The organism is Planctomycetia bacterium (genome assembly GCA_034440135.1).
Classification (GTDB): Bacteria; Planctomycetota; Planctomycetia; order Pirellulales; family JALHLM01; genus JALHLM01.
The window spans coordinates 1-57,671 of record JAWXBP010000181.1; the positions used below are offsets into that span (position 1 = coordinate 1).

The 57,671-nt window shown below is 62.0% G+C and carries 45 protein-coding genes (1 of these 45 running past the window's edge); 28 read left to right on the top strand and 17 right to left on the bottom strand.

Features of this window, described 5'->3' with window-relative positions:
* The first annotated feature begins 12 nt into the window (after nucleotides 1-12).
* Nucleotides 13-246, top strand: a complete 234-nt coding sequence (locus SGJ19_10415) for a PAAR domain-containing protein (protein MDZ4780655.1) — start codon at nucleotides 13-15, stop codon at nucleotides 244-246.
* Between the two features lie 161 nt (nucleotides 247-407).
* Here SGJ19_10415 and SGJ19_10420 read toward each other — a convergent pair whose 3' ends face one another.
* Nucleotides 408-773 (bottom strand): hypothetical protein, encoded by a 366-nt coding sequence (locus tag SGJ19_10420; protein ID MDZ4780656.1) that lies wholly within the window; start codon nucleotides 771-773, stop codon nucleotides 408-410.
* Between the two features lie 339 nt (nucleotides 774-1,112).
* On the opposite strand from SGJ19_10420, the gene SGJ19_10425 reads away from it, so the two are divergent.
* From SGJ19_10425 to SGJ19_10435, 3 genes are all read left to right on the top strand, one after another.
* The gene (locus SGJ19_10425; protein MDZ4780657.1) at nucleotides 1,113-1,673 is read left to right on the top strand and encodes a hypothetical protein; all 561 of its coding nucleotides are present in this window, start codon (nucleotides 1,113-1,115) and stop codon (nucleotides 1,671-1,673) included.
* A 17-nt stretch (nucleotides 1,674-1,690) separates the two neighbouring features.
* The gene (locus tag SGJ19_10430; GenBank protein ID MDZ4780658.1) at nucleotides 1,691-3,457 is read left to right on the top strand and encodes a DEAD/DEAH box helicase; all 1,767 of its coding nucleotides are present in this window, start codon (nucleotides 1,691-1,693) and stop codon (nucleotides 3,455-3,457) included.
* A gap of 399 nt (nucleotides 3,458-3,856) precedes the next feature.
* Nucleotides 3,857-4,255 carry a hypothetical protein gene (locus SGJ19_10435; GenBank protein MDZ4780659.1) on the top strand — a complete coding sequence of 133 codons (399 nt, stop codon included), beginning with the start codon at nucleotides 3,857-3,859 and terminating at the stop codon, nucleotides 4,253-4,255.
* Nucleotides 4,256-4,288: 33 nt separating this feature from the next.
* On the opposite strand, the gene panC is transcribed toward SGJ19_10435, so the two are convergent.
* Nucleotides 4,289-5,224 (bottom strand): pantoate--beta-alanine ligase, encoded by a 936-nt coding sequence (panC, locus tag SGJ19_10440; GenBank protein MDZ4780660.1) that lies wholly within the window; start codon nucleotides 5,222-5,224, stop codon nucleotides 4,289-4,291.
* Nucleotides 5,225-5,358: 134 nt separating this feature from the next.
* Between panC and SGJ19_10445 the strand changes: the two genes are divergently transcribed.
* The 4 genes from SGJ19_10445 (at nucleotide 5,359) to SGJ19_10460 (ending at nucleotide 11,209) form a co-directional block, all read left to right on the top strand.
* The gene (locus SGJ19_10445) at nucleotides 5,359-6,045 is read left to right on the top strand and encodes a YceI family protein (protein MDZ4780661.1); all 687 of its coding nucleotides are present in this window, start codon (nucleotides 5,359-5,361) and stop codon (nucleotides 6,043-6,045) included.
* 62 nt (nucleotides 6,046-6,107) lie between these two features.
* Nucleotides 6,108-6,920: a hypothetical protein gene (locus SGJ19_10450; protein MDZ4780662.1), complete on the top strand. Its 813-nt coding sequence runs from the start codon at nucleotides 6,108-6,110 to the stop codon at nucleotides 6,918-6,920.
* 396 nt (nucleotides 6,921-7,316) lie between these two features.
* Nucleotides 7,317-10,439, top strand: a complete 3,123-nt coding sequence (locus SGJ19_10455) for a vitamin B12-dependent ribonucleotide reductase (protein MDZ4780663.1) — start codon at nucleotides 7,317-7,319, stop codon at nucleotides 10,437-10,439.
* Nucleotides 10,440-10,546: 107 nt separating this feature from the next.
* Nucleotides 10,547-11,209 carry a hypothetical protein gene (locus SGJ19_10460; protein MDZ4780664.1) on the top strand — a complete coding sequence of 221 codons (663 nt, stop codon included), beginning with the start codon at nucleotides 10,547-10,549 and terminating at the stop codon, nucleotides 11,207-11,209.
* 118 nt (nucleotides 11,210-11,327) lie between these two features.
* Here the strand turns inward: SGJ19_10460 and SGJ19_10465 are convergent, their stop codons facing one another.
* Complete coding sequence (locus tag SGJ19_10465) at nucleotides 11,328-11,993, bottom strand: protocatechuate 3,4-dioxygenase (GenBank protein ID MDZ4780665.1); 666 nt, start codon at nucleotides 11,991-11,993, stop codon at nucleotides 11,328-11,330.
* A 432-nt stretch (nucleotides 11,994-12,425) separates the two neighbouring features.
* Between SGJ19_10465 and SGJ19_10470 the strand changes: the two genes are divergently transcribed.
* The 5 genes from SGJ19_10470 to SGJ19_10490 all read left to right on the top strand — a co-directional run bounded on the left by SGJ19_10470 (nucleotide 12,426) and on the right by SGJ19_10490 (nucleotide 18,285).
* Nucleotides 12,426-15,173, top strand: coding sequence for a hypothetical protein (locus SGJ19_10470; protein MDZ4780666.1), 2,748 nt, complete (start codon nucleotides 12,426-12,428; stop codon nucleotides 15,171-15,173).
* A gap of 297 nt (nucleotides 15,174-15,470) precedes the next feature.
* On the top strand, nucleotides 15,471-15,863 hold the full coding sequence (gene rsfS, locus SGJ19_10475) for a ribosome silencing factor (GenBank protein MDZ4780667.1): 393 nt from the start codon (nucleotides 15,471-15,473) through the stop codon (nucleotides 15,861-15,863).
* 228 nt (nucleotides 15,864-16,091) lie between these two features.
* Nucleotides 16,092-16,547, top strand: a complete 456-nt coding sequence (locus SGJ19_10480; GenBank protein MDZ4780668.1) for a hypothetical protein — start codon at nucleotides 16,092-16,094, stop codon at nucleotides 16,545-16,547.
* 200 nt (nucleotides 16,548-16,747) lie between these two features.
* Complete coding sequence (gene lipA, locus SGJ19_10485; GenBank protein ID MDZ4780669.1) at nucleotides 16,748-17,656, top strand: lipoyl synthase; 909 nt, start codon at nucleotides 16,748-16,750, stop codon at nucleotides 17,654-17,656.
* A gap of 26 nt (nucleotides 17,657-17,682) precedes the next feature.
* Entirely contained in the window at nucleotides 17,683-18,285 is a 603-nt protein-coding gene (locus SGJ19_10490; GenBank protein ID MDZ4780670.1) for an HAD family hydrolase, read from the top strand.
* A 211-nt stretch (nucleotides 18,286-18,496) separates the two neighbouring features.
* Here the strand turns inward: SGJ19_10490 and SGJ19_10495 are convergent, their stop codons facing one another.
* On the bottom strand, nucleotides 18,497-19,267 hold the full coding sequence (locus tag SGJ19_10495; protein MDZ4780671.1) for a hypothetical protein: 771 nt from the start codon (nucleotides 19,265-19,267) through the stop codon (nucleotides 18,497-18,499).
* A 175-nt stretch (nucleotides 19,268-19,442) separates the two neighbouring features.
* On the opposite strand from SGJ19_10495, the gene SGJ19_10500 reads away from it, so the two are divergent.
* Entirely contained in the window at nucleotides 19,443-19,826 is a 384-nt protein-coding gene (locus SGJ19_10500; GenBank protein ID MDZ4780672.1) for a hypothetical protein, read from the top strand.
* A 39-nt stretch (nucleotides 19,827-19,865) separates the two neighbouring features.
* Here SGJ19_10500 and SGJ19_10505 read toward each other — a convergent pair whose 3' ends face one another.
* Nucleotides 19,866-21,698, bottom strand: coding sequence for a UbiD family decarboxylase (locus SGJ19_10505; GenBank protein ID MDZ4780673.1), 1,833 nt, complete (start codon nucleotides 21,696-21,698; stop codon nucleotides 19,866-19,868).
* A gap of 211 nt (nucleotides 21,699-21,909) precedes the next feature.
* Between SGJ19_10505 and SGJ19_10510 the strand changes: the two genes are divergently transcribed.
* From SGJ19_10510 to SGJ19_10520, 3 genes are all read left to right on the top strand, one after another.
* A complete protein-coding gene (locus SGJ19_10510; GenBank protein MDZ4780674.1) occupies nucleotides 21,910-22,071 on the top strand; it encodes a hypothetical protein in 162 nt (53 codons plus the stop codon).
* Nucleotides 22,072-22,209: 138 nt separating this feature from the next.
* On the top strand, nucleotides 22,210-22,854 hold the full coding sequence (locus SGJ19_10515; GenBank protein ID MDZ4780675.1) for a hypothetical protein: 645 nt from the start codon (nucleotides 22,210-22,212) through the stop codon (nucleotides 22,852-22,854).
* A complete protein-coding gene (locus tag SGJ19_10520; GenBank protein MDZ4780676.1) occupies nucleotides 22,847-24,463 on the top strand; it encodes an SPFH domain-containing protein in 1,617 nt (538 codons plus the stop codon). The genes SGJ19_10515 and SGJ19_10520 overlap by 8 nt, the downstream gene beginning before the upstream one ends.
* 113 nt (nucleotides 24,464-24,576) lie before the next feature.
* Here the strand turns inward: SGJ19_10520 and SGJ19_10525 are convergent, their stop codons facing one another.
* The 3 genes from SGJ19_10525 to SGJ19_10535 form a co-directional block, all read right to left on the bottom strand.
* Nucleotides 24,577-25,197 (bottom strand): Uma2 family endonuclease, encoded by a 621-nt coding sequence (locus SGJ19_10525; GenBank protein ID MDZ4780677.1) that lies wholly within the window; start codon nucleotides 25,195-25,197, stop codon nucleotides 24,577-24,579.
* Nucleotides 25,198-25,265: 68 nt separating this feature from the next.
* The gene (locus tag SGJ19_10530) at nucleotides 25,266-26,606 is read right to left on the bottom strand and encodes a dihydroorotase (GenBank protein ID MDZ4780678.1); all 1,341 of its coding nucleotides are present in this window, start codon (nucleotides 26,604-26,606) and stop codon (nucleotides 25,266-25,268) included.
* 206 nt (nucleotides 26,607-26,812) lie between these two features.
* The gene (locus SGJ19_10535) at nucleotides 26,813-27,442 is read right to left on the bottom strand and encodes an aquaporin (protein ID MDZ4780679.1); all 630 of its coding nucleotides are present in this window, start codon (nucleotides 27,440-27,442) and stop codon (nucleotides 26,813-26,815) included.
* A gap of 734 nt (nucleotides 27,443-28,176) precedes the next feature.
* Here SGJ19_10535 and SGJ19_10540 point away from each other — a divergent pair.
* Both SGJ19_10540 and SGJ19_10545 read left to right on the top strand, forming a co-directional pair.
* On the top strand, nucleotides 28,177-31,677 hold the full coding sequence (locus tag SGJ19_10540) for an aminotransferase class I/II-fold pyridoxal phosphate-dependent enzyme (protein ID MDZ4780680.1): 3,501 nt from the start codon (nucleotides 28,177-28,179) through the stop codon (nucleotides 31,675-31,677).
* Between the two features lie 215 nt (nucleotides 31,678-31,892).
* A complete protein-coding gene (locus SGJ19_10545; protein MDZ4780681.1) occupies nucleotides 31,893-34,310 on the top strand; it encodes a heavy metal translocating P-type ATPase in 2,418 nt (805 codons plus the stop codon).
* Here the strand turns inward: SGJ19_10545 and SGJ19_10550 are convergent.
* The 3 genes from SGJ19_10550 to SGJ19_10560 form a co-directional block, all read right to left on the bottom strand.
* Nucleotides 34,307-35,614 (bottom strand): MFS transporter, encoded by a 1,308-nt coding sequence (locus SGJ19_10550; GenBank protein MDZ4780682.1) that lies wholly within the window; start codon nucleotides 35,612-35,614, stop codon nucleotides 34,307-34,309. The genes SGJ19_10545 and SGJ19_10550 overlap by 4 nt on opposite strands.
* A gap of 134 nt (nucleotides 35,615-35,748) precedes the next feature.
* Nucleotides 35,749-37,110, bottom strand: a complete 1,362-nt coding sequence (locus SGJ19_10555) for a neutral/alkaline non-lysosomal ceramidase N-terminal domain-containing protein (GenBank protein MDZ4780683.1) — start codon at nucleotides 37,108-37,110, stop codon at nucleotides 35,749-35,751.
* Nucleotides 37,111-37,137: 27 nt separating this feature from the next.
* Nucleotides 37,138-39,570 (bottom strand): ATP-binding protein, encoded by a 2,433-nt coding sequence (locus SGJ19_10560; protein MDZ4780684.1) that lies wholly within the window; start codon nucleotides 39,568-39,570, stop codon nucleotides 37,138-37,140.
* A 189-nt stretch (nucleotides 39,571-39,759) separates the two neighbouring features.
* Between SGJ19_10560 and SGJ19_10565 the strand changes: the two genes are divergently transcribed.
* Nucleotides 39,760-40,500, top strand: a complete 741-nt coding sequence (locus SGJ19_10565; GenBank protein ID MDZ4780685.1) for a platelet-activating factor acetylhydrolase IB subunit — start codon at nucleotides 39,760-39,762, stop codon at nucleotides 40,498-40,500.
* A gap of 136 nt (nucleotides 40,501-40,636) precedes the next feature.
* Here the strand turns inward: SGJ19_10565 and SGJ19_10570 are convergent, their stop codons facing one another.
* Together SGJ19_10570 and SGJ19_10575 are read right to left on the bottom strand one after the other, a co-directional pair.
* Entirely contained in the window at nucleotides 40,637-41,965 is a 1,329-nt protein-coding gene (locus SGJ19_10570) for a PQQ-binding-like beta-propeller repeat protein (GenBank protein MDZ4780686.1), read from the bottom strand.
* A 49-nt stretch (nucleotides 41,966-42,014) separates the two neighbouring features.
* Nucleotides 42,015-42,236 carry a hypothetical protein gene (locus SGJ19_10575; protein ID MDZ4780687.1) on the bottom strand — a complete coding sequence of 74 codons (222 nt, stop codon included), beginning with the start codon at nucleotides 42,234-42,236 and terminating at the stop codon, nucleotides 42,015-42,017.
* A 300-nt stretch (nucleotides 42,237-42,536) separates the two neighbouring features.
* Between SGJ19_10575 and SGJ19_10580 the strand changes: the two genes are divergently transcribed.
* Nucleotides 42,537-43,205: a DUF1559 domain-containing protein gene (locus SGJ19_10580; GenBank protein ID MDZ4780688.1), complete on the top strand. Its 669-nt coding sequence runs from the start codon at nucleotides 42,537-42,539 to the stop codon at nucleotides 43,203-43,205.
* A 35-nt stretch (nucleotides 43,206-43,240) separates the two neighbouring features.
* Complete coding sequence (locus SGJ19_10585; protein MDZ4780689.1) at nucleotides 43,241-43,864, top strand: hypothetical protein; 624 nt, start codon at nucleotides 43,241-43,243, stop codon at nucleotides 43,862-43,864.
* A gap of 10 nt (nucleotides 43,865-43,874) precedes the next feature.
* Here SGJ19_10585 and SGJ19_10590 read toward each other — a convergent pair whose 3' ends face one another.
* The 3 genes from SGJ19_10590 to SGJ19_10600 form a co-directional block, all read right to left on the bottom strand.
* Complete coding sequence (locus tag SGJ19_10590; GenBank protein ID MDZ4780690.1) at nucleotides 43,875-47,402, bottom strand: efflux RND transporter permease subunit; 3,528 nt, start codon at nucleotides 47,400-47,402, stop codon at nucleotides 43,875-43,877.
* 86 nt (nucleotides 47,403-47,488) lie between these two features.
* Complete coding sequence (locus tag SGJ19_10595; protein MDZ4780691.1) at nucleotides 47,489-48,841, bottom strand: efflux RND transporter periplasmic adaptor subunit; 1,353 nt, start codon at nucleotides 48,839-48,841, stop codon at nucleotides 47,489-47,491.
* A gap of 33 nt (nucleotides 48,842-48,874) precedes the next feature.
* The gene (locus SGJ19_10600) at nucleotides 48,875-49,327 is read right to left on the bottom strand and encodes a MarR family transcriptional regulator (protein ID MDZ4780692.1); all 453 of its coding nucleotides are present in this window, start codon (nucleotides 49,325-49,327) and stop codon (nucleotides 48,875-48,877) included.
* 218 nt (nucleotides 49,328-49,545) lie between these two features.
* On the opposite strand from SGJ19_10600, the gene SGJ19_10605 reads away from it, so the two are divergent.
* The 5 genes from SGJ19_10605 to SGJ19_10625 all read left to right on the top strand — a co-directional run bounded on the left by SGJ19_10605 (nucleotide 49,546) and on the right by SGJ19_10625 (nucleotide 55,279).
* Nucleotides 49,546-50,490, top strand: coding sequence for a hypothetical protein (locus SGJ19_10605; protein ID MDZ4780693.1), 945 nt, complete (start codon nucleotides 49,546-49,548; stop codon nucleotides 50,488-50,490).
* Between the two features lie 220 nt (nucleotides 50,491-50,710).
* Nucleotides 50,711-51,367, top strand: coding sequence for a PEP-CTERM sorting domain-containing protein (locus tag SGJ19_10610; protein ID MDZ4780694.1), 657 nt, complete (start codon nucleotides 50,711-50,713; stop codon nucleotides 51,365-51,367).
* Nucleotides 51,368-51,539: 172 nt separating this feature from the next.
* Nucleotides 51,540-52,217 (top strand): isoprenylcysteine carboxylmethyltransferase family protein, encoded by a 678-nt coding sequence (locus SGJ19_10615; GenBank protein ID MDZ4780695.1) that lies wholly within the window; start codon nucleotides 51,540-51,542, stop codon nucleotides 52,215-52,217.
* A 103-nt stretch (nucleotides 52,218-52,320) separates the two neighbouring features.
* Nucleotides 52,321-53,919, top strand: a complete 1,599-nt coding sequence (locus SGJ19_10620; GenBank protein MDZ4780696.1) for a HAMP domain-containing sensor histidine kinase — start codon at nucleotides 52,321-52,323, stop codon at nucleotides 53,917-53,919.
* A gap of 4 nt (nucleotides 53,920-53,923) precedes the next feature.
* Entirely contained in the window at nucleotides 53,924-55,279 is a 1,356-nt protein-coding gene (locus tag SGJ19_10625) for a sigma-54 dependent transcriptional regulator (protein MDZ4780697.1), read from the top strand.
* A 99-nt stretch (nucleotides 55,280-55,378) separates the two neighbouring features.
* Here the strand turns inward: SGJ19_10625 and SGJ19_10630 are convergent, their stop codons facing one another.
* Entirely contained in the window at nucleotides 55,379-57,406 is a 2,028-nt protein-coding gene (locus SGJ19_10630) for an ABC transporter permease subunit (GenBank protein ID MDZ4780698.1), read from the bottom strand.
* Here SGJ19_10630 and SGJ19_10635 point away from each other — a divergent pair.
* Nucleotides 57,405-57,671 carry the beginning of a hypothetical protein gene (locus SGJ19_10635; protein MDZ4780699.1) on the top strand. 987 nt of this gene lie beyond the right edge of the window, so only the first 267 of its 1,254 coding nucleotides appear in the window; it begins with the start codon at nucleotides 57,405-57,407; its stop codon lies beyond the right edge, outside the window. The genes SGJ19_10630 and SGJ19_10635 overlap by 2 nt on opposite strands.

The following is a 57,671-nucleotide window of genomic DNA, read 5'->3' on the forward strand; positions in this document are numbered from 1 at the left end:
ACCACGGGGCCCGTGCCGCATGTGGGCGGGCCGATCATGGGGCCGGGTGTCCCCAACGTCCTGATTGGCGGGTTGCCGGCATCGCATCTGGGCGACACGGCCGTTTGCGTGGGACCGCCCGACTCGGTGATCAAGGGCTCGGCGACCGCCATGATCGGCGGCACGCCGGCCGTGCGGATCGGGGACTCCACCGCCCACGGGGGTTCCGTGGTCTTGGGATGCCTCAACGTCATCATCGGCGGCTAGGTAACGGCACAGAGTGCTTGACGTGGGGTGCCACTGGCGGCTTGTCCGCGAGTGCTTGAGATAGGCCCATCACCGGCACCAACTCCACACTGGCGGACAAGCCGCCAGTGGCACCCGTCCTGTTGTGTTTTAGAGAGGGAACTTAACCGGCGGTCGCAGCGCTATTCGCTGTAATAGACCTGCCCGTGCGAGCTGCCGCAGCCGCAATCGCTGGTCGCGGTGCCGCAAGTCGTGCAACCGCTGCCGCCGTTGCAACTTTGGCCGCAGGTTTGGCAATCGGGAATGCAGCCGCCGCCATCATCGCGGCGCCCCCATTTGTTGTAGCCGGCGTGGCCGTGACCGACCCAGTTGGCGCACTTGTCACAGGGATCCGGACAGGCTTTCCAATCGCCCCAGTAGCGATCGCCGCAGCCGGGGCCCGGCCCGCAGGCGGCGACATCGGGAAAGATGGTCCAACAACAATGTTGGCAGCCTGTGTTCAACGCCAAGACGAGACAACACAGCGCCGCGAGCGCAATCCGTTTCATGCCAGTTTCCCCCTGCTCCGCCAAATAAGGCGAGCGGCGTAGCGCGCGCTCCAGCCAGTCCGGCGTGATCGATACAACCGTTATCGGCCGGACAATCGGCAAAATCGAGCGAACCGGCGAACTCGCGAATCATGACTGTTTCTTGCCTGATTGTCGCGATCTCCGGGGAGCCGCAAGTCGCTATAAGTACATGTGTTACGTCGTTGTTGCCGTGTTCAGTCAAGTCATTTCGCCGGGCGCTCGATGCTATTGGGGGACCGAGACTTGACGCGTCCCGGCAAGCGAACGACCTCAGAGATCGGCAGTTCAGATTCGCGTTGGGCCTAACAGGCGGAGCCTATGAGCACGAGCGAACCGAGGCCGGCGGCGGCCTTGGGTTTTCTGACCGTCATCGAGCACGAACAGCACGGGCTACTCGGCGGCTACCTGGTGCTAAACAGCACCGGGCGTCCGCTGGAGTTCCACTGCACGTCCGGCGTGCGCCCGAATCGCGCCCAGGCGATTTTGTTCGGCCCGACGCTCGACGCCTATCTCTACGGCGAGCAAATCGGCCAGGCGCTGGTTAACAAATCGACGTTGAAACCGGCCGTCATCTGTACGAACCAATCGCAAGTCTTGGCCTTGCGCGAATTCGTCGCGACGCCCGTCTTGCTGATCGAAAGCGACGACGCTTCCGAAGCAAACGGCGTGACCTACCGCGTCGATGGCGCCCATGCCGGCGTCCCCCAGCAATGCTTGTTGCGGCGCGGCGCGTTTCGCGTTTCGATGTCGAGCGATCACGCATCCGATCGACCGCGCGTGGAAGAGTATCTGGCGACGCTTTCCGAATCATTCGATCTAATTGAACCCTTCGCGCGGATTCACGGCGCGCTCGAAGAAGCCCAGCGGGGCGCGAAGTGAGCGCCCGGGCGAACGGCATGAGTTTCAGCCTCGGCGGCGAGGCGTTGCGTACGCCCGCGCCGCGCTTGCGAACCATTGCCATTCGCTCGTCGACCACGCCGTCGGTCGCCAGCGTCACCATGCCACCGGTGCCGAAGTCGGACGCGCGCACGCTGCGCGTTGTCACGCCCAAGCTACGTGTGTGTTCGTTCCCGATCGGTGACGTCGGCATCAAGACGCAGAGCTTTCATTTCGCCCCGCCGATCGATCGCCGCCCGGATTGGTTGCCGAGTGAGATGGCGGCTCCCGCGATAGCGCCGCCCATCGCGGCGCCGCAGGGCGAGCGTCGCGCCACGCATCTGAAGCCGCCCGGCGATCTCATCAAGTTGGAAGATCGCCTGCTCTACGCGCTGCAGCCTCCGCTCGAATCGTGGATCGCGCGCGGCGCACTGCAATTCCCTTTCGAGCCGTTTCCCTATCAGTTGGACGGCGTGGCGTTTCTTTATCCGCGCGAGGCCGCGGTATTGGCCGACGAGATGGGGCTCGGCAAGACGATGCAGGCCATCACGGCCGTTCGGTTGCTGCTGCACTCCGGCGAGATCGGCTCCGTATTGTTGATCTGCCCCAAGCCGCTCGTCAGCAACTGGCAACGCGAGTTCTCGCAATGGGCGCCCGAGATTCCGGTGATGGTGGTCGAAGGAGACCAGGCCCGCCGGCGCTGGCAATGGCAACTCAACGACACGCCGGTGCGGATCGCCAACTACGAGTTGCTGATGCGCGATCGCGAGTTGGTCGAAGCGGGCGAACTGGATTTCGACCTGGTGTTGCTCGATGAATCGCAGCGAATCAAAAACCGCTCCGGCACCACGAGTCACGTGGTGCGCGCGATCAAGCGACGCCGTAGTTGGGCGCTGACCGGTACGCCGGTCGAGAATAGCGCTGAGGACCTGGTCGGCATCTTCGAGTTCGTCGCGCCCGGCCACTTGAATGCGGACATGAAACCCCGGCGGATCGGCAAGTTGGCGTCCGACTACATTCTGCGTCGCACCAAGGATCAGGTGCTGACCGAACTGCCGCCGAAGTTATTCCGCGACGCCGATATCGACCTGACCGCCGCCCAACGGGAAAGCTATCGGCTCGCCGAAGAGGATGGCATCCTGCGCCTCACGGAACTCGGCGCAGGGGCCACGATCCAGCATGTGTTCGAGCTCGTCTTGCGGCTCAAACAGATCTGCAACTTCGATCCGTTCACCGGCGAAAGCGCCAAGTTGGAGCGGCTCGAAGCCGACTTGGAAGAAGTCGCCGCCAGCGGTAAGAAGGCGATCGTGTTCAGCCAATGGGTTGAAACGCTCACGCACCTGGCGAAGTCGTTGAAACGTTTCCATCCGCTGGAATACCACGGCCGCATTCCTCAATCGCAGCGCGAACGGGTCATCGAACGCTTTCGCGAAGACCGCCGCAGCCGCGTGATCCTGATGAGCTACGGCGCGGGCGGCGTGGGCCTCAATCTGCAATTCTGCGAGTACGTGTTTCTGTTCGACCGCTGGTGGAACCCCGCGGTCGAGGATCAGGCAATCAACCGCGCCCATCGCATCGGCGCGGCCGGCCCCGTGACGATCAGCCGCTTCGTGGCGCTCAGCACGATCGAGGAACGCATTCAACAAGTGCTCGAACAAAAGCGAGAGCTGTTCGACACCATCTTCAGCGGCGCCGAAGGCCAACGTCAAAGCGGCCTGACGCACGCGGAAATCTTCGGCCTCTTCCAACTCCGCGCCCCGCACGGGCCGATCGCCCGCGCGGCGTAGTGCGATTCACATCGCGTCGTCGACGCCCTCCGTCTGTAGCCGAGGTCTGCGACCTCGGACGGAGAGGACATAGCGCCGCGGAACGCGCCTAGGACACCCACATCGACCCGCGTTGAAATCTCGCTTGAATTCACGCTTCGAAGCAGTGATACTTGCACTATGAACAACGAAAACCCCTATGCGTCGCCTCATAGTAATCGTGAGCCAGCCGACGGCGAACCAACCGCCGCGAGCGCCGAATTGGTCGAAGAAACGGTCGCATGGCCTTGGAGATGGGGCGCGTTCTTGATACTTCCTGATACGGCTGCCTTGCCTCAACTTTGCGCACGCTGCGGACAGTCCACAGATCGCCCATTGCAACCGCGGACGCTTCGGTGGATCAATCCATTGTTCTTCATCATGCTTGTAATCAGCCCGCCGTTGTTCGTGCTGGTCTCATTGATCGGACAACGCAAAGGCACGCTGTTCGTGACGCTTTGTGAAGCGCACGAACAGCGCCAGTGCAAGTTCAACCGTGCTTTTTGGGCCCTTTTGATCGCCGCGTTAGGACAGGGCGTCTTGTCGATCGTTTTGATGGTCACGCTGGATCGGCAATGGCCGCTGGTACTGCTGCTTTCGTCGTTCTTCACATTGCTTGCGTCAGCGGTCGTGCATAACATTGGCGCTCGCGTGGTGTCCGTCGAAAAGATCGAGAAGCGCACAATCTGGCTCAAGAACCTGCCAGCCGCGTTTTTTGCAGGCGTTCCAACGCTCCGCAGCGCGAACGGCCGCACGCCGATTATTCCAGACTTCGACTGACGCGCTTCGCAAACGCCAAGTCGCGGACCTCGGCTACAAGAGCAGAGGAGGCTCTCCGTTCACGACCCCAATTCGCGCATTGTCAATCAACCGGGTGCCGTCGACGCGCACGGCGAGAAGCGCCACCGTTGTTGCGGCAAGCTCGGCGACTTCGGCCAATGACGTCGGGTCGACCAGCGCCACGTAATCGACTTGCACTCCTCGCACGTCTTGGAACAACGCCAACATCTCCGCGCGCAACTTTGCGGCGTCTCGTTCGCCGGCGCGGAATCGCTCTTGGGCCAGCTTGAGCGACTGGCTCAAGCGTAGCGCCTTCTGGCGTGATGCCGCACTTAAATACGCGTTGCGGGAGCTCATCGCCAGGCCATCGGCTTCGCGCAATGTCGGACAGATGACCAGTTCGACCGGCACGTTCAAGTCTTCCACCATGCGCCGGACGACCAGGATTTGTTGATAGTCCTTCTGCCCGAAGTACGCGACCTGCGGCCGGACGATCTCGAACAGCTTGAGCACGATCGTCGCCACGCCCGAGAAATGTCCGGGACGATGCGCCCCTTCCCACGGCAGCGCCGGCCCCGCCACTTCCACGCGTGTCGCGTGTTCGGGCGGATACATGGCGCTCGTCGTCGGGCAGAACGCCACCTCGACCGGCAGATGGGCGATCGCCGCGAGATCTGCCTCCATCGTCCGCGGGTATTTTTGATAATCTTCGTGCGGCCCGAACTGCGTTGGGTTGACGAAGACAGTTAACACCGTCGCATCGCATTCCTGGCACGAGCGCTCGACTAAGCTGACATGCCCGGCATGCAGCGCCCCCATCGTCGGCACGACGCCGATGCGGCGCGAGGCGCTGCGCTGCTGTTCCGCCCAGGCGGTCATCGCGCGCGGTTCGGTGATGATTTGCGGTCGGCTCAGTTGCTTGGGCATGTGCGCGGTGAGGAACTCATCAATCAAGTTGGATGCAGGCAAACCTTCACTTTCGGCTCGCCATAGCGAATTGTCCAGACTGTGTGCGCGCAGCGCGTCCTAGGCGACGTGAGCGCGGTTCGGCTACACTGCCCGTTCGACCCAACACACACACTGCCCGAAATTGGAGCCGGAAAATGAGAGCCAAGCTGGGACTATGGATTGCCTGCGGCCTCGTCTGCCTGGGTTGCGGTAAACCTGTCATCGAAGGGGGCCGCGCTACTTCCTCGAGCGCAGAGCCCGCCTCGACTTCCGCCGCCGCAGACGGCGAGGAAACAACCGCGGCGACGACGTCGGCGTCAGCGACCGAAGGCGAACTCGCCATCGGCCCCGAGAACACGAAGATCGGCTTCGTCGGCACGCACGTCGGCGCCGAACCCAAGCCGCGGACCGGCGGTTTCGAGAAATTCTCCGGCGTGGTCAAGCTCGACGCGGACGGGAAGATCGCGTCCGTAGTTGTGGATATCGCGGCCGATTCGCTCTGGACGCAACACCCACCGCTGACGGCGCATCTGAACGCGCCCGACTTCCTCGACACGCGTGAGTATCCCACGGCGAAGTTCGAGAGCACCAAGTTCGAGGACGGCGCGGCCGACGGCGAAGTCACCGTGACCGGCGACCTGACGCTGCATGGCGTGACCAAGGAAATCACCTTCCCGGCGAAAGTGGCGATCGCTCACGATAAGCCAACGCTCCACGCAGAGTTCCCGCTGAAGCGCGCCGAGTTCGGCATGGACAAGAAACTGGACGGCGTCCACGACGAAGTCGCGATGACGATCGTGATCGGCGAAAAAACGGAAAAGCTCCCGGAAACCGCGCCGTAGTTCGATCCTCGCCGCTATCTCCATAACCCAAAGTCTCCTTTCGCTCCGCGAAAGGAAGCCCGATGATCTCGCCCACCGAAATCCTCGCCCTCGCGATCGCGTTTGCCCTCAGCGGCGCGATCGCCTGGGCGGGCTGGCGCTGGTTGCCTGAGTGCCGACGCGGCGTGGTGTCGCTGCTGGCCGTCGCTGTCGCGTATGCGGCTGGCTACTTCCTGCTGGCGTACGACGACGCGATCCCGCCCACGCGGCACTTTCATTGGCCACCGTATTTGGTGCTCGGGGCGGCGGTGGTGGCAAGATTCGCCGCGGTGCCGCGCTGCCCGACCGCGTTGCGCTGGGCGTTATACGCCGCGGCGGCGTTGGCCTGCGCGTACTTTCTCACGCCCACTTGGCCCGCACTTTGGCCACCGCGACCGATTTGTATTGCGCTGCTGGCCGGTTACATCCTCGCCGTCACGCTCGCGATCGAGCCGCTGCTACGTCGCATCGATCCCAAGACCATGCTGGCCGCAATGATCGTCAGTTTGGGTGCGCTGGCAATGTTGATCACGTACCGGGTAAGCCTGGTCTACGGCATCTTCGCCCTACTGGCGGCTGCGGCGTTCGCCGGATATGCGGCCGTAGCTTGGCGGAAGGCGGATCAAGTACCGCTCGCGGGTTTGGCGCTCTTGTACGCCGTCCTGGCCTGCGGCTGGGCCTTTATTGGCTGCATTGAGCCGCGGCCAGCGGCGCCGGGGCTGTTGATTGCGCCTTTCGCGCCCCTCGCCTTTGCTGGGGCCGTCGCAGGCAGCTATCGCGAGAGGCGTTTTGCACTGCAAATTGGCGCTGCATTCGCGATCTTGGCGGCATCGGCGGCTTGGGTGATTGTCACGTAGCGGCAGGGCGCGACGCGCAACCGATTGTCAGCGTTCAGCTTAGGCGGCGGTCGGCGCGGGCGTTCAAGGAAGTGTGTTGGCATTGCCCCTTTCGCAACCCGATTGCTAGCAAACAGTTAGTATCAGTTTCAGAAAAAATGGTTGACGAACCGTTCTGAGTCGATAAACTAACACGCCTGACAACTACCTGTTGTGGCCGCTTGGGCATTCGCTACAATATATAGATGTCCTACGCAAGATTGCGTAGTCTCTACAGCTTACCCGGATGGAACCAGCAGTCCTTCTAGCTACTATTCCTAAACCGGAATGCTAGCTGGGCCGATTGTGGTATTCGGTGTACTGGAGTACACTAATGGCTCGGATGCCCGTTCTTTCGCTCAGGAGGTTTTGAGCACTATGGCCAATCTCGCTGTTGAATCGCGTCCCGGCGTCCCTTCCCGTGCCTCGCAGAGCCCACGCCGGTTTCAGCGCGGTCTCGTGTTTGATTCCGTCTTCTGCCCGACCGAGGTCGCCGATCCGTTCGAGACCATCACTTGGGATCTCCGCACCGCGGTGATCAAGGACGAGTCCGGCGGCGTGCTGTTCGAGCAGAAGGATTGCGAAGTCCCCGAACATTGGAGCCAACTGGCCACCAACGTCGTGGTCAGCAAGTACTTCTACGGCGAGAACGGCACCCCGGAGCGCGAGCGGAGCGTCCGGCAACTGATTCACCGTGTCAGCCGCACGATCGCCGATTGGGGCATCAAGGACGGCTATTTCGCCACGCCCGAAGACGGCGAGCGTTTCTACCGCGACCTGACCTGGCTCTGCGTCCACCAGCACGGGGCGTTCAACTCGCCGGTCTGGTTCAACGTCGGGCTGTTCCACCAGTACGGTGTAAAGGGGACGAAGTGCAACTGGTTCTGGAACCCGGAGACCAACACGGTTGAGCAGCCGGAGAACCCGTACGCGTATCCGCAGGGTTCGGCCTGCTTTATCCAGAGCGTGCAGGACAACATGGAAGACATCATGGAGCTCGCCCGCAGCGAGGCCATGCTGTTCAAGTTCGGCTCCGGCACCGGGACCGATCTTTCCACGCTCCGCTCGCATCGCGAGAAGCTCTCCGGCGGCGGTCGCCCTTCCGGCCCGCTGTCATTCATGCGGGTGTACGACCAGATCGCGGCCGTGGTGAAGAGCGGCGGCAAGACCCGTCGCGCCGCCAAGATGCAATCGATCAAGGTCTGGCACCCCGACGTGATGGAATTCATCGAGTGCAAAGCCAAGGAAGAAAAGAAGGCCCGCGTGCTGATCGAGAAGGGAGGCTACGAATCGAACTTCAATGGCGAAGCGTATAGCTCCATTCTGTTCCAGAACGCCAACCTCTCGGTCCGCCTGACCGACGAGTTCATGCAGGCCGTGAACGAAGACAAAGAATGGCGCACGCACTGGGTCACCAATCCGTCCAAGGACGGCCCGGTGTTCCAGGCCCGCGACGTGATCGCCAAAATGGCCGAGTGCGCCTGGTTCTGCGGCGATCCGGGCGTGCAATACGACACGACGATCAACCGCTGGCACACCTGCCCGAACTCGGGCCGCATCAACGCCAGCAATCCGTGCTCGGAATACATGTTCCTCGACGACACGGCCTGCAACCTGGCGAGCATCAACCTGATGAAGTTCCGCCAGGAAGACGGCTCATTCGACGTCGAACGCTTCCATCACGCCTGCCGCGTGTTCTTCGTGGCCCAGGAGATCCTGGTCGATCACGCCAGCTATCCCACGAAGCGGATCTCCCATAACAGCCACCTGTACCGCCCGGTTGGCCTCGGGTACGCGAACCTGGGCAGCTTCATCATGGCGAGCGGTTTCCCGTACGATTCGGAAGGCGCCTATGCTCTTAGCGGAGCGCTGACCGCTTTGCTGCACGGCAACGCCAACCTGACCAGCGCCGAATTGGCCGCCTCGGTCGGCACGTTCGAGCGTTTCCCGGAAAATCGCGAACCGATGCTCCGCGTCATGCAGATGCATCGCGACGCGGTTGAGCAGATCAATCCGGAATGCCCGACGTATCTGCACGAAGCCGCCCGCAAGCTCTGGGACGAAGTGCTCGACGCCGGCCAGCGGTTCGGCTACCGCAACGCCCAGGCCACAGTGCTCGCGCCCACCGGCACGATCAGCTTCCTGATGGATTGCGACACCACGGGCATCGAGCCGGACATCGCGCTCGTGAAATACAAGCAACTGGCCGGCGGTGGGATGTTGAAGATCGTCAACAACACCGTGCCGCTCGCCTTGAAGACGCTCGGTTACGACCAGCCGAAGATCGAATCGATCGTCGCGTATATCAATCGCGAAGATACGATCGAAGGGTGCGCCGACCTGCACGACGAGCACCTCGCCGTGTTCGATTGTGCCTTCACGCCGGCCAATGGCTCCCGCTCGATCAACTGGCGGGCGCACGTCCGCATGATGGCGGCCGCGCAGCCGTTCCTCTCGGGGGCGATCTCCAAGACCGTCAACATGCCGCGCGACACGACGCCGGCCGACGTGGCCGACGCCTACATCGAAGGTTGGCGGCTGGGCCTCAAGGCGCTGGCGATTTATCGCGACGGCTCGAAGGAAAGCCAGCCGCTCAACACCTCAAGCGAAGCGTCGAAGGCCGCCGCCAAGCAGGTCGCCACGCCGCGACGCGAACGGCTGCCCGATACGCGGAACTCGATCACGCACAAGTTCAACATCGCCGGGCACGAAGGGTACATCACCGTCGGGCTCTACGACGACGGCCGCCCCGGCGAGTTGTTTATCACCATGGCCAAGGAAGGGAGCACCATCGGCGGTTTGATGGATTGCTTCGGCACCGCGGTCTCGATGAGCCTGCAATACGGCGTGCCGCTCGAGGTCTACGTCAACAAGTTCTCGCACACGCGGTTCGAGCCGTTGGGTTACACCAACAACCCGGACATCCGCATGGCGAAGAGCATCGTCGATTACATCTTCCGCTGGCTGGGCATGACCTTCCTGCCCGGCTTCCGCGAGGCGTCGCTGGGGCTCCCAGCGGCGGGCGGGAAAGGAGAGTCGGCCAACGCGGCCGGCTCGGGAGATGATGCCGACCCTGATTCCAAGCCCGCCGCCAAGAAGGCCGGCGGGCAGTCCGTGGGGCGAGGAACGCCAAGTGTCGCGAAGTCGGAAGCCACAAGCGCTCGGCTGCAGTCGTCGGCCGTGCCGACCAACGGCCGTGGGCCGAACGGGCACACGAACGGGAAATCGTCTGGGACGAACGGCCATGGCACGAACGGAAACAGCACGGCGCGTCAGGACGCCGGCGCGAATGCGGCCGACAGCCAGGCCGCGCTCCTGGAGCGGGCAGGCGTAGCGCTCCGCGCGAAGCCATCCGCCAAGGCGCACCTCACGGGGCAAGGCGATCAATTCGCCGGCTTCCAACTCGACGCTCCCTCCTGCGACATGTGCGGCGCCATCACGGTCCGCAACGGCAACTGCTATCTCTGCCACAACTGCGGCAACAGCATGGGCTGTTCGTAGTTTCGATTTCCATTGCCTGGGCTGCTCGTAAACGGATTGCCAAGGGCACCGAAGCCCGACGAGCAGCCCAGGCTTTGCCTGGATGGAGTGAAGAATGCGGTGTTAAGTTGGTCAATATCGTGCAAGAAAAGCCCAGGGAAGGCCCTAGAAGATTTTTGCCGATGGAACAATCATCGGAGGCCTTCCCTGGGCTTAACCGCGAGCGCCGCAATAACGGTGATTTGATGAACGTTGACGACCGCGTCTGGTATCACGTCATAGTCACCACTTATGGCGCTTGGCTATACGGCGACGCTCGCGGTTTTCGTACGCGCCATCATCGCCAACACATAGATGGCGATTACAAGAATCCGCCGACCGACGACTATTCGGAAATCGAACTCCGCAGCCGAGAATCCCTTGAGCAAGATGCGGTTTCGCTTACGCCCTATTGGCAACCACTTGTCGGCAATGCGCTCTATGCCGAATTCACTCGGCTCGGCGCTTTCATGTCGGCAATCGCCGTAGCCATGCAGCATGTGCATTTGCTCGCGAAGATGCCGTCTGGTTGCCAGCGGCACTGGCCAGGTCGAGCGAAGCGTAAAGTAACGCTTGTCTTGCGACAGCAGGGCTGGCTGGGCAAGCTCTGGGAAGTGCGCAGTAAAGCGATCCCCATACGAGATGTCTCCCACTACGAAAACGCACTTCGCTACATATTGGCGCACGCCGAACACGGGGCTTGGACGAAACAATGGACCGCCGAGCCGGAACGAATAAATCGTGATTGTTGAGCGCGACATCGCGCAAGAAAAAGCCCAGGGAAGGCCCTCGGAGACTTCTCCATTGGCAAAAGTCTTCGGAGGCCTTCCCTGAGCTTAGCGCGAAAAGACGCCGCTATTCTCTCCCCTCTCACCCCTCCGGCGTGAAGCCCAAAATCACGTCGAAGTTCGCGGCCAGTTCGCCGATTTTGGAATCCGGGATCTTGGCGAAGTCGACGATCACGCTTTCGCGTTGCTTCTCGTCGCGGATGCCGCGGAGGACGCCGTCGCGTTCGTTTTCCTTGGCGCCTTTCACGTAACATTGCGTGACGAATTTGTCCTGGCCGCGGATCTTCACCGCCATGTGGATGTGCGGCGTGCGGCCCGGGTAGACGACGGGCTTGATCGTGCGGAAGTAGTACTCGCCCGAGGAACCGGTGACGAAGCGGCCGAAGCCCTGGAAATTCTTGTCGAGCGTGGCGCGGTCGCCGCCTTGTGTGTGCAGATACACGGCGTTGTTATCGACCTGCCAGATCTCCACGGCCGCGTTGCGAACGGGATTGCCGCTGGCGTCGAGGATGCGCCCGGTCAGGTGCGTGATTTCGCCAACGGCCGGCGAGAGGTTGTCGTTGACGATCAGCAGGTCGTTATCGGTATCGAGCGGCAAGTGATCCGGGTAAAACGGCCCCTCGGTTTGCTGTGGCGTGCGGGTAAGTTCCTCGGCCATCGCGCCGGGCGTGTACCAGGCGGCCATCGACAGAGCGGCGGCGCCGCCAACAAATTGCCGGCGGGAAATGAACAGGGGGCGCAACGACATTTCAAAGGCTCCGTGGGGTGTGACCTGCGTGGCTCTGAGATTCAACCTCGCTCCGGCGCAGCAGTTTCGGCGTGAAACCGAGTCGAAAAGCAGAGTTAATCTTGTGAAAACGCGCAGAATAGCGATGCAACGGCACTTTACACAACTTAATCCTAGCAGAATCGTTAAATCCCCCGCAATCGTTAGGACGATTCCGATCGTTAGGACCGTAACCTTCGCGCGCCGGATTGCCGGCGCATCGAGAGGTCGCGGCAAAGACGATCGGCCGGGGGGCTTGAGATGTCTAGGCAGTGTATGACTGTGATGGGTGCCACTGGCGGCTTGTCCGCCAGTGCGCGTTTGGTCGCGCTGGTGGGCTCCACTCCAGCACTGGCGGACGAGCCGCCAGTGGCACCCCACATCAAGCGTTCTGCACGTATCCTCAGCGTGCTCATGGTTCTGGCGTGTCTCGTGGCGCTGGCTGGCCAATCGGGCTGTAGCCGCACGCGTTACCGATTGAACGCGGACCGCGAGGTGTTCAACCTCGTCCGCGAAAAAGGGAACGACCCGCGTTGGGCGCATCCGTTTTTCAATCCGTACGTGAATCCCCGCAGCCGCTACTTCGATCCGGCCAATCCGGACCGGGAACCGATGCCGCAAGACGACCCGGCCTCGTACCAGTTCATGCGCTACGTCGACGGCAAACGGGCGTGGAAACACTGGCTCGATAACGGCACGGTGCGGAACTTGGAATCGCCAGCATGGCAGGAACGGCTGGGCGAGTATGTCAATTTCAACAAGGCCGGCGAGATCGAGCTGGATCTCAACACCGCGGTGGCTCTGGCCTACACGCATTCGCCAACCTGGCAGGAGCAATTGGAGTCGCTGTACTTGTCGGCGCTCGACGTAAGCACGGAGCGATTCCGCTTCGACGTCCAATACTTCGGCGGCACGTCGTCGATCTTCGCGCACAACGGCGATCGGAGCCAGGCGGCGCGGTTCATCGGGCCTGGCGTCACCGGCGATCGCAATACGTTCACGCAAGCGACCGACGGGCAACTGCAACGACGCTTAGCCACGGGTGGTCAAATTCTCGTCGGCTTTGCGAACACGTTCGTCTGGCAGTTCTCCGGCGAAGACACAAATTTCGCCGCCACGCTGGCGAACTTCAGCGTCGTGCAGCCATTACTGCGCGGCGGCGGACGCGCCGTGGCGCTGGAGCAGTTGACCATCGCGGAACGCGCACTGCTGGCGAACCTGCGAGCACTCAGCCAATACCGGCAGGGCTTCTACACCAGCATCGCGATGGGACAAAACGGCGTATCGGGTCCGCAGCGTCGTGGTGGCTTCTTCGGCGGCACCGGCCTCACGGGCTTCACCGGACAAGGTTCCGGCGGCTTCGGCGGCGTCGGTCAGGCGACGAACTTCGGCGGCTTCGGCGGCGCCGGCGCTGGCGGGGCGGGGGGCGGTGCGGTGGCCGGAGCGGCGGGCGGTGGTGCCGGCACGGTCGGCGGAGTCATCGGGTTGCTGCAACAACAACAGCAAATCGCCAACATTCAAGACAGCTTGAGCCTCAAGCTCCGCACGCTCGGCCTGTTGGAAGCGAACCTCGAAGCCGGACTCGTCGACATCACGCAAGTCGATTCATTCCGGCAGAGCATTCAGACCGACCGTGCGAACTTGCTGCAATCGCAAATCGGGCTGGAAAATCAGCTCGATACGTTCAAACGCACCACGCTGGGCTTGCCGCCGGATCTGCCGATGGTGCTCGACAATGGGATGATTCAACAATTTCAGTTCATCGATCGGCGGATGACGGACTCGCAGAACCGGCTGGCCGAATACCGGCAACAAGTCGGCGCTATTGAAGGCGCGCCGACCGTCGCGCAGTTGGAGCAAGCCGTGGCGCAATTGGCCCGCCTGTTGCACCTCGCGCGATTGCTCGCGCCGATCGTAAATGAAGACGTGAAGCTGCTGGCGGAGCGCGCTTCGCAGCGCGAGACCGACCTCGCCCCGGAAGAGCTGCCGGCGTTTCGCGCGGAGCGTGAACGCTTGGCGGCGGCCGTCGGCGACTTGGACGGACGCTTTCAAGACGCCGAAGCGCGGCTGGCGGAATTGGGCCGCGGCCTGACGACCGAGGACGCAGGCGGTACCGCGGATTCGCTGGTTGCGCTGGCGGGCACTTTGTCCGACATGGTCCAGGAATTGTCGCTCGTCCAGGCGCGGGCGCGGCTGGAATCGGTCGTGATGACGCCGGTGCGATTGGCCCCGGAACAGGCGTTTCAAGTCGCCCGGGCGAATCGGCTCGACTGGATGAACAACCGGGCGTCCTTAGTGGATAGCTGGCGATTGATCACGTTCAACGCGAACGCGTTGCGTTCCAACCTGACGGTGTCGGTCGACGGCGACATCACGACGCTCGGTGACAACGCCGCGAGGTTTCGCGCGCCAACCGGCAACATGCGCGCCAGGCTGGAAGTCGATCCCCCCTTCACGAGGCTCCTGGAACGCAATAACTATCGCTCCGTGCTGATCACGTACCAGCAAAACCGGCGGCAGTTGGTTCAGTTCCAAGATCAGGTGAACCAGACCTTGCGGCAGGATCTGCGATCGTTGCGGCAACTGGAAGCGAACCTCGCCTTGCAGCGGAGCGCCGTGGCGATCGCCCTCCGCCGCGTGGATCAAACCCGTGAAGAATTATCCGCGCCGACCGCGCCGGCCGAACCGGGCGGTGCGGTGAACTCGCTCGGACCGACGGCCGCCCAGAACCTGATTTCGGCCCTCACCGCGCTCAGTGATTCGCAGAACAACTTCATGAGCGTCTGGTTGAATCATTACTCGACGCGGATGGCGCTGTTGCGCGACATGGGCGTGATGCGGATCGACGACATGGGGCTCTGGATCGACGTGCCGCTCGACCAACTGTTGGCGGAATCGATGCCCAATTGCGATTTGCCTCCCGACGTGCCGATGCAATGGCTGAACGACGCCGGATTGAATCCGGACGGAACCGTGATCGAAGGCGCGCCGGCGGAACCGGTGCCTCCCGGCGCCGAAAGCCCAGGCACGATGCGATTGGTGCCGCCGGACGAGGCGAAACGCGTTCCGCCGCCGCAGGCGACGATCACGCAAGTGCAGCGGATCCCGCCCGTGCAGTTGGTGAACCACCCGGCGCCGATTCCGCCGGGGCATCCACGGTGAGTTCAAAGTTTTGACGCTTCTGCTCTGCCAAGCCCAGGGAAGGCCGCCCAAGACTTTTGCCGATAGCAAAGTCTGTGAGGGCCTTCCCTGGGCTTTTCCTTGCGCGGCGTGGTTACCAGAAAGCACCAGGCGTCTTTCGCTCGATCGACACATCTTGCCAGCTTCCAACGAACCTTTTTGGTCGTCGCCGCTTCCTTAACTCAGGCGGCTACGGGCGCTGGTACTTTTCGGCCGGCGGTGTAGAATACAAGTGTAAGCCGTACCGTTTTTCGCTTGACACCTTTGGGAGATTTTTCGTTGGCGATTTCCAGCATTCCGCAGGATTCCCGGCATGCCGGTCGAGCGGACCGTGCCCGGGAACTGGCCATGGCCGCCGCACGTATCGCCCTGGAGAACCGCGGACGCGATGTGACGGTCCTCGACATGCGCGAAGTCTCGCCCATGTTCGACTTCTTTGTCCTGGCTACCGGCACCAGCCGCCGCCAATTGCACGCCATGAGCGCGGAGATCCAGCACGCCTACCGCGACGAATTCGGCGAGCAACGTATGGGCATGGAGGGTTACGCCGAAAGTCGTTGGATCCTGCTGGATTACGGCGACGTGGTGATCCATCTGTTCGATGACGCGGCGCGGGAGTACTACTGCCTCGAGCAGCTCTGGTCCGACGCGCCGGTGACGAAAGTCGAATAGCTCGCACATCATTCTCAAGCTCAATAGCAAGCCCAGGGAAGGCCCTCGGAGTCGTTGCCACTGTGGACGACTTCGCAGGCCTTCCCTGGGTTTTTTGCTTCCGCCGCCGCATGCTCCTGGCGACGGCCTTGCTCGAGAAAACCGTCGCCCCGGTCGCATCGTCTTGAATGCGTGCCAAGTGTCCAAGGCGGACGCTCGCGGGGCCGGAACCCAGAATCGAGGTGAGACATGCTGCGCCGTGCGTGGTGTTTGTTGGTCGCTGGAATGTTCGTGGGATTGATTGCTTCGCGCGCCTCGGCGCTGACAGAGGTGATCGACGTTACCCCAGAATGGCTGTCCGCGCAGCCGGAGGGAGGCAAGGAATTCACCATCGAGGCAGTGGAACTCGAAACCGGGCTGATCGAGTTCACGATCACGCGCAGGGTGTTGGAGGACCGTTACCGAGTCGGCCGGCTGGACGTGCGCATGGAAGGGGAGCTGGCGGCCGAGTGCCTGCTCAAGCCGGACGAGAAGCCGCGGCTCATCAAGTACCGCCTGAAGCTCTCGAAAAAAGCCGTCGCCGAGAGCGAATTCGAGTTCTCCGAACATGGACTGGTCCGCAGCGGCGGCGAGGAAATCGGCCTCCCCGGTGGAATCGTCTATCGCTTCAAGTTGGCCGATTTCTACCGGCCGCCAGGCGAGTAGAAGGCGTTATGCGCCAAGCCCAGGGAAGGCCACCGAAGTCGTTGCAAGTAGTGACGACTCCGAGGGCCTTCCCTGGGCTTAATTTCGAAATGCCGGTCGACTGCCGCGCCGCCGAGGCCTCCTTCAGCCGCCCGCTCCGCGAGGTACAATGCTCTGACAGCGTCAGCATTGAAAACTGAACCAGAGCGTCGCGGCGTCGCATGAATCTGTTGCCGGTGTTGGAAAATCTGCCGATCGTCAGTTCGCCCGTTGCGTCGGAGCCGCGGTTGCCGCGGTGGTTGAAGCGGAATGTGCCGCTCGGGAACGCCAATCACTTCACGGCGAATCTCCTGGAAGAACTGCGATTGGAGACGGTTTGCGACAACGCCAAGTGTCCGAACCGGATGGAGTGCTACAGTCAGAAAACCGCCACGTTTATGATCCTGGGGAACGTCTGTACGCGGCCCTGCGGTTTCTGCGCGGTCGCCAAGGGAAAGACGTCAACGCTCGAAGCCGACGAACCGGAACGCGTCGCGGAAGCGGCGTTTCGGCTGGGACTTAAGCACGTCGTCATCACCTCGGTCACACGCGACGATCTGCCGGATGGCGGCGCCGAACATTTTTATCGTTCCGTCGTGGCGGTTCGCGAGCGGACCGGCGCCGCGGTGGAAGTGCTGACGCCGGATTTTCTCCATTGCCGCGAGGCGCTCGACCGCGTGGTTGAAGCCGCGCCCGAGGTGTTCAATCACAACACGGAAACCGTGCCTAGGCTTTATCGTGAAGTCCGCGGGCGGAAATCAGATTACCGCTGGACCCTGGGACTGCTCAAACGCGTCCGGGAGTTGAACCCGGCGATCAAAACCAAGAGCGGGCTGATGCTGGGCCTCGGCGAAACGCGCGAAGAATTATTCGACACGCTCGCCGACTTGTTGGAAGTCGGCTGCGAACTGCTAACGCTGGGGCAATACCTGCAACCCTCGCCCGAACACTTGCCCGTCGTCCGTTACGTGCCGCCGGATGAGTTCGACGAATTGGGACGTGCGGCCAAGGCGATGGGCTTCACGCAGGTGGCCAGTGGGCCGTTTGTACGTTCGAGCTACCACGCTCGCGAAATGGCGGAAGCGGAGTGAGGGTTGTCAGTGATGAGTGATGAGTGATGAGTGATGAACGGATGCAAAAACGGCGGCCGGCGATTTTTCTTGATCGCGATGGGACCGTCAATGAGGAGCGACACTATCTTTCGGACCCGGCGCTGGTCGCGCTGACGGAGAGCGTCGCGCAAGGGATTGCGGCGGCGAATGCGGCGGGGGTCCTCGTCGTGGTGGTGACCAATCAGGCTGGCGTGGGGCGCGGGTATTTCAAGCTCGAAGCTGTCGCAGCGGTGAATCGCCGCATCGAGGAATTGCTGGCGGCCGAGTCGGCGCGGATTGATCGATTTTATTTTTGTCCACATCATCCGCGCGAAGGCATCGGCGAATATCTCGTCGATTGCGATTGCCGCAAGCCGAAGCCGGGGATGTTGCGGCGCGCGGCCGAGGAACTCGGCATCGACCTCAGCGATTCATTTCTGATCGGCGACACGCGTACCGATCTCGAAGCCGGCGCCGCGGCGGGATGCCGGACGATGCTCGTGCGCACCGGCCACGGCGTGGCGGTGAACATTTCGCCGGAGGATAACGCGGCGCTGAATCTCGTGGGCATCCTGCCGAACGCCTTCGAAGCGATCTCTCGCGCGCTACAATTGGCAAGTTCGCCGTAGGGCGGGCCAGGGCTCGAATGAAACGTTGCGTTAACTCCCCATGCTGCGCACGTGTGAACGATGTCGCGAACGAGAAAAATGCGGCCCGCCGGGCTCGAAAATACGGCGGGCCTTACGGCAATAGGTTAACGGCGCTTGAACGCAGTGCGGCAATCGCCAGGATCAGGCGATCCAAATCTCGCGCGGCCCGCCCTACGCGTTGTTGCTAATCTCAAGGAACGGTTTGCCAAGACGTGCGCATCGCCTGTTCGACGTCCGGTTCGAGATCGCTCAAGCGATCGCGCAGCGTGCGTTCCGGTTCTCGATCGGCCGCTTCGGCGAGAAAGGCTCGGAGTTGAATTTGCGCATCGGACGGTCCGTCGATCAGGTAGCGCGCCCAGGTGCGGGCGGCAACGTAGTCGCGTTGATCGAACTGCTTGACGTCGGTTTCACGTTCTAGTTTGGCCAGGCTCGGCCAATCCGGCTGCCGCATTGCGGCCTGTAACTTGGGATCGTGCTGCGCATCGGTCCGGCGTTGCTCAGGCGACAGCTCGAAGTATTCCGCAAGACCTTCATCGAGCCAAAGCGGCACTCGCGCCGAGTGGGCGCGCAAGAGGGCGTGAGTGGTTTCATGTCGCAGGTCGGTTCCAAGATTCTCGCCTCGGTAGGCCAGCACCATCGCGGGACCGCGACCTTGGATGAACAGCGCTCGCCGCGACTCGAAGCCCGGAAACTGTCGCGACACGTATTCCTGAAAACTGCGTTGATCCCGAAAAAGGTACAGCTCGATCCAATCCGAGGCCGGCTGGACGCCTAGCTTGTCGGACAGCTCGGTCTGCATCTCCGACAACTCGGCGAGGATTGTCGTCGGATTCTCGACGCGGTAGTCCGCCCGGATCACAAACGGGAACCGTGAGTGCTCTTCCACCCAGGCAGCCTGGGCACTGCTAACTAAGCTGAGCAAAAGCAACGCATAGCACAAATAGCGTGTAGCGAGCCACATAGGGATTTCGGGCTAAGTTTAAGGTGCGGCAGACGGTATACGTCGCGCCGGAATATAGCGATCCGGCGGAAAACGACCAATCGTGATCGGCGTCGACGCCCTAAACCCTTGAAGCGGCGCGGTTTACTCAGCCGAAGAGAAGGCATAGGTAACGCATCCAACAGGACTTACGCCCATGCGACGACTTGGATTCGCCGTGATCTGCTGCTTCGCGTGCGTGTCTCCGTCGGCTGCGCAGGAGGCGATTCCGCGGCCAGGCTGGGTACCGGACCCGACTTTCGACCTCGTTGCGCCCAAGCATTTTGGCGCCGAAGACGTCGCCAACATGCTTGTCGAGTTGCCGAATCGGCCGCGGCGTGCCGGGGAGAAAGTCTCCACGGGCCCGGTATTCATGTTCCCGCCCCGCCCGCAGTACGCGGAACCGCGACCAGCCGCGGGTCCGGAACAGTATCTGACGACGCCGTTCGGCCCGGTCGCCGGTACGCTCCAGCGCCCGCAACATGTGAGCGGAACGCGCGGCAAGGCGCGGCATCCTCGCCGGACGCCCTTAACCTGGTAACAACGCGTCACAATCTCCTTTCGCTCCGGCGAAAGGCGACTATGCGATCAAGCCGTGCAGCGGCCCACCGCGTGCCGCCATGGCATCAACGCGCTTCGTCACCTCCGGGTCTTCCACCAGCGGTGGCGCGTGATGCGGTTTGATTCTTGCGTCGATCACCAGCGGGCCTCGGCAGCCCCAGTGCTTTTGCTCGATGAAGCTGCCGCAGCCATGCACGTCCGCGGCCGGGTTACTGCGCGTGAACGTCACCCAGAGGAAGTTGTTCAAAGTACGTGATGCGAACTCGCTGTCGTCGACGAGCACGACGAGCGGATAGCGGTCGTCGAAACCGCTCGCTTGGTCGCAAAAGTGCGCGATCGCCGCATCGTTTTCGCTCGGGAAAAACTTGGGCGCTTTGATCGTCACCACTCCCGGCATCGCGAGCCTGGGATCGGAAAAACCGTCCGGCAGGGACAGGTTCGCCGGCAGTGAAGTCGCGAGTTCACGCCGCGCTGGGCCGGCCGCCGCGATGACCAACTTCGATCCGGCATTAAGTCCCGTCCCGGAGTAATCGAGCGTGTCGATCGTGGTGCGCGTCTGGAAATGCAAGTCGGTGGACCAGTCGACGCGTTCCAGCAGATGGCACAAGAAGGCCGAGATGTCGTGAATCTCGAGTTCGGGTTGATCCTCGTGCGCGACGATGAGCAGGTATTTCGCCAGCGACATCTGGCCCTGGCCGAGAATGGCATTGGCTTGCGTCAATAGTTCCTGCGGCTGACGGCGCGTCGCATAGGGGACGTAGCGCTCGCTGCCGATCGCCAGCAGCAGTGGATGTACGCCTGCGGCATCAACGGCATGAACCGCTTTCACGCCGGGCAACACCGTGGGAATGATCGGCCCGGTGATTTCGTGGATCAACTGCCCAAAGGTCGTGTCCTCTTGCGGCGGCCGCCCCACGACGGTGAACGGCCAAATCGCCCCCTCGCGATGATAAACGTGTTCAACCGTCAGCACCGGGAAGTCATGCACCCGCGCGTAGTAGCCAAGGTGATCGCCGAACGGGCCCTCGGGCAAGGTGCGCGCGGGATCGATGTACCCGGCGATGACGAAATCGGCTTCGGCGTGAATCGGCAATTGCCCTGGCGACGCGACTAATGGAACGCGACGACCGCCAAGCGCCCCGGCGAAAGCCAATTCACTGAGGCCTTCCGGCAACGGCATCACGGCCGAGACCGCCATCGCCGGTGGGCCGCCGACGAAAACGTTGACGCGCAAGCGTTCGCCGCGACGAATCGCCGCGGAATGATGGACGCCAATCCCGCGATGAATCTGGTAGTGCATACCGACTTCGCGATTCCGCGCGTACTCGCCGCCGGAGAGTTGGACGCGATACATGCCCAAGTTGGAGTGCCGCCAGCCGGGCAGATCCGGATGCTCGGTGTAAACCTGCGGCAGCGTGACAAATGCGCCGCCATCGTCGGGCCAGCAGACGATCTGCGGGAGTTGATCGATGGTCGTCTCGTGCCGCATCACCGCGGCGCGCGAGACGAACTTGGGACGCATGTTCCACGCTCCGCGCAGCGCCGCGGCATATTTGAGCGGTGATTTGGCCGCGCGCGTGGGATCGATCTTGAGTTCGACCAATCGTCGTACTTGATCGAGCGTGTCGCGAAAGATGAATCGTGCGCGATCGAGCGTGCCAAACAAGTTCGAGACCAGCGGGAAGCGGCTGCCCTGCGGCCGGGAAAAATACAGCGCCGGCCCCCCCGACTGGTAAACTCGGCGTTGGATTTCCGCCACTTCCAGTCGGGGATCGACCTCGGCGTCGATGCGCACGAGCTGGCCGTGCCGGGCGAGGTCGTCAACGCAGTCTCGGAGGGTGCGGTACGGCAAGGTAGATTCGATACGGGTGGTAAAACGGTCATTGTCGCCTTCCGCACCGCGAATGTGCGCCCTATTCGCCGGGAAGGCGCACCTAATCTAGCAGGCGGGGCCGGGGCGTCCGAGGGATAACCGGCAACAGCCGTGGGAGTTCACTGAGTTCGACGATCACGGATGTTTTGACGGCTGCATTTCCCAACCACGACAATACTGGAGTGCTGAAGTGATGGAGGATTATTGGTGGCTGCTGTTGATCGGAGTCGGCGTTGCCATCGTCCTGATGCGGCCTTGGGAATTGACTTGGGGCGACAGCGCTTGGGAAGATGATTCCGGATGGTCGTTCAACCTGTGGGGCGATGGAGACGACGGCGACGGCGGAGATTAACCGACATTAGCCCGGAGCGCCAGCGAGGGAGAGTTGACGCCGCCGAGAGTTTTCGGATCGAGCTCTCACGAACGTCATTTCTCCTTCGTTGATTCTACCGAAGCGCATGCGACGCGTTTCTGACGCGAGGAAATCAAGATGTCATGGCTCTACACACTGTTTGCAGTCGTCGGCGGGACCGTGATGGTCTGCCAGTTCGTGATGACGCTGATCGGCATCGGCGGCGACGCTGATTTCGCCGATGACCTGGGCGACGTGCCACATGATTTGTCGGGCGACGCCGGGCATTCAGACGGCGGCCACCAGGTAGAACACACGGGCGAGCATCATTCCACGAATTGGCTGTTCGGCGTGCTGACGTTTCGCACCGTGATTGCAGCGATCACATTCTTCGGCCTGGCCGGATTAGGCGGTTTGAGTGGCGCATTGAGCCCGTTGGCCTCGTTCCTGGTGGCCCTGACCGCGGGGGCCGGGGCGTTGTTCGGCGTGCATTGGATCATGTCTCAGCTGCACCACCTGCAGGACGACGGCACTGTCCGCATCGGCCGCGCCGTCGGCAAAAAAGGGATCGTATACTTGTCCGTCCCACCCAATAAGACCGGCGCTGGCAAGGTTCACCTGAACCTGCAGAACCGCACCGTCGAATACCTGGCCATGACGGTCCAGGATCGCATTCCCACCGGCGCCCAAGTGGTCGTGACCGAAGTGCTTGGTCCCGACACCGTGGCAGTCGCCGTGGTCCGCGAAACCGAAACCCCGAATCGGAGCACGGTCCATGCTTGAACACAATCTTTTGTTGGCGCAAGGCGAATTGCTGAGCGGCCCGATGTTGTACATTGCCATCGGCGTGGTGTTCGTGGCGATGGCGTTTTTCTCCTTCGTGATCATGGTCACGAAGTGCTACAAGCGCTGCCCCAGCAACCGCGTGCTGTGCATCTATGGTAAGGGCACCGGCGGCGGCGGCGAGGCGGCCAAGTGCGTCCACGGTGGCGCGCGGATTGTGATTCCGCTGTTGCAGGACTACGCCTACCTGAGCCTGGAACCGATTCAAATCGAAGTTCCGCTCCGCGGCGCTCTCTCAGCGGAGAACATCCGCGTCAACGTGCCGAGCGTATTCACCGTGGCCATCGGCACGCATCCGGAAGTCATGCAGAACGCGGCGATCCGCTTGCTCGGCTTGAACACCAACGAAGTCAAGAAACAAGCGGAAGACATCATCTTCGGTCAGATGCGGCAAGTGATCGCCTCGATGCAGATCGAAGCGATCAATCGCAATCGCGAAGCGTTTCTGGAGAATATCCAGAGCTCCCTCGAACCGGAGTTGAAGAAAATCGGCCTGGTGCTGATCAACGTCAACATCACCGACATTACCGACGAATCAGGCTATATCGAAGCCATCGGCCAGAAGGCGGCGTCGCAGGCCATTCAACAAGCACGCGGCGACGTTGCCGAGCAGGAACGCTTGGGCGAAACCCGCGTCGCCGAGGCGCATCGTGATCAGGCGATTCAAGTCGCCGGCGCGAACAAGGAGAAAGCGATCGGCACCCGGGACGCCGACCGGGAACAAGCGGTGCGCGTCGCCGAATTGGAAAAACTCCAAGCGATCGGCGAACAAACCGCGGCGTTCGAACGTCAGGCGCAGGTGAAAGCGGCCGAGCGCGAAATGCGGATCAAGCTCGCCGCGGCCGACGCCCAGGCGATCGAAGGCGAAAACACGGCACAGGCGACGATCGCGGCCTCGCAGGCAGCGTTGCTGGTCAAGAAGGCGGAAGCCTTCCAATTAGGCGAAACTCGCAAACGCGAAGCGGAAGCTGCGGTTGAAGAAGCGCAAAGCCGCGCGATGGCCAAGGCCGCGCTCGCGATGGCCGAGCAGGTCGAAGCCGAACGCCGCGCCGAAGTCGAAGCACCCGCCAAGGCCGACAAAGCCCGTGTGATCGTCGAAGCCGAAGCGGCCGCCGAGAAACGTCGCATCGAAGCCGTGGCCGAAGCCGGCGCGATTTACGCCAAGCTCGAAGCCGAAGCCCGCGGCCAATACGAAATCCTCGCCAAGAAGGGCGAAGGCTTCCAGCGGATCATCGCGGCCTGCGGCAGTTCGCAGGACGCGTTCCAGCTCTTGATGCTCGAACACCTGGAAGCGCTCGCCAACGCCAGCGCTCAGGCCATCTCGAAGATCAAGTTCGACAAGGTTGTAGTCTGGGAAAACGGCGGCTCCAACGGAACCACGGCGACCGCCAACTTCCTGCAAGGCATGGCTCGCACCCTGCCCCCGATGATGCAAGTGATGAAAGACATCGGCGGCGTGGAGATCCCAGAATCGCTGATCAAATTCAAAGGCGGCACGACCAGCGAAGAGGAAAAGAACGGGGCGGCGACGACCACGAGCGCGCCGTAGTGCATGCCCGTCGTCTGTAGCCGGCCTCTCTGAGGTCGGCGGCAGGGATATGGCTTGCAAACTAGGCGTCGAAAGTTCGAACTCGTCCAGCGCGCCGAGGTTACAGACCTCTGCTACACGGATGGGTCGTTAAACACATCAGCAAGCCGCAACCGGAATCCGGGAATGAGTCCAGGCAACTCGACCGTCGCGGCTTCGTCGAATGTTACAGGGGCAAGTCCGGCACGATATTCCACGAGCGTGCGCTTCTTCGGATTGACGATCCACACGATCGACACGCCAGCCAGATGGTAGTCGCTGACTTTGCGCTTCAGGTAGGCTCGCGTGTCGTTCTTGCTCTCGACTTCGACAACCAAGTCCGGAATCGTTTCGTAGTAACCCTCCCGTGATCGCTTAACGGGAAATTTCGATTTGGAAAAGTAGGCGACATCGGCCCCGACGACTCGATCTGGATTCCGGCGTAGGATGATTCCGACTTCGCCGCATACGGAAATGCCGAGCCCCGTCACCTGGCCCTGGTTTCCAAGCTCGCGAGCAATTACGTTTTCCGCAAAACCATGTTCACCACCTGGCGGCGACATCGTAATAAGCACTCCATTATCAAGCTCAAAGCGCACCGGCCCCGATGGAAGTTCGCTCGGCATTGCGGCCAGGTCGGCCGCCGTAAGTAAATGCGGAATGTGTCCCAGTCCAGGCGAGAACGGGACATCCGATGTTGGATTGTCAGTGGCCATTCGAGTGCTCCGATAGCGTCATTTCCAGCATATCCGACAATTCGTCGACAATCCATTGTCCGAAAAAACTACGGCAATTCGGAACTGGTTCCCCAATATCCTCCCCGTCCATGATCATACTCCGCCGCCCGTCCGCGGACGGACTCATCCAGTTTTCCGTCGTGCCATGCCGTCCGACCTAAGACCCACGTGCGGACCGGCCAACCGGTCAGCGTGGTTCCTTCCCAGGGACTCCAGCCGCTCTTGGTGAGCTGATCTTCGTGGCGGATCGTGGCTGTTTTCGAGAGATCGACCAGCACCAGATCAGCGTCGTAGCCGGGGGCGATGCGACCTTTGTTGACGATGTCCCAGACGCGAGCTGGAGCGTCGCACATGGCGTCGATGACGCGCCGCAGCGTGGTCTGGCCGCGTTGCGTTTGGTCGAGCATCAGCGCCAGCGAGTTCTCCACGGCCGGCAATCCGGATGGCGACGAGGGATACGGCTTGGCTTTTTCTTCGAGCGTATGCGGCGCGTGGTCGGTGGCGATGACTTGAATCCGCCCGGCGTTGAAGGCTTCCCAGAGGCGAGCGCAATCGACCGGCGTTTTGACGCTGGGGTTCATCTGTACGAGCGTGCCGAGGCGATCGTAATCGTCGATCGAAAACAATAAATGGTGCGGACAAACCTCGGCCGTAATCAGTCCGCGAGGGTCGGCGAGCAACTCGGTTTCATCGCCCGTGGAGACATGCAAAACGTGAAAGCGATGATTGTGGCGAAACGCCAGATCGATCGCCCGGCGCGTGGCGATGATGGCTGCCAAGTGATCGCGAATCCGCGAATGATCGGCGACGTTCGTCGTGCCGGCCAGCGCCGTCTGATTGCGACGGACCGTGGCTTCGTCCTCGCAATGCGCGCAGATCGGCAACGTAGTCTCCGCGAAGATGCGTTCGAGCGCGGCTTGCTCATCGACGAGTAAATCGCCGGTACTGCTGCCAATGAAGATCTTGATGCCCGGCGTGCGCTGGGCGGCGACCAACTCCGGCACGTTATGCGGCGTCGCGCCAATGTAGAAGCCGAAATTGACCAGTGATTTCGTTGCGGCCAGCGCCAGCTTTTCGTCGAGCCTGGCCTGCGTGATGGTCGCCGGCGAGGTGTTCGGCATCTCCAAAAACGTGGTCACGCCTCCTTTCGCGCAGGCGCGCGATCCCGAAGCCAAATCCTCCTTGTGCGTGAAGCCCGGCTCACGGAAATGGACCTGATCGTCAATCACGCCCGGAATGAGGTGCATCCCGGCGGCATCGACGACTTCGTCAGCACGGGAATGCTCGGCGGCGTCGACGGCGACAATGCGGCCGTCCTCGACGAGCACATTGGCGCGCACGATCTCGTCTGGAAACACGACCGTCGCATGTCGGATCAGCGTGCGCATTGCCGGCGAGAGAAAAGTGTTGCTTGCAGAGACTTACCACCGTGGGAATGACGAATGTCGAATGAAATCCGAATGTCTGAATGTCGAATGATCGAGGTTGGACTCCAAAACGCGGCCCACAAAGGATGGGCCATTCAGTCATTCGAGCTTCGACATTCGTCATTTCCCCTCGATGTTCTCCGTGGTGAAATCTGCAACCGGGTCGCCTATTTATCTTCCGGGTTGATGATCTTGAAGGCCAGCGCCGCGCAGGCGCCGCCAGCGAAGTCGGCGACCAGGTGGATCCAGATGTCTTTGAATTCGAACAGTTTCATGATCGCTGCGCCGATCGCTACCGCCGGGTTGAAGGCCCCGCCGGAGATGCCGCCGACGGCGAACGCGCCCGTCATGACCGTCATGCCGATCGCCAGGCCATAGAAGGAATTGCCACTCGTTCCCTTGGACGTGGCGACGTTGAGTACGACGTAAGCCAGGGCAAAGGTGAACAGGAATTCCGCCAGCAGGGCCTTCGGGACTGCTCCGCTCAAATCTTTCGGCGTGCCAGTGCCGACCAGGAACCCGACCGCCAGGGCCGCCAGCGCCGCTCCGCCGACCTGCGCGATCATGTACGGAATGACGTCCTTCACATCGCACTTGCCGCGGATGAACACGGCCAGCGTGACGGCCGGGTTGTAATGCGCGCCGGAGATGTGCCCGCCGGCGAAGATCATCACCATCAGCGCCGCGCCGATCGCCAATGGCGGAAGGGCTCCGAGCGCAATGGGCGGCACGACGGTGCAGCCGATGGTCAGCACCAGAAAGAAAGTACCGATCAATTCCGTGACGTACTTGTTCATCGCTAAAGTTCCCGAAGTGCTTGGGTGTTCCCTCAACCGAGCGCGGGTCGACGCGATGATCGCGTCCGCCTGAATGACCGTGCCCCGGGGAGGATTATAGCCCTTTTTGGTTTTTGTCGAGGCGGCGGGGCCGCACCGATTTGAAACGCCGAGGCGCGGAGACGCAGGGAGAAGGAGTTGTCAGGAATGTCGAATGACGAAATCCGAATGTCGAAGCCCGCATGACTGAATGACAACTTGTGCCGCCGCCGACCTTTCTCAGCCAAGCATTCGACATTCAGTCATTCGGATTTGATTCGACATTCTCCCTCTCCTCCCCCTCCGCGTCTCCGCGCCTCGGCGGTTCAATTTCGCGAGTCCCCGACCGTAAGTTGTGCATTCATGGAGGCTTCGGCGCTTCCGGCCAAGTTTGCCAGGTCCCCGGAATCGGACCCTCGGCGGGGCTTTGGCCCAGTTGGCAAAAGACATGTCGTAGAGGAAAATAGGGCCGTGCCAGGGAAGCCCTCCTCGGGCCATGTTATATCCCGCATGGCCCGTTTCCTCGGTTATCCTCACGTTGGATAATTGAGCGGTTCCACACGATGAAAGACTTGAATCGGGAGCGTCCGCGCTTCCGGCGGGGCATTTGTCCGGCGATCGTGCGTCGCTGAGAGATCGATCTTGCCGCCGGCTGGCGAGGGTACCGTTTCCAAACGTCGCGGTGGGCGAGTGATTCGCCCGCCGCCAGACGGCCCATGGCAACTGTCCGACGCGGAGATCAAACGACCGTGCATCGCAATGAGTTTCCGGGCTCGTTCTTCGGGCCGCCCACGCTGGTTGATCTGTTGCGGCATCGTGCGGCGTTTCAGCCCAACGCACGGGTCTACACGTTTTTGGCGGATGGCGAGACGCAGGAAATCCACCTGACGTACGGCGAACTGGACCGGCAGGCCCGGGCCATCGCGGCCACGTTGCAAGCGGAAGGCCTGGCGGGGCAGCGCGCGCTGTTGCTCTTTCCGGCTGGCCTGGAATTCGTCGCCGCCTTTTTCGGTTGCCTCTACGCGGGCGTCGTGGCCGTGCCGGCCTATCCGCCGCGGTTGAATCGCACGATGTGGCGCATTCAGTCGATCGCGGCCGATGCGGAAGCGCCCGTCGCCTTGATGTCCCGCGCGGTACTGGATCGTGTGCAGCCGCTGTTGGAACAATCTCCCGAATTGAAACAACTCAGTTGGGTGGCCACGGACGAGATTCCGTTGAGCGCCGCCGACGCCTGGTATCCGCCGGAAGTGACGGGGCAATCCCTGGCCTTCCTGCAGTACACGTCCGGGTCGACGGGAAACCCGAAAGGAGTGATGCTCAGCCATCACAACCTGTTGCACAATTGCGCGCTCATCGCGCATGCGTTTGAGATCGCGCGCTCCGGCAAAGGCATCTTTTGGCTGCCGAGCTACCACGACATGGGGCTGATCGGCGGCATTCTGCAGCCGTTGTATGTGGACTGCCCGAATGTACTGATGTCGCCGATGTCGTTCTTGCAGCGTCCTTATCGCTGGTTGGACGCCATCAGCCGGCACCGCGGCACAACGAGCGGCGGTCCGAACTTCGCTTATGAGTTGTGCATCGAACGGATCACGCCGGAGCAACGCAAAGGGCTCGACTTGAGCAGTTGGACCGTGGCCTTTAACGGCGCGGAGCCGGTCCGGGCGGAGACGCTGGAAAGGTTCGCGGAGATGTTCGAGCCGTGCGGCTTCCGGCGCGAGGCGTTCTATGCCTGCTATGGTCTCGCCGAGGCGACGCTGTTAGTGGCCGGCAGCTACAAGCTCGATGCACCGGTGATGCGCACCTTCGACGCCCGCGGCCTGGAGAGCGGCTCTGCCGTGCAAGTGCCGCACGACAGCACGGATGGGCGCTTGCTGGTCGGGTGCGGTCGGAACTTACCGGATCAAGCCATCGTGATCGCTGATCCGCAGACGATGACCACTTGCCCGCCGGATCATGTGGGTGAGATTTGGGTCAAGGGACCGAGCGTAGCGCAAGGCTATTGGAAGCGTCCTGAAGAATCGCAAACTACGTTCGGCGCCCGCCTGGCGGACACGCAGGACGGCCCGTTCTTGCGCACAGGAGACCTGGGCTTCATCGACGACGGCGAAATTTACGTCACCGGTCGATTGAAGGACATGATCATCATCCGGGGCGTCAACTATTATCCTCAGGATATCGAGCTGACGGCCGAGCGAAGCCACGACGGCATGCGCGTGGGGCACTCGGCGGCGTTCAGCGTGGAAGAAGACGGTCGCGAGAAGCTGGTCGTGGTCGCCGAGATCGAACGGCGCGAACAGTCGCGCCCCGAGCCGGTGCTCGAAGCCGTGCGCCGCGAAATCAGCCGGGAACACGAGTTGAATCTCGACGCGCTCGTGTTGATCAAGGCCGGCAGCATTCCGAAAACCTCCAGCGGCAAGATTCAACGCCACGCCTGCCGCAACGAATTCCTGGCCGGCAGCCTGACGGTAGTCGCCGAATGGCGCGACGAGTCCGGCGTGGAGTTGCCCGAGCAGCCCACGCGAGAGGTGGCCCGCGCGAAGCGCGTCCGCGATGTGTTGACCGTGATGGACAATCAATCCTCGCTCCGCACGCCAGTGGCGCCGCCCGCGACCAATGGGCATCCGATCAAGGCCCCGGAAAAGATCGAGGAAGCGCCCGCCACGACGGTCGACATTGCCGCGCAAGTGCTGGAACAAGTGCGCAAGGTCGCCAAGGAACGGGCCAAGAACCTGACCTTGGATTCCTCGATCACGGAGTTGGGCCTCGATTCGCTGGAACGCTTGGAGATCCTGGGCAACCTGGAAGACTTTTTCGGCGGACGTTTCCCCGAGTCGATTCTGCCGGAACTGGAGACGTGCCGGCAGGTGATCGACGCCGTGGAAAAGCACTTGGGCGACGAGCGCGAAACCGATCGCGTACGCCCCGAAGCGGCGGAGATTCCCGAAGATCAGTACCGCTTCGACAAAATGCCGGACTACGTCAAGCTGCGTCAGAACATCGAGATGCTCGACGCCGCTGGATTGAATCCGTTTTTCGCGGTCCATCAACGCGTGACGAACGACACGACGTTGATCGACGGGCGGGAGCTGATCAATTTCTCCAGCTACAACTACCTCGGGATGTCCGGCGACAGCGAAGTGGCGCAGGCCGCCAAGGACGCCATCGAACGTTACGGCACCTCGGTCTCCGCCAGTCGCTTGGTCTCCGGCGAAAAGAAACTGCACCGTGATTTGGAACGCGCCATCGCCGATTTTATCGGGGCCGAAGACGCGATTTGCTACGTCGGCGGGCACAGCACGAATGAAAGCACCGTCGGCCACCTATTCGGCGCCGGTGACTTGATCCTGCATGATTCGCTCGCGCACAACAGTATCATTCAAGGCGCAATCCTTTCCGGAGCACGGCGACGTCCGTTCCCGCACAACGACTGGAAGGCGCTCGACGCCATCCTGACCGACATTCGCCGCGACTATCGCCGCGTGCTGGTCGCCATCGAAGGCGTCTACAGCATGGACGGCGATATTCCGGACCTGCCGAAGTTCATCGAAGTAAAGAAGCGCCACAAGGCGATCCTGATGGTCGACGAGGCGCATTCGGCCGGCGTGTTGGGTCCGCACGGCCGCGGCATCGGCGAACATTTCGATCTCAACTCCGAAGACGTCGATCTCTGGATGGGCACGCTCAGCAAGTCGTTTGGCAGTTGCGGCGGTTACATCGCCGGTTGCCGCGCGGTCGTCGAGTATCTCAAGTTCACGGCGCCGGGCTTCGTCTACAGCGTCGGCATGTCGCCGCCGAATGCGGCGGCGGCGCTGGCGTCGTTGCAGATTCTCGAATCGGAACCGGAACGGGTCGGCCGGCTGCAGGACAACTCGCGACTGTTCCTCACGTTGGCAAAAAGCCGAGGGTTGAACACCGGCACCAGCAAGGATTCCCCGGTAGTGCCCGTGATCCTCGGGAACTCGATGCATTGCCTGCAGCTTTCCAAGGCGCTGCATCACCGCGGCATTAATGTGCAGCCGATTCTCTACCCGGCCGTGGAAGAACGGGCGGCGCGGCTGCGGTTCTTCATCACGTCCTGCCATACAGAAAAGCAGATTCGCCACACCGTCGACGTCGTGGCGGAAGAGCTGGCCCAAATCAGCAAGCACTACGTGGCGAACGCGACGGAACACGCGCCGGCGCCAAGCGAAGTTGGCGCTACGATGCGGCGGTAGCTTTCGCCGGGGCAAGTCACGACCGCGCCGCTATGTGAGCACGCCTTAAACACGAGCGATGGGTGCCACTGGCGGCTTGTCCGCCAGTGAGGGAGTTGGGCTCGCGATCGAGACCAAAACTGCACTGGCGGACAAGCCGCCAGTGGCACCCCACAAAGCGCGCTGACGCTTCTGTCGCTATAATTCCATTCGCACCACCACAAAAGGCGACTGGAATGGCTATCGATCCCATTTGCGGGATGACCGTCGATGAAACCAAGGCGCTCAGCGCGGAGAAAGACGGCCAGACCCATTACTTCTGCTGCGAACACTGCCGCCGCAAGTTTTTGGGCGATGTGCAGACGGTTCCGCTGACGTTCCAGCTCTCGCGGCCGGAAGCAAGTGTCAAGGCAACGGCGACCAAGGGCCAAGGCGCGAAATACATCTGCCCGATGTGCCCGGGCGTCGAAAGCGACCATCCGGCGAGTTGTCCGAAATGCGGGATGGCGCTCGAGCCGGCGATGCCGATCGCTCCACGGCGCAAAGTGTCCTACACCTGCCCGATGCATCCGGAGATCGTGCAAAATCAGCCCGGCACGTGTCCGAAGTGCGGGATGGCGTTGGAACCTTCGTCCGTTGCCGCGGACGACGAAGCGGACCCCGAACTTGCCGAAATGACGCGGCGTTTTTGGATCGCCGCGGCACTGACGTTGCCGGTTCTCGCGTTGGCGATGGCGCCCATGCTGGGCGTGCCAATCGATCGGTGGCTCAGCCCGGTTTGGAATCAGGGACTGCAACTCTTATTGACGACGCCGGTCGTCGTTTGGGCTGGCTGGCCGATCTTTGCGCGGGGCGTGCGCTCGATCGCGACGTGGAACCTGAACATGTTCACGTTGATCGCGATCGGCACCGGAGCGGCCTACGCGTATAGCCTGGGCGCGGTGCTGTTACCGGGACTCATTCCGGAGGACTTCAAGCATCACGGCAACGTCGAGGTTTATTTCGAATCAGCCGCGGTGATCGTGACTTTGGTGCTGCTCGGCCAGGTGCTGGAACTGCGCGCCCGGGGGCGCACGAACAGCGCGATTCGCGAATTGCTATCGTTGGCGCCGCCAACGGCGCGCGTGGTCCACGACGGCCATGAAATGGACGTGCCGTTGGAGGAAGTGCGTAGCGGCGACGTACTCCGCGTGCGCCCCGGCGAGAAAATCCCCGTCGATGGCAAAATGACTGATGGCCGCAGCGCGGTGGATGAATCGATGATGACCGGCGAGCCCATGCCGGTCGAAAAACAAGTCGGCGACAGCGTCATCGGCGGTACGGTGAATCAAACCGGCGCGTTCTTGATGACCGCCGAACAAGTCGGCGAGCAGACCGTCTTGGCGCGCATCGTGCAGCTCGTCGCGGACGCGCAGCGCAGCCGTGCGCCGATCCAAAAAGTCGCCGACGCCGTGGCCGGTTACTTCGTGCCCGCGGTGGTATTAGTCGCCATCATCACGTTTCTCGTCTGGGCGATCGCGCAACCGGCGCAGCCAGCGCTAGCTTATGCGTTGGTGAACGCGGTCGCGGTGCTGATCATCGCCTGTCCTTGCGCGCTCGGCCTGGCCACGCCGATGTCGATCATGGTCGGCATCGGCCGCGGAGCGCAAACCGGCGTGTTGATCAAGAACGCCGAAGCGCTTGAAGCGCTGGAAAAGGTCGACACCATCGTCGTCGACAAAACCGGCACGTTGACCGAAGGGCGGCCACAGTTGACGGAATGCCTTCCCGCGGACGGCTGGACCGAAGACGAACTCCTGCGTATTGCCGCCGCGGTGGAACAGCTGAGTGAACACCCGCTGGCGCACGCTATTGTGTCCGCCGCGCGCGAGCGCACCCTCAACGTACCTAAGGCCGAGGGCTTTCGCTCGATCACCGGTGGCGGCGTGGAAGCGACGGTCGAAGGCCGCACAGTGTTGATCGGCAGCCCTGCGCTATTCGCCGAGCGAAAAGTGCATGTCGGCGATGCTCAAGCGGCGGAACTGCAAGCCCAAGGCCAGACGCTGATGTTCGTCGCCGTCGAGGGGCAATTCGCCGGGCTGTTGGCGGTGTCGGACCCGATCAAGGCTTCCACCCAAGAAGCGGTGCAATCACTGCATCGACTGGGCCTGCGCATCGTCATGCTTACCGGCGACAACGAACGCACCGCGAAAGCAGTCGCGGCGCAACTCGGGATCGACGATTTCGCAGCGGGCCTGAAGCCCGAGGATAAACATGCGCGGGTCGAGGCTATGCGCACGGGTGGAAAGCGCGTGGCGATGGCGGGGGACGGTGTCAACGACGCGCCGGCGCTTGCAGCGGCCGATGTTGGCATCGCGATGGGGGCCGGGGCCGACGTGGCGATCGAGTCGGCTGGCGTGACGCTGGTGAAAGGGGATCTGCGAGGTATTGCCCGCGCGGTGCAACTTAGTCGCGCGACGATGCGCAACATCCGGCAAAATCTGTTCTTCGCGATGATCTACAACGCCCTCGGCGTGCCGATCGCCGCGGGCGTGCTCTATCCGTTGTCGGAAAACCTGCTGCTCAACCCCATGTTCGCCGCGGCAGCCATGAGCTTGAGCTCGGTCTCGGTGATCAGCAATGCGCTACGCTTGCGAACCGCGCGTTTGGATTAACCGCGCAGCGCTTCGGCGCGGCCGCGTTGCACGTCAATTCGCGAGGCGACTGCCCAACCGATCAAAATGAACGGCAGCAAGCAAAGGATGGCGAGCCGGGCGCTGCCATAATTCGTCTTGATCGTCACAAACAACACCGGGCCCACCATGCTCGTAGCTTTTTGTGAGAGGCTGAAAAAGCCCATAAACTCAGCTGTGCGGCTAGCCGGAGTCATGACTCCCATGATGGCGCGACTTACGGACTGAGTGCCGCCGAGAATCAAGGCCAGCACGACAGCTAAACCCCAAAACTGTCCCTTGGTTGTCACGAAGTACGCCGCGATCAAGATGGCGGTCCAACAGGCCAGGCAAAGCATGAGAGTTTGCTTTTGTCCCCAACGATCGGCCAGCCAACCAACCAGCAAGGCGCCCGGAAAGGCGGCGAATTGAATCATCAGAATCACGAGAATCAATTCTTCGGCATTCATCCGCAACTCGTCCATCGCAAACAACGACGACTGCGAGATGACCGTATTGACACCTTCGTTATAGAGCAGGAAGCCGGCCAGAAAAGTGGTCAAAGTCGCATATTGCCGCACATTGCGGAGCGTGTGGATGACTTCCTTGAAGGCAACTAACGCGGCGCGATGCAATGGCATGGCGGCAGCCCGACGTGGCGAGCGGTCGCGCAGGACCAGCACTGTCGGCAGTGTGAACAGGCCCCACCAAAGGCCCATGATGATGAGCGACACCCGCATTTGAGTCGGCTTGTCCGCCAGACCAATTCGTGGTCCCAGGGCGATCACCGCCAGCGCGGCCGCCAGCGCGAGTCCGCCGCCAACATAGCCCGCGGCGAACCCCCAAGCGGAGACGCGGTTGAACTCCTGCTCGTCGGCCAACTCCGGCAAGAAGCCGTTGTAGAATCCGAATGACAACTCGAAGGTCAATTGTGCCGCGATGAACAGGGCGACGACCGCTCCAGCCTGAGTCGTGGGAACAACTCCGATCAACAGCGACGCGAGTGCGCCTCCCAAAGCTGTGACCGCGAGCCAACGACGCTTGCTGGCATTAGCGTCGGCCAACGCACCAAGCACCGGCGAAAGCACCGCAGCGACCAACATCGATCCGCCGATGCCATAGCCCCAAGCAATGTCTCCCGCCTTGCCCGGCAGCACAAAAGCCTTGATGTAGTACACCAGAATGGTAATCGAAAGCGCAGAATACGCGCTATTCGCCCAGTCGTAGCAGGCCCAAGCCCAAAGCTCCCGGCGCGTCGCCCGCGCGGCCGGCTCACGCGGCGCGGCAGTCGGCCTTTCCGGGCTCATGTTGGTCTCGTTCGTCATGCGCCCTCAGTGGCGGACAATGCGCGGATTTGTAACGACGGAAGGTCCGAGCAATGTACCGGCGACGACGGGTTTCGGATACGCCGAATCGCATTTCGCCAGCGTCCTTCGTCGCCTTACTTGGCGTCCTCAATGGCTGCTGGGGTGGCTCGGAATTCGTCCGGCAACAGCCGGTGAATCGCCGCGAAGATGCGCTCCTCCGTATCGGCCGTGAGCCGCGTGGGGCGATCGTAGTAGGTCATCGCGCTCGCGCCCTCGTAGCCCCCTTCCTCCCAAATCCTCCGCGACGGAATGTAGCACGGCGCGTCGTTGGAATAGGCGTTCACCCAGATCCGCTGCGGATCGAATTCGCGCTTGAGTCGCAATTCATAGTCGACGACGACTTCGCCGGGCAGGAAGACCATCGCCAGGTCGTCGCCAAAGGTCCAGGTTTGGATCGTGTAACCGAGTTCGGTCGGCAGCGGACCCGCGTCAAGCCGCGCGAGCTGCACCCGGGCGTGATAACCCACCGCGTCTTGCTGCCTGGCTCGGGCTTCCCATTCTTCGCGGGTCGGCAACGTATCGAAAGCGAGTTGGATACGTTCACGTTTGGCGGTGACGATGCCGGGGATCGGTTTTTGTTCGACTTGCCGCACTCGCTCCACTTCCGCCGCCAAGCTGCGGCCATGTTGCTCGGCGAGTTCCAGCGTGCGGCGCGGGTCGGGATTGCTGTCCGCGCCGCAACCGATCGTGATCATTGAGATCGCTCCCGGATGGGCGCGTTCGATATGGATTTGCGCGTAGCCGGCCCAATCGCCGCTGATCAAGTTGTTGTCAAGCGTTGTGCAATGGCAGGCGTAGTTGGCGACGATGGCGCGCAACTCGCCGTTCGCGTTGTGAACGAACATCACGGGCAGACTATGGTCGACTGGCCCGCCGGGCGTGCGCCGGTTCGCCGCAAAGTCGACGTTGCCGACGGCCCAGGACAAATGGCACGGCTGGCGATCTTCGAGCGCCGCGAGCGAGACATGCTCCAGCTTGTCAATCAAGGTCGCGGTATAGCGATCGATTGCCGCCTGATGATCGGCCGGCACCGCCTCGCCGAAAAGCGTGTCCAGCCCGCCGCGCACCATCGGGGCGGTATGCGTGTGCGTATACGAGAGCGCGAACTTGTCCGGCACGACCTTGGTGCGCTCGGCGAGCCGCCTGGCGACTTCGTTCGTAACGCTCTCCGGAATGCACGTGCCGTCGACCATCAATAGCACCGCGGGACCGATGTCGTCGCTGCCGATCGCCAAGGCCTTGGCCCAGATGGGATGAATCACCCCTTCGTGCGGCTCGCGGCGAAAGCCGTACCCGCTCAGACGAATCGGCTCGGTCGGAGTGATGTCAATCTTTGCGACGCCAATTGGCGACAGGACGTAGTCCTGAGCGAAGGCAGTGCGTCCGAGAAACAAGAGTGCAACAACTGCGAGCTGAGCGATGCGTGATTCAAACATTGGGCGACTCACCATGTTCAGTTGAGGCTACTGATATGCCGGCGTCTGGTTCCCGGCATTGTCCGCATACCACGGCGTCCACGCCAGCACTAATCGGGAGACGGTGATCTCCGATTTTCTTGGCTGAATCAGCAACGGCACGATCGTCAATGCTTCCAACAATACGGCCGTACGCGCGGCGTCGAGTTCGCCCTGGTACTTCGCGTCCAATTCCAGCAATTGATCGCGCAGCTCGTTCAACTCCGTGGCGGCCCGGCCGACGTCCCCTTGCTGCTTGGCGGCGCGCGAGGCGGCCCGGGCGGACGAAGCGGCGCGGCCCACGTTCGTGCGCGAGACTTTCTTGCGGCCCAGGATCGCGCCGACGATCGATGCGCCGAAGCTGACCGCGGCGTCAAACGTGCCGGCGTTGGCCTCGGATTGTTCGCGTTCCAGTTTTTGTTGTGCGCGGCTCATTTTCTCCTGGATCGCGGCCAGCTTAGGGGCGTACTTCGCGCGCAGCGCGTCCATCCGCTCGTCGCGCACTTCGCGCGATTTGAGACCCAACCGCTGGCGAAACGCACTCTCCGCTTCGCCCGGCGTGGATGTCTGTTTCAGATCGAGGCATTCCCACAACTCCAGTCGATGGGCACGATACAGATAGCCCTTCCAGGTCGTCTCCAAGCGCGCGTAGCATTTCGCCTGTGCGAACGCCGGCGGCAGCGGTTCGAAACTCGCGCCGGGCGACGGCTCGCCATTGACTTTGAATTCACCGACATAATTCCACGGGGGCGCTTCGAACAGTGCTTCGCCTGGCGATTCGACCAGGCCGTATAGGGCATGAAGCGCTTCCCATTGATCGAGCGACGCCTTGGCATGTTTGTAGTGCAACCGCGCTTCGCCGTAGACGGCGGGGCGATAGACGAGCTTGGCGCCCTGCGGCGCAGCGGATGCCGCGACGACGAAGCACTCCTCCACATCCGGCGGCAAGATCGGCCTCGCGGCAGTGGCGCTCGCGGCAACGGCGGCTGCTGGAGCGGCCGCCGCGACTTGGGGCGTTTCCGCAGGCGCCGCGGTTTGCTGCGACACCTTGGCGATCTGCTCCAAGGTCATCGGGCCGCGCAAGTACGACAGCGTCCAACGGGTTTGAAACACCGTCGGCCGGTCGTCATGCACGTTGTTCATCAGAAACACGCGCTGCCCCAGTCCGGCGAGCGTGGCTTCGATTTTCGCGCGGTCGAAGGTGCTGCCCGTCGTGGCGGCGGCCCCTTCGAGGCCCTCCAAGACGCGGAGCTTGTCGCGCTCCGTTTGCAATCGGCCGAGGAACCAGGTGCCCGCGTTGGCCAGTCCCTTGTAGTCCAAGTCGACCGGATTCTGCGTCGCCAGCACCACGCCCAACCCGAATGCGCGGGCTTGTTTCAACAGCGTGAGCATCGGCAGCTTGCTGGGCGGATTGGCCGTCGGCGGAAAGAAACCGAACACCTCGTCCATATAGAGGATCGCCCGCAGGCTCGAAGTGCCGGGCTGCTTGCGCACCCAACTCAGCACCGCGTTCAGCAACAGCGTGACGAAGAACATGCGTTCCGCATCCCCGAGGTGCGCGATCGACAGGACCGACACGCGCGGCTTGCCGGACGGAGTGTAAAGCAACTTGCCCACGTCGAGCGGCTCGCCTTCCAACCAGGCGGCGAAGCCCGGCGAGGCGAGCAGATTGTTGAGCCGCATCGCGAAGGCGAAGCGTTCCTTGGCGGGAAAGAAGCTCTCCAAGTCGATCACGCCGACGCGATCGAACGCCGGCTGCGGGATCTCGCGCACGAGCCCTTCGAGCGTGATCTCGCGCCCCGCGCGCCACGCCTGATCGAACATCGTGGCTAGCAGGATGTGCTCCCGGCTTTGCAGCGGATCGGCCTCGACGCCCAACAGTGCGAGCAGCCCGGAGACCGTGCTCATGATCCGATCGCGCAACGCGGCGGCGTCATTCATCTCCGCGGCGCTCGGCGGGGCGAATGAACGTAGCACAGTCAGCGGACGTCCCGCGCGATTCGCTGGCGTATAGATCGCCAACTCCGCCGCCGCGCGCAATCGCGCGATGCGGTCGGGTTGCTGGTCCCAGGACGCGAGCCCTTCGCGCCAGCGTGTGGCCGTCTCCGCGGCATATTGCTCGACCGACTTCCCTTGTTGCGCCGCTTCCGCCGGATCGATCCAGGGTTGGAAATCTTCGGTCCGCTGTTCCGGAAAGGTCAGCAGCAGGTTGCCGAGGTCCCCTTTGGGGTCGATGCAGATCGCCGGGATCCCGTCGATGGCGGCCTCTTCCAAGAGCGCCAGGCACAGCCCGGTCTTGCCGCTGCCGGTCATGCCGACGCACACGGCATGGGTCACCAGGTCCTTCGAGTCGTACAACAGCGGCGCCGGCGTCGCTTTGCGCGCTGCGAGGTCATACTGACGCCCCAGATAGAAGACGCCCAGTTGCTCGTAGTCGGTCATGCACATTCCCAGAAAAGGCGGTCGCGATCGGGTCGGCCCACAGAGTATATCGCACACATTAGAAGTTCGTACGCGGGAGCTTGCTCGTCGGGCATCGTGGGAGTTAACATAGGCGCTTCAGCCAAGATGCCCACAGGCTGATCCCCGCCGGACCTTTCTCCCACCGATTTACCTCCCCGGAGTGCATCCATGCGCCGCCCCGTTTCCTGTTGGTTGTTGGCCTTGCTGGCTTGTCTCAGTGTCGTTTGCCCGTCGCCTGTTTCCGCCGCCGAGGCGCCGGCGCACGACGCCGTGACGGCCGTGCCGCGCGAGGAAGATTGGTGGACTGAACGTCAGGAATTGATCAACAGCCGCACCAAGGAACAGGTCGACCTGTTGTTCATCGGCGACTCGATCACCCATGGCTGGGAAGGGGACGGCAAGGATGTTTGGGCGAAGTATTTTGCCCCCCGCCACGCGATGAACGCCGGCATCGGCGGCGATCGCACGCAGCATGTGCTGTGGCGTTTGCAAAACGGCAACCTGGAAGGGATCCAGCCGAAGTTGGCCGTCCTAATGATCGGCACCAACAACTCCAACGGCGAAGACAACACCGCCACGGAAATCGCCGACGGCATCAAGGCGATCGTCACGGAACTGCGGACGAAGACGCCGGAGACCAAGGTGCTGGTACTCGCCATCTTCCCGCGCGGCGACAAGCCGAATCCGCAACGCGACAAGATTTCGGAAGTCAACAAGCAGGTCGCGGCCTGGGATCAGGTTGACGGCAAGAACGTGATCTACTTCGATTTCGGCGACAAGTTCCTGGCCGCCGACGGCTCGTTGCCGGCCGACATCATGCCGGACTTCCTGCATCTCAGCCCCAAGGGGTATGAGATTTGGGCCGAAGCAATCGAGCCGCAATTAGCGGAGATCGTCGGGCCCAAGTAAGTAAGACATTGAAGAGTCGAACAGCGCGTCAAGCCCAGGGAAGGCCACAACAGACGTTGGCGATCGCCAAGTCTACGAGGGCTTTCCCTGGGCTTATTTGTTGAAGCGCGCTTTACGCGAAGTTGTGCGTGAAGTGCTATTCCCCCACGCAATAGAGATGCTCCACGCCGCGTAACAGCAGCCGGTTGCCAACGACCGCGGGCGTCGACCAGCACATTTCGTCGAGCTTGTTGGTCGCCAGCACCTGCAACGTCGCGCCGGGCTGCAGCACGAGCGTCTTGCCTTCCTGATCGAGGCAGTAAATCTTTCCGGCCGCCGCCACGGGAGATGCCACAAAGCCGCTGGCACCGGGCAGTCGTTGGCGTTCCAACTCCTCGCCGGTCGCCGCGTCGTAGCAATGTACGATGGCGCTCTGTTCCAGGACGTAAAGGCGACTATCCAGCAGCAGCGGCGACGCCATATGCGACGCGCTGAGCTTGGCGCTCCAGGCCACGAACTCGCTCGAATCTTCCTTGCGCGTGAGGGAGATATCTCCCTTCGCGCCGGCTCGAATGGCGTGAATGCGCCCGCGGACGCCCATCAGCCGGTCGGCCGAATCGACGTACAGTAATTCCTCGCTGCCGACGGGCGTGATCGAAGTCCGTCCCTGGCCTTTCATTTCCCACAGCAGTTCGCCGGTGAGCGGATCGTACGACCGCATCATGCCGCCGCCGGCAGTGACCAGTTCCGAGCGCACCCGGTTCTTCCAAAGATACGGCGTCGACCAATTCGATTTTTCATCGCGGGCGACGCGCCACAGTTCGTCACCCGTGCGCTTGTCGAGCGCGGCAAGAAACGATTCCTGATCGTTGTCGCAGAGTACGAACAAGCGATCTTCCCACAGCAGCGGCGAGCCGCCGGTGCCCCAGCCGAACTGCGTGGGATAGGCCGCGAGCTCTTGGTTCCACAGCGGCTTGCCGTCCAAGTTGTAGCAATAGACGCCTGTCATGCCGAACAACGCGATCACGCGCTCGCCATCGGTCACCGGCGTTTCCGAGGCGTAAGTGTTGTTCGGATGAATGTGAATCGTCGGCCGCCCCTCGCGCGCGGTTTGCGTCCACGTAACTTCGCCGGTGTTCGCTTCCAGACAAAGGACTTGCCAACGATAGAGCGCGTCGGGCGGCTCCAGATCGAACAAACCGCCGGCGCTTTTGCTGGCGTCCCCGCCGCCGAAGTTGAAGCCGCTGATGCCCGGCCCATTCTTGTCAGGGCTGGGCTTGTCTTGTGCGTCGGAGACCGCCGTCGTAAGAAAAACACGATTGCCCGCGACGATCGGCTGCGACCAGCCCACACCGGGGATCTTCGCTTTCCATTTCAAGCGTTGCTCGGGCCCCCATTCCAATGGCGGCGTGGCGCTCTCCGCCACGCCATTGCCATGCGGACCCCGGAACTGTGTCCAGTCTTGTGCAGTGCCATAACTACTCATGCACACCGCCAAAGCGATAGCAAGAGTACCGGCTCGCGATCGAACTTCGTTACATCGCAAAATCCGCCACCGGAAGTTCGCGCCAGAAGCGGCAGTCATAGGGGTTCCACGCGTCGCGCTGAGGAGGTTTCCATTGCCATTTCGCGGGCAGTCGGGAGGTTTGCACCCGATCCAACACGGGAAGTGCAATTGCCATGACCACCAACATGGCAGCGGCCAGCGTGATCAGTTCGCTGGCGGCCGCCCAGCGCATTGTAGCTTCTCTGCTCATCAAGTGCCTCCTCTCTGTCACCGCCCAGGGATGATACCTCGTCTCGAATCAGAAGTTTCCGCAGGCGGGGAATTCTTATGGAACAAATATTTTTTCGCTGCCTGGCGAAACCCGCGGCGAACGCGGGGGTTTCTTCTCTCCGGCGACGCGAATCTCTGGCACGCTCGCCGCGGCGAATAAAGCTCCAAGTTGCCTGCACTACGCGGCTACGCCCGTTTTGCAATACGAACGCGCATCGATGCGCAATCTTCGCGCTCGCTGTGCGCGCCAAACCCACAAAACGACGGAAGGAATCTGCCAATGTTCACGAATCACAGCGAATGCAGAAACCATGCCAGCCCGCAGCGCGAGCGAGGGAGAGTAGGCCGTCCATTTAAGTCAGACGATCCACTTGAATGCGAAGTCAACTCTCCCTCGCTGGCGCGTCGGGCTAGTAGCTCGACGCTAGCATCCTCGCAGCGCGGATTCACACTCGTCGAGCTCTTGGTCGTGATCGCCGTGATCGGCATCTTGCTAGCGCTGCTGTTGCCGGCGCTCGGCATGGTGCGCGAGTCCGCGCGGCGCAGTCAGTGCCAATCGCAGTTGCATCAGATTGGCTTGGCGCTCGACATGTATCTGGAGAATCAAGGGCGCGTTGGGCGCTTTCCGCACGCGGCGCAACTGCCCTCGGTGACACCGCAATGGCCGTCGATCACCGCCGTGTTGGGGCCGCACATCGAAAAGAACGATGCCGTCTTCGCCTGCCCGGACGATCCCAAATACTTTCCGACCGAGCGCGTGAGCTACGAATATCCGATTCGTCGCCTGGCTGGCAAAACGCGCGATCAAGTCCGCAAACGCCGCACCGGCGCATTGCGCCCGTCGAGCGAAATCATCCTGATGTACGATTACGAAGCGGTGCATGGCGAACGAGGCACAGTCGGCTCCCGCAACGCGATCTTCCTCGACGGCCACGTCGAGCGCTATTAGTTCATTCATGTACCATTCATCGAAGGAGGCGCACGATGCGTCGTTGGTTCATTGCGATTACCTTGCTGTTAGTCTTGGGCGGCGCCTGGTATTGGTTCCGTGTTGACCCGGAGTTGGCCAAAGCCCGCGCGCTGCAATCACAACTCGCGGCGCTGGGCGAAAACGCCAGTTGGGACGAACGGCGTGTGTTGATGGAGCAAATGCGCGGACAGATGGAGCAACTCACCGACGAGCAGCGCCGCGAGTTGTTCCAGAACATGCGGGCGCCGTTCCAGGAACGGATGCGCGCCGCGGTCGACGGTTACTTCGCCGTTCCCGACGCGCAACGCCGCGCCTATCTCGATCAGCAAATCCGCGAAATGGAAAAACGCCGCGCGGAAATGCAACAGCGCTTCGCCCAACGCCCCCCCAGCGGCGAAAATCGCGGCCCCAACGGCGGCGGATTCCCCGGCGGCGGTGGACGCGGAGGCCCACCGAGTGGCGATACCCGTGACGGCGGACGCGGTGGCGCGGGCGGTGGTCCTGGCGGCGGGCGCGAACGAGCGATGCTCGATCACTCTACGCCGACGGAGCGTGCGCGATCAACAGAGTATTTCTCAGCGATGGAAAAACGCCGCAAGGAATTGGGCCTGCCGGAGGCGCCATTTGGGCGACGCTAAGTATGACCGCCTACCGACGCAGCGATTCCGCCGGCTGCAAGTGCGGGCGCGGCATGTCGACCGTGGTTTCCACCAACGCCTTGCTGACGGGCGGCGTCGCGGGCGGCTCGTCGGGGCTCCAGAGTAGTTGCGACAGCTTTTCTTTCGTGTCCATGGCCAAGCTGAACAAGGTTGGTACGAGGACCAGCGTGAAGATCGTCGAGACCAGCAGGCCGCCAAGCAACACGCTGCCGAGGCCACGGTAAAGTTCGCTGCCCGAACCTGGCGAAATCACCAGCGGCAGCAAGCCGAACAAACCGATCAACGCGGTCATAAAGATCGGTCGGATGCGGGTTCGCACGCTTTCCAAGATGGCACGGTGCGTGGCCATCTTTTCATCACGAATATGTACGAGCGCCTGTTCGACGATCAAGATCGGGTTGTTCACCACGGTGCCGACGAGGATGATGAAGCCGAGCATCGTCATCACGTCGAGCGCCTGGTAGTGCACCAGGTTCATCAACTTGAGACCGGCGAATCCGCCCACGGCCCCCAACGGCACGCTGAGAATGATCACGAGCGGGTACAACCAGGACTCGAACAGCGCGGCCATCAAGAGGTACGTGATAATCACTGCCAAGGCGAGGTTCCAGCCGAGTACTTTCCACGTTTGAGTCAACTTGTCGGCGGTGCCGGAGAGGACCATCTGGTAGCCCCCTTCGAGTTGCCCCGAGGCTTCCAACGGTGCGATGATCTGCTCTTTGATGAGCGTCATCGCATTTTCCAGCGGCATCTCTTCCGGCGGCAGGACCGAAATCGTGATCACGCGCATGCGGCGCACATGATTGATTTGCTCGGGCGCGCTCCCGTACTTGACGTCGGCCACGGCGGCCAACGAAATGAGTTGCCCGCCGGGCGTCGCCAGCGAAAGCGCCTCCAAGTCCTGCGTGCGCGAGGCGAACTGGTCGCCTCCCTTGATCGTGAGATCGATTTTGTCGCCGTCGATGAAGAAATCGCCGGCATAGGCGCCGTCGACCAGGGCGTCTACGGTGTAGCCCATGTCCTCGGCGCTGATACCCATGTCGGCGGCCTGCTGCCACTTGGGCACGACGTGCATTTCAGGGCTGGAAAGATCCAGACTCGGATTCGGGCGCCCTTGGCCGACTTTGACTTCGCCGTCGACGTCGACCTTGATCAATTCGGCAATCTTGCCCATCACCTGGCCGCCGAGCGATGACAGCCGACGGACGTCAGGGCCGATAATCTCGACGTCGATCGATCGCCCGCCGGACAATCCTCGCTCGAACAAGCTGCGCTTGTTGGCCACGGCCAACACGGCCGGCATGCCTTGGATGTTCTTCTTAAGCAGCTCGGTGGCTTCGTCGATCCGCGCGGGGTCGGCGGCGCGCAGGCCCATGAAGATGCTGCGACCGCGGGCGACGAAGAAGTAGTCGGCGATCGGCGGTCCGTCGAGGCCCTCCGCTTCCGGGCTGCCGACCTCGCAATTCCAATACGGCTCCAGGCGGCGTTCAACTTCCTCGCCCATGGCGAGCATGTGATTGAGGTTGAGACCTGGCGGCGGGATCAAGTTGGCGATCGCCAGATTGCGATTGCCGGTCGGCAGATACTCGCGATCGGGCAACATCAGGTAACTGCCGCCGATCGAGAGGCCAATCAGTAGGCAGATCACGACCAGGCGTCGCCACACGCCTTGCAACAGGTAAGTGTTGATCGCCACGACCGTGTTGACGAATCCGCGTCCGAACCAATCGAGCGGCGCGAGCAGGTAGTTCGCAAAGTTCTCGAAGCGATGCGTGGCGTGGCGTCCGGCACGGCGCAGTTCATCCCGGGAGAAGCGATGCTTGCCGTTGCGTTGATGCGCGGTTTCCAACTGGACGTCGAGTTCGAGTTTCCTATCCAGCGTCTTGAGCATCTTGCCGGCGGCCGTGGGAACAACGACCAGCGCCACGAGCAGTGAACAAACAAGCGCGCTGCTGGCGGCCAAGGCGATATCGCGAAACAATTGGCCGGCCTGATCGTGAACGAACAGCACCGGTACGAATACGGCGAGGTTGGCCAGCGTGGACGCCAACACCGCACCCCACACTTCTTGCGTGCCGCGCACCGTGGCCGAAATCGTGTCATCTCCGTCTTGGCGATGCCGATAGATGTTTTCCAGCACCACGATGAAGTTATCGACGAGCATGCCGACGGCGAACGCGATGCCGGCGAGGCTCAGGACGTTCAGAGATCGACCGAGCAGGTTCATGATCAGGAACATGCCCATGATGCTGACGAAGATCGACAGGAAGATGATCACCGTCGAGCGCAGGCTGCGGAGAAACACCAACAGGCAGATGAAAGTGAGCGCGGCGCCTTCGACGATGTTTTCGTTAACCAGGTCGATCGAGGAGTAAATATAGTCCGTTTCGTCGTAAACCTGGCGCAGAACCAGGCCGCGCTGTTTGAGGACGCCGTCGTTTAATTCCGCGGTGGCCGCGCGGAGGCCGGCCATCACATCCAGCACGTTCGCCCCGGTCTTGCGCGCGGCGTTGATGCCGACGACCGACTGTTCGTAACGGCGCATGAAGCCGTCGGGCTTCTTGTAGTCCAAGCGGACCGTGCCGACGTCGCGCACGTAGACGGGAATGCCGTCGCGCCGGGCGATGATCACGCCTTCGACTTCATCGGTCGTGCGGAACTGCCCGAGCGTGCGAACGACGTAACGCCGTTTGCCTTCCCAGAAATCGCCGCCGGACGTGTCTTTGTTCTGAGCGCGGAGCGCCTGTCGGACGTTGGAGATGGTCAGTTGCCGCGCGGCGAGCTTTTCCGGATCGACGACGACCTGAATCTCTTCTTCTTTACCGCCCATGACCATCGAATCGGACACGCCGTCGACGTTTTCGAAGCGGGCTTCGATGAAGTTGCGGGCAAAGCGCCGTTGCGTGGTGATATCCAACGGCGGCGGCAGCAGCACCTGCATTTCCGGATGCTTTTCCGCCATCGTCCGCATCCGGTACATTAGCAGGCCGATGTCCTTGGTGCGGAGGATCTGCTCCAGCCCCTGGTCCATCAGTTTCGGATGTTTTTCCGCAAACGCTTCCAGTTCCTTATGTTCCACGGGGCGCTGGCTGAGGATAAACCAGGCGATGAAGCGATCCGAGCCGTTCGAGGTGGTGATGACCGGCTTGTCGACGTTCTCCGGATATTGCCGGACCTGCTGCAAGCGCGTATTCGCCATCAGCAGTGCTTCGCGCATGTCGGCGTCGGGCGTGAACTCAAGCCGGATGCGGCCGCGCGAATCGGTCGATTCCGACGTCATCTTGTACAGCCCCTCCACGCTCTGGAGCTGCTCTTCCTGCGGCTGAATGATCTCGCTTTCGATCTCTTCAGGGCTGGCGCCTGGCCACACGGTCTCGATGGAAAGTTCGGGGACTTCCACATCCGGCGTGAGCTGCATCGGCATCGCCCGGCGGGCGATTTCGCCGAACATAATAATCAGAATCACGATGACGGTGACTTTGACCGGGTTCTGAACGAACGATTTGATCAAGGACATGATCGGATTTCCGTGGGCGGGAACGCATGCCGCAAGAGCGGTACGTCAAAGGAAATTCGCAAGGCAAGCCAAACTGCTTTCACGACCTACTTCTTCACCGCTTTCACTTCTCCATCGACCAGCACTTCCTGCATGGGTCGCAGCCGTTCATTCCCTTCGATAATCACCGTGTCGCCGGGCTTAACGGCGCCGATCACTTGAATGGTCGCATCCGACGCGATGCCCAACTGCACGGGCACCGGCCGCGCCTTGGCCATCTTGTTGGATGCATCCGCGCGATCAACGAGCCACACGACCGGCGTCGGGCCTCCGAGTACGACCGCGTCTTTCGGAACGAGCGTGGCCATTTCCGGTTTGCCGACCGGCAATGTCGCGCGGGCGAACATGCCTGGCATCAGCAGCGGGGCGCCGTCGACGAAAGTGTTTTCGACGCGGATCTTCACCGGAAAACTTCGCGAACGGAGGTCCGCTTGCGGGACGATGACCGCGACGTCGCCCGTAAAGGCATGTGTGGGGAGCGCCGTCACCTCGACGCGTGCATCGGAGCCGACGCGCAGGTTTTCGAGGTACTGTTCCAGCACCATAGCTTCGATATCCACGTGGTGAATCTCCACGACGTCGACGATCGGGCCGGCTTGTTGAACCCATTGCCCGACTTCGATCGATTCCGTGATCACGTAGCCATCGAAGGGCGCGCGGATCGTGTGTTTTTCCAGTCGATCGGCGATGAGGTTCGCTTGCTCGACGGCCACCGCGAGCTGCGCTTCGGCCTGGGCAAGCTGCTCCGCGCGCGGGCCAGCGACGGCCAAATCATGCGCGGCTTTCGCTTCCAACAAGGCCTGCGAGGCCTGTTCCGTCAGCGACGTGGCGTCCTGCAGCTCGGCTAAGCTGACCGCGCGGCGCTCGGTATAAAGTTGCTCGATCCGCTCCAGATTGTTGTGAGCGTAGGCGTTGCGGGCCTCGGCGCTCGCCATCCGTGCCCGCGCTTGTTCGATTTCTTCCGGACGTAATCCGTGTTGCAACTCCTCGAGTTCCGCCTGCCGGAGTCGCACTTGAGCTTGAGCGCCGGCAAGTTCGATTTCCAGCGTGCCGGTGCGCAATTGAGCGAGCGGCTGATCTTTCTTGACCGCGTCGCCCGCGTTGACCATGAACTCGATCACGCGGCCGTCGACGGCGCTACCGACCGTGCTCTTGCGGAGCGGCATGACGGTGCCGACGAATGTCTGCCCCGCGGTAACTTCTTGTTCGATCACTGGCGTGACCTTGACGTTCGCCGGCGGCGCCTGCGCGAGGGCCGGCAGGCACATCGACAGGAAGACGGCCAGGCTGCCAAAACCGCTGGGCAGGCGCCGAGGTCGCGACGGCGGTCGCAGGACGGCCGCCTTCGGCGCCCGGGCCGGCGCCAATCGCCGCACCAGCCGCGGCAGCAGAAATTTCACCAGACGCGCCACTCCTCGACGAAACGCACTCATTTAGCCCACCCCACGTGCCGTCAAGGCGTTCAAGTTGACTTGCATGCGCCGCAAATAGTCCAAGAACTGTTCACGCTCTTGCGGCGTGAAATCCCGCACCGCCTGATCGCGAACTCGTTGCGCCGATGGCTTGCTGGCGTTCCAGATCGGTTCCGCCTTGAGCGTTGCCCGAACAAGCTTCTTACGGCGGTCGCCCGGGCAAGGCATGCGCTGAATCCAGCCGTGCTGTTCCATGCGATCGAGGACCGTGACCAAGGTGGCCGGCTCGATTTGCATCCGTTCGGCGAGCTCGTTCTGGGCGAGCCCACCCTCGATGGCCAACCAGGCCAGCACTTGCCACTGTCGGAAGGTCAGACCCAAGGGGGCTAGCTCTTCGTTCAGGGTTCGCTGCATCATGTGCGCGGAAGTGCAGAGCCAATAGCCGATACTGGAGTTGAAATCGTGCTCTAACATCGATGCTGGCCCACGAACTCAGATTGTTAGGCGCCTAATGATCTAATTGGATCATACCGCTTCGACCTTGCGGACTCAATGAAAAAAATCACCGATTGGGCCCGCCGGCCTGACCCGGAGCATCGGCTGGTATTTTGCTGCTTCGTTGACCGGGGCGCGTTGTCAACTTAGCTTGATACGGAACGAACGCCCGATGCGGCAATATCCGGGAGCGACCGATGGTTTCCACATTACTTCGCGCGATGGTGGCGACATCGCTGGCCTTCGTTTTGGCCTCGAATGCGGGCGCTACGCCGATTCGGCTCACACTTCAGCCGGACAGTTCGTTGGACGTTTCGCTCGTCCTCGTGGGTTCGATCGATGGCGAAGACTCGGCGACCAGCGAAATCACCGGCTACTTCGATGCGGAGATCGATTTCGACGCGCAAGGACGTCCCGTCGGCTCGCGGATTGTCGGCGCAGACTTAAATGCGTCCGACGTTTCACTTTCGATCCCGCTCGGGTTTCCACTTGGTTCCCTGGACGTTGACGCCAGCGGGCTGCATCTGACCGCGTATACGCCTGACGCGCCGCCGAATCCACCTGTCGACCCGGTGACGGGAGCATTCGACCTGGATCAACACCGCTTTCGGCTCGACGCCGGGACGGCCTCGGCGGACAGCACGCTCTACAGCGCGGAATTTGATTTCGCCGTTGAGCCGGAGGAGTTCACGCCGCTAGACGGCATGACCGGCACGTTGACGCAGCTCAACGGCCCCGCGGGCGGACCGGTGACGCTCGTCACTCCGATCGCGCTCCAGGAATTCGTGACGACGGTGGATTTGGGCATTTTTGGCTCGGTGGACATCTTTATCGAACTGAACGGAACCCTCGTGGCAGAAGGGCCTTATGAACCGGATTCGGTGGCCGGCGACACCAACGGGGACGGCGCCGTGACGATCGAGGACCTGAATAATGTTCGCAACAACTTTGGCGGAACTGGTCAGGGAGACGCTACGGGAGATGGCCTCGTGAATATCGAGGATCTCAACGCCGTGAGGAACAATTTTGGGACCGGCCAGGCGGCCGCGGTTCCGGAACCCTCTTCACTTTGCCTGCTGGCGGTGGCAGCGATGTTTTGCCTGACGGCGGCGCAGTTTGGGACGACGGGGAAAGCTTGTTGATAAATTTCCGAAAAACGCTTTTCAACTTGTTGCAATGCCGGTAGGGGTGGGTTATACCAGAAGTACCGCTGAAGGATTCTCTCTGTCGTGACTCATGGCAATGGGATGTTTCTAGCGCTTTTGCTTGGCGATAACAGTGCGAGCGCCTTGTGCCCCTCGTGCTGAAATGTGTGAAGGACGTCATTTCTACGGTCACCACTGCATCAAAGAGGAGCCACTCGTGAAGTTGAAAAGCTACATGCGGTTGGCTGCATGCGTCGCACTGGCCTTGATGGTCAGTTACGCAACGCCAGTCCGCGGTGCATTGTTGGCCCCGGCATCCGTGCTGATTCCGGGCGCCGCAGAACCAGATCCGGTCGGAGCAACGTTACTCTTCTCCACGGGAGCGGTGCCGTTCGCGGTGCCAGGGTCGTTTTCAGGCACGCTGACCTCGTCAGTGTACAGCCCTGATCCGTCCAATCCCTTGTTGGGCGTGACGCTGACCTACTTGATCACGAATGACGCCGCCAGCGCGAATTCCATCGGCCGTTTCACGGTCGACGGATATTCGGGTTGGGGAACTGACGGGAGCTATCAAACTCCCGTCGCGGGTGTCGCACCCGCATCGATCGATCGGAACGTGTCGGGGGACGTGATCGGCTACAATTTTGTGCCGACCGGCGCTCCTGCTACGGGTTTCCTCATTCCCGGCGGGTCGAGTGCGTTGTTGGTCGTCCAGACTGACGCGCCTTCGTATACGGCGGCTTTGGGAAGCTTGATCGACGGCGGTGTGACAACTGTTCCCTCGCTGGGTCCAGCTGTGCCGGAACCCTCGACCATTGCTTTGGTCTTGGGCGGATTGGCTAGCCTGGGCGTATATCGTCTGCGTCGCCGTTAAAAGCACGGGGCTCTCGGGGCCTCCGCAAGACTGATTGTCCTTCGTGTCGAGCGGCCCAATTGGGCCGCTCGACTTTTTTTATGCGCGGATGTCGCCATTGCCGCAACTTGGCCGACACGGCTATCATCCGCTGCGCGAAACACGCCTGAAACGACCAAGGAGGGGCGGTGGGATGCTCTCGAAACTGAGATTCTCACGTGGTCCGCTGCGCTGGTGGATCATGGTCGCCGGCTTGCTCTTCGGGAACGTTACTCTCGCTGGCTTCGGCATCGGGACAGTTTTGATCGTCCTCGGCGCGGCGCTGCACGTTGGGTCGAAGGCCGCGCTCTGGCAGAATCGCCAGTTGTCGACGGACGGCCCTTACCGTTTTACGCGGAACCCCTTCTACCTGGCGAACCTGTTGATCGACGGGGGGCTGTTGGTGGTGATCGGGCGGTGGGAAATCGCCATGCCCGCGGTAGCGGCGTGGATTTGGGTCTATCACCGGACCATCGCGGCAGAAGAAGCCACGCTGCGAAGTTTGTTTGGCGAGGCGTTTGACGCCTATTGCCGCCGCGTGCCAAGGTTTGTCCCGTTCCCAAAGCGCTATTTGTCGCGCGACGAAATTACTGGGCCGCGATGGACCTGGAGCAATCCGAATCTTGCGACGGGCAAAGAATGGACCCGGGCCTGCCGCGTGCTGATGTGCCCCTGGCTGCTGCTGGCGGCGGCGATGGCGCGTCAAGCAACCGACTTCGAATCTACCGCGCTCGGCCTGGGGCTTGCGATGGCGATGGCGTGCGTCTGGCTTTTTGCCGGCACGTTGGCGTCGCCTCGAAAGCGTCCGCACCTGGGCACTGAATCACCGTAGGTCCGCTGGCTCGCCAAACGACGCAGTTTATCTTGTCCGTGCGGCGGCGTAGCGCATATACTTCCGCGCTCGTTTTTCTGGCGCAGCGACAAGGAGGTCGCCGTTGCTTGCCCGTTGGCCTATTCGTAATAAGCTGCTGCTCGGCCTGGCCCTGTTGCTGGTGAGCGTCGCCGCGCTCAGCGGTACCGGCTTTCAGGGCGTCTACGCGTATCGCGGACTGGTCAAAAGTCTCGGGCGCCGCGCCGCGGAGTTGCCGTTAGCGGCGAATCTCAATCAGAGCGTCGGCGACCTGCGGCTGACGTTGCGCGAATCGCGTGCGCAGCCAGCCTGGCCGGCGACGGACGCCTCAGGCGAACGCACGACGATTCCTGGCGAGTCCTTCCACGAGCGCTGCGCGCTGGTGCAAGAGTCGTTGCGGCTCTACACGCTGCAGTTGCGCGACAGCGCGGAGCGCAACCCGCGGATCGGCGACGCCACGCGTTCGCAGGAATGGGAGACGGTGGCCGAAATCGAAGCCTCGCTCCAGCGGATCCAGCAACTCGACGCCGCCGACCTGTGGCTCCAAGATGAAGTCGTCGCCGCGAAGCTTGACGGCGAGTTGGCGAATTTGCAGCAACTCACGGCGCAATTGCCGAGCTACTTACACGCCGAGATCCGTCACGTCGCCGATGAAGTGCGCGGGCAGTATCGCGCGCTGATCGGCATCAGTTGGGTCACCAGCGTGACGGCGGCACTCGCGCTGGGGTTGATGGTGCGTCTGTTCTACCACTGGGTGTTTCGTCCGCTGCGCGTGTTGATCAAGGGTTCGCGCAAGGTGGCGTCGGGGCAATTTGGGTATCGGATTCACCTCGAAACTCAGGACGAGATGGCCGAGCTCGCCGACGCGATGAACGATATGACGGCCCGGTTCCAGGCGATTCGCGACGATCTCGATCGTCAGGTGCAATTGCGCACCAAGCAGGTGGTGCGCAGCGAACAGATGGCGAGCGTCGGATTCCTGGCCGCCGGCGTGGCGCATGAAATCAATAATCCCTTGGCCGCCATCGCTATGTCGGCCGAGTCGCTGGAACGGCGCCTGGGCGACCAGCAATTCGCCGATCCTGATCAGCAGTCGTTGGTGAAACGCTACCTGGCGATGATCCAAAGCGAGGCGTTTCGCTGCAAGGAAATCACCGAGAAGCTGCTCGATTTCTCGCGATCGGGCGAAGTCCGGCGTCAGCGCACGGAGTTGCGCGCGCTGGTGCAAGGCGTCATCGAGATGTCGAGCCATTTGGAACGCTATCGCGGCAAGCAAGTGTCGCTCGATGCGGAACAACCGGTTTACGCTTGGGTGAACGCGCAGGAGTTGAAACAGGTCGTGCTGAACTTGATTGCCAATGCGCTCGATAGCCTCGGTGAAGGCGGACGACTCACCGTGCAAATCAAGCAGCGCGGCGCGAACGCCGAGTTGGCGTTCGCCGACACCGGTTGCGGGATGACACCGGAAGTGTTGGAACATCTCTTCGAGCCGTTCTTCACGCGCCGCAAAGGGGGCCAAGGGACCGGGCTGGGATTGTCGATCACGTATCGCATCATTCAGGAACATCAGGGACAGATCGAGGCCACGAGCGCCGGGCCGGGTCAGGGATCGCGCTTTGTCGTGACCTTGCCGTTGGGCCCCGAAGACAAGGAGTCGAGCCATCGCTACCACCAAGCCGCGTAACAAGCTGAAGCTGCTGTTCGCCGACGACGAGCGTTCCTTGCAGGACTTGATGAACATCGAGCTCCGCAGCATGGGGCATGAAGTAACGGTTTGCCCCGACGGGCTAACCGCCGTCGCCGCGCTCGAAGTCAATTCGTTCGACTGCATCCTCGTTGATCTCGATATGCCCGGGCTGAATGGCATGCAAGTCATCGCCAAGGCGAAGGAGCTTTCGCCAGATACCGAGGCTGTCGTGCTGACGGGGAAATCGTCGCTGGAAACGGCCGTCGCAGCGCTGCGGCATGGCGCATTCGACTATCTGACGAAGCCCTGCAAGTTGATTGAATTGGAAGCGTTGCTGGAACGCGTGGCGCAAAAGCGCGAGCTGACGAACAAATATCGCGCAATTAAGCGCCAACTGGCGAGGCTCGAAGGTCCGCCGAAGTTAGTCGGCCAAAGCTGCGGCATGGAGGCGGTGCGCAAGCTCATCGCCAAAGTCGCGCCGACGCAATCCACGGTACTCGTGCGCGGCGAGACCGGCACCGGCAAGGAGTTGGTCGCCCGTGCGCTGCATGATCAGAGCGTCCGCGCGGAGCAGCCGTTCGTGGCGATCAACTGCGGGGCGCTCCCCGAGAGTTTGATTGAAAGCGAACTGTTTGGCCATCGCAAAGGCGCCTTCACCGGCGCGGAAGAACATCGCGTCGGGCTGTTCGAAGTCGCCAACGGCGGAACGCTATTCCTCGACGAAATTGGCGAGTTGCCAAAGTCATTGCAGGCCAAGTTGCTGCGCGTGCTGGAATCGGGCGAGATTCGCCGCGTGGGTGACAACAGCCCGACGATGGTCGACGTGCGGATCGTCTGCGCGACGCATCGCGACGTGGAAGAAATGGTCGACGCCGGCGATTTCCGCGAAGACTTGATGTTCCGCATCAACACGTTCGAGATCCGTTTGCCGAACTTGCGCGAGCGCACGGAAGACATTCCGGATCTAGCCCGAGCGTTGCTGCTGCGCAACTGGCCGCAGTTGCGTCCCGCGGATGAGTGTTTCACCGACGAGACGACGGCGCTTTTGCAAGGACATTGCTGGCCCGGCAACGTGCGCGAGTTGGCGAACGTCATCGAACATGCGGCGATCCTCGCCGAAGCGCCGCCGATCCGCCCGGAACATCTCCCCAGCCGTTTCGACAGCCGCCGATTGCGCACCACGCTGACGCGCTTCGCGCCGGCGATGACGCTCCGCGAGCTCGAAATGCAGGCGATCCATCAATCGCTGGAGCGCCAACAAGGCAACAAATCCCGCGCCGCCGAAGAACTCGGCATCAGCCTGAAGACGCTCTACAACAAGCTGAATCAGGAGGCGGAGCTGGATAAGTCGGCTTAGCTGAGCGAAGTCGATGCTTGCGAGTCGCGCATCACTCTCACGCTTCGTCGCCCTCCTGCGTGTCTCAGCGCCTCCGCGGTTCCGACGCGTAACGCGTGATCATTCCGCATCGCCGCCGGTCGTTCGGCCAGTTGCGATGTCGAATTCGAAGAGGGCGGGGACCAGCATTGCCAGCGTGGCGAAACTGTAAGTCGTCCCGACGGTGAGAAACACGCCGAGCGTGTTGCCGAGTTCGAAGCTGGTGATGGAGTAGAACGTCGCGAAGGGCGCGAAGAAGGTAGCAATGGCGAGCGCGTTCGAGGGGTTGCGCATGCCGAGGGCCACGTAGAGCGACAACGCGCCGACCAGGTTGATCAGCAGGAACACCGGGAACTGTCGATAGAAATCGCCTCGGAAGGCGGCCATGATCTGCATCGAGACCCAGACGCCGATGAACAGAAAAAACACGGTGCCGAGGCTGACCGTGATCGCAGCCATCGAACTGCCGTAGGTCATGCCGCAATGCACGCCGAGCATCGTGACAAACGCCACCAGGACGACTAAGCCCACGCAGACGAACAATAAGTTCTCGCCGCCGATCGCGCCGTTCCAGGCCAGATAAACGCAGAGCGCCAACGGCAGCAGGATCATTTCCTTGGCGTTGTAGAGCGCGCCGGCGAGTTTGCCGAAGATGATTTCTTTCGGCGTCAGATCGGTGACGAGCAGCAGGTCGAGCGCCCGGGCATCCCGTTCGCTGGTGATCGACGTCACGGCCTGCGCGTTGACGAGCACAAGGCTTAACACCGAAAGCAGCGCCAGCGGCGTGGCGATATCGGCGCGGTGCGCGTAAGTCGCCGCGTTCACGGCCCGTTGCGCGGCAATGGCCGCCAGCGCGAACATTGCCAAATACGCCACGCGAATCATCAGGATTCGGGTGCCGTAGGCCCAGGTGCGCACCTCGCGCCAGAGTATGGGGTTGTCCCACACGCGGCGCGACGGTCGCGGCTGCCTCGCGGTGACGGCCGGCGCGGCGGTTTCCGGCGTGGCGGCCTGCCGGCCCGTGAAGATCTTGCCTTCCTTGTCGTCGGCCAGCACGAGGCGCTGCGCGCGCGTGGGATTCCAGACCCGCACGCGCCAGACGGCGATGGCATTGAACACCGCGGCCAGGCCGAACCCAAATATGACGTAGCCGCCAACGACCGAGCGCAGGAAATCGAGCGATGAACCCGAGGCGTATTGTGCGCGCGTGGCCGCTAACACGGCCCGCCATGGCGTTAGGGTCTCGGCCCAATGGATGGCGCTGACGCCGCGAATGGACGCCCCGAAAACGCCGGCGGCGATGATCTCGCCTAGGGCGAACCAGGCCGCCAACGTCATCGCCGTGAGGGCCAATGTTTGGAAGGTTTTTTCGCGCCAGAGGGCGAGCAATCCGCCCAGGCTGCCGGCCGCGAGCACCGTGGCGAGCGTCACCGCGAACACGCGAATGATCTGACCAATCGAGATGCCGCCGAAAAGGGCGATAAATACAAACAACGGAAACGCGGCGGCCAGCACCATCAGGATGCGGAGAATACTGGCCAGCAGTTTGCCGAGGACCAACTCCGAGTTGTTCAGCCGCGTCAGGAGCAGCAGCTCCAAAGTGCGACGGTCCTTCTCATGCGCCACGGCGGCCGCGGCCGAGAGAGCGGCGAAGAACGTCAGCACCACGAGTTGCAGCCGGGCCAGCAGTTGGAACAAGAACGTCCCGTACCGGGCATAATCGCCGATGGTCAGCCGTTGCTGCGAAAAGCGGAAGGCCAGAAACGTGGTACAAACCAGGAGAAAGAGCGCGGCGACATACGCCGCTCGAGTGGCGAACAAGCGCCAACTGCGCGGGGCGGTAACCAACTCGCGGGCGAATACCGGACCGACGAACAAGGGAAATGATGAATGCAGAATGATGAATGATGAATGTCGATTAACGCCATCGTATCCTGCCCGCAGCCGGGGCGGTAGATTCTGGCGCAGGGAGCGAGGCCGTTCGCCCAGTTCCCCTAAAACGCCCGGTTGCGCCGTGACGGTTTCCGTCTTGTTGTATTTCTCGCAGGTCCCGTATACTTCGCCGCCCTCGGTTATCGAGATTTTCGTCGGCGTGGAGCGGCGTGGCATGGATGCCCGTTCGATCGTGATGTGGACCGCCACTCTGGTAGCACTTTTGCTGCCGGCGGAGCATGTCGCGGCGCAACGCGCGAACAACGGCGCGGCGCGAGAGAAAACCAAGGTCAAGACGCGGCCCATCGAGCCGCTCGATCCGGCGGCGCCAGCGACCGAATCCGGGGTCCGTCCCGCCGCGGCGGAGAGCCCCTCGGAGAATGGCCTGAGTCCGGTGAGCCCCCAGGCGTCCGGCAGCGGCGCGCGCGTCACTCGCGGAACC

Bases quoted from the DNA above. Each gene is read 5' to 3' on its own strand.
- SGJ19_10420 (MDZ4780656.1), bottom strand. From the start codon at position 773: ATGAAACGGATTGCGCTCGCGGCGCTGTGTTGTCTCGTCTTGGCGTTG.
- SGJ19_10425 (MDZ4780657.1), top strand. From the start codon at position 1,113: ATGAGCACGAGCGAACCGAGGCCGGCGGCGGCCTTGGGTTTTCTGACC.
- SGJ19_10430 (MDZ4780658.1), top strand. From the start codon at position 1,691: ATGAGTTTCAGCCTCGGCGGCGAGGCGTTGCGTACGCCCGCGCCGCGC.
- SGJ19_10435 (MDZ4780659.1), top strand. From the start codon at position 3,857: ATGCTTGTAATCAGCCCGCCGTTGTTCGTGCTGGTCTCATTGATCGGA.
- SGJ19_10445 (MDZ4780661.1), top strand. From the start codon at position 5,359: ATGAGAGCCAAGCTGGGACTATGGATTGCCTGCGGCCTCGTCTGCCTG.
- SGJ19_10450 (MDZ4780662.1), top strand. From the start codon at position 6,108: ATGATCTCGCCCACCGAAATCCTCGCCCTCGCGATCGCGTTTGCCCTC.
- SGJ19_10455 (MDZ4780663.1), top strand. From the start codon at position 7,317: ATGGCCAATCTCGCTGTTGAATCGCGTCCCGGCGTCCCTTCCCGTGCC.
- SGJ19_10465 (MDZ4780665.1), bottom strand. From the start codon at position 11,993: ATGTCGTTGCGCCCCCTGTTCATTTCCCGCCGGCAATTTGTTGGCGGC.
- SGJ19_10470 (MDZ4780666.1), top strand. From the start codon at position 12,426: ATGGTTCTGGCGTGTCTCGTGGCGCTGGCTGGCCAATCGGGCTGTAGC.
- SGJ19_10480 (MDZ4780668.1), top strand. From the start codon at position 16,092: ATGCTGCGCCGTGCGTGGTGTTTGTTGGTCGCTGGAATGTTCGTGGGA.
- lipA (MDZ4780669.1), top strand. From the start codon at position 16,748: ATGAATCTGTTGCCGGTGTTGGAAAATCTGCCGATCGTCAGTTCGCCC.
- SGJ19_10490 (MDZ4780670.1), top strand. From the start codon at position 17,683: ATGAGTGATGAACGGATGCAAAAACGGCGGCCGGCGATTTTTCTTGAT.
- SGJ19_10495 (MDZ4780671.1), bottom strand. From the start codon at position 19,267: ATGTGGCTCGCTACACGCTATTTGTGCTATGCGTTGCTTTTGCTCAGC.
- SGJ19_10500 (MDZ4780672.1), top strand. From the start codon at position 19,443: ATGCGACGACTTGGATTCGCCGTGATCTGCTGCTTCGCGTGCGTGTCT.
- SGJ19_10515 (MDZ4780675.1), top strand. From the start codon at position 22,210: ATGTCATGGCTCTACACACTGTTTGCAGTCGTCGGCGGGACCGTGATG.
- SGJ19_10520 (MDZ4780676.1), top strand. From the start codon at position 22,847: ATGCTTGAACACAATCTTTTGTTGGCGCAAGGCGAATTGCTGAGCGGC.
- SGJ19_10525 (MDZ4780677.1), bottom strand. From the start codon at position 25,197: ATGGCCACTGACAATCCAACATCGGATGTCCCGTTCTCGCCTGGACTG.
- SGJ19_10530 (MDZ4780678.1), bottom strand. From the start codon at position 26,606: ATGCGCACGCTGATCCGACATGCGACGGTCGTGTTTCCAGACGAGATC.
- SGJ19_10535 (MDZ4780679.1), bottom strand. From the start codon at position 27,442: ATGAACAAGTACGTCACGGAATTGATCGGTACTTTCTTTCTGGTGCTG.
- SGJ19_10540 (MDZ4780680.1), top strand. From the start codon at position 28,177: ATGGCAACTGTCCGACGCGGAGATCAAACGACCGTGCATCGCAATGAG.
- SGJ19_10545 (MDZ4780681.1), top strand. From the start codon at position 31,893: ATGGCTATCGATCCCATTTGCGGGATGACCGTCGATGAAACCAAGGCG.
- SGJ19_10550 (MDZ4780682.1), bottom strand. From the start codon at position 35,614: ATGAGCCCGGAAAGGCCGACTGCCGCGCCGCGTGAGCCGGCCGCGCGG.
- SGJ19_10555 (MDZ4780683.1), bottom strand. From the start codon at position 37,110: ATGTTTGAATCACGCATCGCTCAGCTCGCAGTTGTTGCACTCTTGTTT.
- SGJ19_10560 (MDZ4780684.1), bottom strand. From the start codon at position 39,570: ATGACCGACTACGAGCAACTGGGCGTCTTCTATCTGGGGCGTCAGTAT.
- SGJ19_10565 (MDZ4780685.1), top strand. From the start codon at position 39,760: ATGCGCCGCCCCGTTTCCTGTTGGTTGTTGGCCTTGCTGGCTTGTCTC.
- SGJ19_10570 (MDZ4780686.1), bottom strand. From the start codon at position 41,965: ATGAGTAGTTATGGCACTGCACAAGACTGGACACAGTTCCGGGGTCCG.
- SGJ19_10575 (MDZ4780687.1), bottom strand. From the start codon at position 42,236: ATGAGCAGAGAAGCTACAATGCGCTGGGCGGCCGCCAGCGAACTGATC.
- SGJ19_10580 (MDZ4780688.1), top strand. From the start codon at position 42,537: ATGTTCACGAATCACAGCGAATGCAGAAACCATGCCAGCCCGCAGCGC.
- SGJ19_10585 (MDZ4780689.1), top strand. From the start codon at position 43,241: ATGCGTCGTTGGTTCATTGCGATTACCTTGCTGTTAGTCTTGGGCGGC.
- SGJ19_10590 (MDZ4780690.1), bottom strand. From the start codon at position 47,402: ATGTCCTTGATCAAATCGTTCGTTCAGAACCCGGTCAAAGTCACCGTC.
- SGJ19_10600 (MDZ4780692.1), bottom strand. From the start codon at position 49,327: ATGTTAGAGCACGATTTCAACTCCAGTATCGGCTATTGGCTCTGCACT.
- SGJ19_10605 (MDZ4780693.1), top strand. From the start codon at position 49,546: ATGGTTTCCACATTACTTCGCGCGATGGTGGCGACATCGCTGGCCTTC.
- SGJ19_10615 (MDZ4780695.1), top strand. From the start codon at position 51,540: ATGCTCTCGAAACTGAGATTCTCACGTGGTCCGCTGCGCTGGTGGATC.
- SGJ19_10630 (MDZ4780698.1), bottom strand. From the start codon at position 57,406: ATGCCACGCCGCTCCACGCCGACGAAAATCTCGATAACCGAGGGCGGC.